This window comes from Streptomyces sp. NPDC046900 (genome assembly GCF_040644975.1).
Taxonomy (GTDB): domain Bacteria; phylum Actinomycetota; class Actinomycetes; order Streptomycetales; family Streptomycetaceae; genus Streptomyces.
This window is the reverse complement of the sequence record NZ_JBEYXD010000012.1, coordinates 55,548-112,997: the sequence shown is the minus strand read 5'-3', so window position 1 is coordinate 112,997 and position 57,450 is coordinate 55,548. Positions and strand designations below refer to the sequence as shown.

At 71.4% G+C, this 57,450-nt stretch carries 47 protein-coding genes and 4 pseudogenes (2 of these 51 running past the window's edge); 24 read left to right on the top strand and 27 right to left on the bottom strand.

The features are described 5' to 3' along the window. Window positions 1–884 carry the 5' portion of a transcriptional regulator gene (locus tag ABZ904_RS15025; protein WP_359394010.1) on the bottom strand. It extends 502 nt beyond the left edge of the window, so the window shows 884 of its 1,386 coding nt (coding positions 1–884); it begins with the start codon at window positions 882–884; the stop codon falls past the left edge of the window. A gap of 404 nt (window positions 885–1,288) precedes the next feature. Here ABZ904_RS15025 and ABZ904_RS15020 point away from each other — a divergent pair, with 404 nt between their 5' ends. The 4 genes from ABZ904_RS15020 to ABZ904_RS15005 all read left to right on the top strand — a co-directional run bounded on the left by ABZ904_RS15020 (window position 1,289) and on the right by ABZ904_RS15005 (window position 5,997). Continuing rightward, the gene (locus ABZ904_RS15020; protein ID WP_360993488.1) at window positions 1,289–1,942 is read left to right on the top strand and encodes a bifunctional DNA primase/polymerase; all 654 of its coding nucleotides are present in this window, start codon (window positions 1,289–1,291) and stop codon (window positions 1,940–1,942) included. 122 nt (window positions 1,943–2,064) lie between these two features. After that, window positions 2,065–2,856 carry an ABC transporter ATP-binding protein gene (locus tag ABZ904_RS15015; RefSeq protein WP_359394008.1) on the top strand — a complete coding sequence of 264 codons (792 nt, stop codon included), beginning with the start codon at window positions 2,065–2,067 and terminating at the stop codon, window positions 2,854–2,856. After that, window positions 2,853–4,445, top strand: coding sequence for a transporter (locus ABZ904_RS15010; protein WP_361823432.1), 1,593 nt, complete (start codon window positions 2,853–2,855; stop codon window positions 4,443–4,445). Before ABZ904_RS15015 ends, ABZ904_RS15010 begins: the two co-directional genes overlap by 4 nt. Before the next feature lie 166 nt (window positions 4,446–4,611). After that, entirely contained in the window at window positions 4,612–5,997 is a 1,386-nt protein-coding gene (locus tag ABZ904_RS15005; protein WP_359394004.1) for a PAS domain-containing protein, read from the top strand. Between the two features lie 37 nt (window positions 5,998–6,034). Here the strand turns inward: ABZ904_RS15005 and ABZ904_RS15000 are convergent, their stop codons facing one another. Further along, window positions 6,035–6,820, bottom strand: a complete 786-nt coding sequence (locus ABZ904_RS15000) for an SIS domain-containing protein (protein ID WP_361823429.1) — start codon at window positions 6,818–6,820, stop codon at window positions 6,035–6,037. 317 nt (window positions 6,821–7,137) lie between these two features. Between ABZ904_RS15000 and ABZ904_RS14995 the strand changes: the two genes are divergently transcribed. Together ABZ904_RS14995 and ABZ904_RS14990 are read left to right on the top strand one after the other, a co-directional pair. Beyond that, the gene (locus tag ABZ904_RS14995) at window positions 7,138–7,830 is read left to right on the top strand and encodes a metal-dependent transcriptional regulator (RefSeq protein ID WP_359393999.1); all 693 of its coding nucleotides are present in this window, start codon (window positions 7,138–7,140) and stop codon (window positions 7,828–7,830) included. Between the two features lie 750 nt (window positions 7,831–8,580). Then, on the top strand, window positions 8,581–9,441 hold the full coding sequence (locus ABZ904_RS14990; RefSeq protein ID WP_359393997.1) for an alpha/beta hydrolase: 861 nt from the start codon (window positions 8,581–8,583) through the stop codon (window positions 9,439–9,441). A 335-nt stretch (window positions 9,442–9,776) separates the two neighbouring features. Here the strand turns inward: ABZ904_RS14990 and pdxH are convergent, their stop codons facing one another. Then, window positions 9,777–10,415: a pyridoxamine 5'-phosphate oxidase gene (gene pdxH, locus ABZ904_RS14985; protein WP_359394167.1), complete on the bottom strand. Its 639-nt coding sequence runs from the start codon at window positions 10,413–10,415 to the stop codon at window positions 9,777–9,779. Between the two features lie 496 nt (window positions 10,416–10,911). On the opposite strand from pdxH, the gene ABZ904_RS14980 reads away from it, so the two are divergent. Further along, a complete protein-coding gene (locus ABZ904_RS14980; protein WP_360993338.1) occupies window positions 10,912–12,012 on the top strand; it encodes a citrate synthase 2 in 1,101 nt (366 codons plus the stop codon). Window positions 12,013–12,121: 109 nt separating this feature from the next. On the opposite strand, the gene ABZ904_RS14975 is transcribed toward ABZ904_RS14980, so the two are convergent. From ABZ904_RS14975 to ABZ904_RS14935, 9 genes and pseudogenes are all read right to left on the bottom strand, one after another. Next, window positions 12,122–13,138 (bottom strand): 2-oxoglutarate and iron-dependent oxygenase domain-containing protein, encoded by a 1,017-nt coding sequence (locus ABZ904_RS14975; RefSeq protein ID WP_359393995.1) that lies wholly within the window; start codon window positions 13,136–13,138, stop codon window positions 12,122–12,124. 234 nt (window positions 13,139–13,372) lie between these two features. Next, window positions 13,373–13,969, bottom strand: coding sequence for a TetR/AcrR family transcriptional regulator (locus tag ABZ904_RS14970; RefSeq protein WP_360993335.1), 597 nt, complete (start codon window positions 13,967–13,969; stop codon window positions 13,373–13,375). A 37-nt stretch (window positions 13,970–14,006) separates the two neighbouring features. Further along, window positions 14,007–14,744: an enoyl-CoA hydratase family protein gene (locus tag ABZ904_RS14965; RefSeq protein WP_359393990.1), complete on the bottom strand. Its 738-nt coding sequence runs from the start codon at window positions 14,742–14,744 to the stop codon at window positions 14,007–14,009. After that, a pseudogene (locus ABZ904_RS14960) lies at window positions 14,741–16,305 on the bottom strand (4-coumarate--CoA ligase family protein). Before ABZ904_RS14960 ends, ABZ904_RS14965 begins: the two are co-directional and overlap by 4 nt. A gap of 27 nt (window positions 16,306–16,332) precedes the next feature. Beyond that, complete coding sequence (locus tag ABZ904_RS14955; RefSeq protein ID WP_359393986.1) at window positions 16,333–17,496, bottom strand: acyl-CoA dehydrogenase family protein; 1,164 nt, start codon at window positions 17,494–17,496, stop codon at window positions 16,333–16,335. Between the two features lie 83 nt (window positions 17,497–17,579). Then, window positions 17,580–19,427 carry a biotin carboxylase N-terminal domain-containing protein gene (locus ABZ904_RS14950; protein WP_359393984.1) on the bottom strand — a complete coding sequence of 616 codons (1,848 nt, stop codon included), beginning with the start codon at window positions 19,425–19,427 and terminating at the stop codon, window positions 17,580–17,582. Window positions 19,428–19,432: 5 nt separating this feature from the next. Then, entirely contained in the window at window positions 19,433–21,031 is a 1,599-nt protein-coding gene (locus ABZ904_RS14945; RefSeq protein WP_360993327.1) for a carboxyl transferase domain-containing protein, read from the bottom strand. A gap of 37 nt (window positions 21,032–21,068) precedes the next feature. Then, window positions 21,069–22,778, bottom strand: a complete 1,710-nt coding sequence (locus ABZ904_RS14940) for an acyclic terpene utilization AtuA family protein (protein WP_361823421.1) — start codon at window positions 22,776–22,778, stop codon at window positions 21,069–21,071. Continuing rightward, window positions 22,775–23,596, bottom strand: a complete 822-nt coding sequence (locus ABZ904_RS14935; RefSeq protein ID WP_360993321.1) for a TIGR03084 family metal-binding protein — start codon at window positions 23,594–23,596, stop codon at window positions 22,775–22,777. The genes ABZ904_RS14940 and ABZ904_RS14935 overlap by 4 nt, the downstream gene beginning before the upstream one ends. A gap of 379 nt (window positions 23,597–23,975) precedes the next feature. Between ABZ904_RS14935 and ABZ904_RS14930 the strand changes: the two genes are divergently transcribed. The 3 genes and pseudogenes from ABZ904_RS14930 to ABZ904_RS14920 all read left to right on the top strand — a co-directional run bounded on the left by ABZ904_RS14930 (window position 23,976) and on the right by ABZ904_RS14920 (window position 25,755). Then, a complete protein-coding gene (locus tag ABZ904_RS14930) occupies window positions 23,976–24,110 on the top strand; it encodes a hypothetical protein (RefSeq protein WP_360993318.1) in 135 nt (44 codons plus the stop codon). 103 nt (window positions 24,111–24,213) lie between these two features. Further along, window positions 24,214–24,678 (top strand): annotated as a pseudogene (locus ABZ904_RS14925) (ABC transporter ATP-binding protein); the annotation flags it as partial. Between the two features lie 123 nt (window positions 24,679–24,801). Continuing rightward, window positions 24,802–25,755, top strand: coding sequence for an EamA family transporter (locus tag ABZ904_RS14920; protein ID WP_361823417.1), 954 nt, complete (start codon window positions 24,802–24,804; stop codon window positions 25,753–25,755). Window positions 25,756–25,768: 13 nt separating this feature from the next. Here ABZ904_RS14920 and ABZ904_RS14915 read toward each other — a convergent pair whose 3' ends face one another. Together ABZ904_RS14915 and ABZ904_RS14910 are read right to left on the bottom strand one after the other, a co-directional pair. Beyond that, window positions 25,769–26,893, bottom strand: coding sequence for a peptidoglycan bridge formation glycyltransferase FemA/FemB family protein (locus ABZ904_RS14915; RefSeq protein ID WP_359393968.1), 1,125 nt, complete (start codon window positions 26,891–26,893; stop codon window positions 25,769–25,771). 187 nt (window positions 26,894–27,080) lie between these two features. Continuing rightward, entirely contained in the window at window positions 27,081–29,957 is a 2,877-nt protein-coding gene (locus tag ABZ904_RS14910; RefSeq protein WP_360993485.1) for an FAD-binding and (Fe-S)-binding domain-containing protein, read from the bottom strand. Window positions 29,958–30,326: 369 nt separating this feature from the next. Here ABZ904_RS14910 and serC point away from each other — a divergent pair, with 369 nt between their 5' ends. Further along, window positions 30,327–31,445, top strand: coding sequence for a phosphoserine transaminase (gene serC, locus ABZ904_RS14905; protein ID WP_359393966.1), 1,119 nt, complete (start codon window positions 30,327–30,329; stop codon window positions 31,443–31,445). Between the two features lie 66 nt (window positions 31,446–31,511). Here serC and ABZ904_RS14900 read toward each other — a convergent pair whose 3' ends face one another. Beyond that, complete coding sequence (locus tag ABZ904_RS14900; RefSeq protein ID WP_359393964.1) at window positions 31,512–32,498, bottom strand: WD40 repeat domain-containing protein; 987 nt, start codon at window positions 32,496–32,498, stop codon at window positions 31,512–31,514. 142 nt (window positions 32,499–32,640) lie between these two features. Between ABZ904_RS14900 and ABZ904_RS14895 the strand changes: the two genes are divergently transcribed. Next, a complete protein-coding gene (locus ABZ904_RS14895) occupies window positions 32,641–33,324 on the top strand; it encodes a GDSL-type esterase/lipase family protein (RefSeq protein WP_359393962.1) in 684 nt (227 codons plus the stop codon). Between the two features lie 75 nt (window positions 33,325–33,399). Beyond that, window positions 33,400–34,392 (top strand): aldo/keto reductase, encoded by a 993-nt coding sequence (locus ABZ904_RS14890; RefSeq protein ID WP_359393959.1) that lies wholly within the window; start codon window positions 33,400–33,402, stop codon window positions 34,390–34,392. A 155-nt stretch (window positions 34,393–34,547) separates the two neighbouring features. Here the strand turns inward: ABZ904_RS14890 and thpR are convergent, their stop codons facing one another. Next, the gene (gene thpR / locus ABZ904_RS14885; protein WP_360993303.1) at window positions 34,548–35,141 is read right to left on the bottom strand and encodes an RNA 2',3'-cyclic phosphodiesterase; all 594 of its coding nucleotides are present in this window, start codon (window positions 35,139–35,141) and stop codon (window positions 34,548–34,550) included. A 140-nt stretch (window positions 35,142–35,281) separates the two neighbouring features. Here thpR and ABZ904_RS14880 point away from each other — a divergent pair. Then, window positions 35,282–35,849, top strand: a pseudogene (locus ABZ904_RS14880) (Uma2 family endonuclease). A 30-nt stretch (window positions 35,850–35,879) separates the two neighbouring features. Here ABZ904_RS14880 and ABZ904_RS14875 read toward each other — a convergent pair. Then, window positions 35,880–37,292, bottom strand: a complete 1,413-nt coding sequence (locus ABZ904_RS14875) for an MFS transporter (protein ID WP_360993299.1) — start codon at window positions 37,290–37,292, stop codon at window positions 35,880–35,882. Window positions 37,293–37,367: 75 nt separating this feature from the next. Beyond that, window positions 37,368–37,805, bottom strand: a complete 438-nt coding sequence (locus tag ABZ904_RS14870; protein ID WP_360993296.1) for a MarR family transcriptional regulator — start codon at window positions 37,803–37,805, stop codon at window positions 37,368–37,370. Between the two features lie 192 nt (window positions 37,806–37,997). Between ABZ904_RS14870 and ABZ904_RS14865 the strand changes: the two genes are divergently transcribed. Beyond that, window positions 37,998–38,180, top strand: coding sequence for a ribbon-helix-helix protein, CopG family (locus ABZ904_RS14865; protein ID WP_359393950.1), 183 nt, complete (start codon window positions 37,998–38,000; stop codon window positions 38,178–38,180). A 32-nt stretch (window positions 38,181–38,212) separates the two neighbouring features. Here the strand turns inward: ABZ904_RS14865 and ABZ904_RS14860 are convergent, their stop codons facing one another. Further along, complete coding sequence (locus tag ABZ904_RS14860; protein WP_361823409.1) at window positions 38,213–39,664, bottom strand: NCS2 family permease; 1,452 nt, start codon at window positions 39,662–39,664, stop codon at window positions 38,213–38,215. Window positions 39,665–39,916: 252 nt separating this feature from the next. On the opposite strand from ABZ904_RS14860, the gene ABZ904_RS14855 reads away from it, so the two are divergent. Together ABZ904_RS14855 and ABZ904_RS14850 are read left to right on the top strand one after the other, a co-directional pair. Beyond that, a complete protein-coding gene (locus ABZ904_RS14855; protein WP_359393946.1) occupies window positions 39,917–40,168 on the top strand; it encodes a DUF2530 domain-containing protein in 252 nt (83 codons plus the stop codon). Between the two features lie 101 nt (window positions 40,169–40,269). Beyond that, window positions 40,270–42,663 carry a cation-translocating P-type ATPase gene (locus ABZ904_RS14850; protein WP_360993291.1) on the top strand — a complete coding sequence of 798 codons (2,394 nt, stop codon included), beginning with the start codon at window positions 40,270–40,272 and terminating at the stop codon, window positions 42,661–42,663. Window positions 42,664–42,818: 155 nt separating this feature from the next. Here ABZ904_RS14850 and ABZ904_RS14845 read toward each other — a convergent pair. The 3 genes and pseudogenes from ABZ904_RS14845 to ABZ904_RS14835 all read right to left on the bottom strand — a co-directional run bounded on the left by ABZ904_RS14845 (window position 42,819) and on the right by ABZ904_RS14835 (window position 48,070). Then, window positions 42,819–43,657, bottom strand: a pseudogene (locus tag ABZ904_RS14845) (hypothetical protein). A gap of 227 nt (window positions 43,658–43,884) precedes the next feature. Beyond that, on the bottom strand, window positions 43,885–47,004 hold the full coding sequence (locus tag ABZ904_RS14840) for a molecular chaperone Hsp90 (RefSeq protein ID WP_359399773.1): 3,120 nt from the start codon (window positions 47,002–47,004) through the stop codon (window positions 43,885–43,887). 139 nt (window positions 47,005–47,143) lie between these two features. Next, entirely contained in the window at window positions 47,144–48,070 is a 927-nt protein-coding gene (locus ABZ904_RS14835; RefSeq protein ID WP_359399775.1) for a DUF3027 domain-containing protein, read from the bottom strand. A gap of 400 nt (window positions 48,071–48,470) precedes the next feature. On the opposite strand from ABZ904_RS14835, the gene ABZ904_RS14830 reads away from it, so the two are divergent. The 4 genes from ABZ904_RS14830 (at window position 48,471) to ABZ904_RS14815 (ending at window position 52,008) form a co-directional block, all read left to right on the top strand. After that, a complete protein-coding gene (locus ABZ904_RS14830; protein ID WP_361823404.1) occupies window positions 48,471–49,895 on the top strand; it encodes an MFS transporter in 1,425 nt (474 codons plus the stop codon). A gap of 90 nt (window positions 49,896–49,985) precedes the next feature. Further along, a complete protein-coding gene (locus ABZ904_RS14825; RefSeq protein WP_359399781.1) occupies window positions 49,986–50,447 on the top strand; it encodes a DUF2771 domain-containing protein in 462 nt (153 codons plus the stop codon). Beyond that, on the top strand, window positions 50,417–51,157 hold the full coding sequence (locus ABZ904_RS14820; RefSeq protein WP_361823401.1) for a futalosine hydrolase: 741 nt from the start codon (window positions 50,417–50,419) through the stop codon (window positions 51,155–51,157). Before ABZ904_RS14825 ends, ABZ904_RS14820 begins: the two co-directional genes overlap by 31 nt. Continuing rightward, on the top strand, window positions 51,154–52,008 hold the full coding sequence (locus tag ABZ904_RS14815; protein WP_360993283.1) for a 1,4-dihydroxy-6-naphthoate synthase: 855 nt from the start codon (window positions 51,154–51,156) through the stop codon (window positions 52,006–52,008). The genes ABZ904_RS14820 and ABZ904_RS14815 overlap by 4 nt, the downstream gene beginning before the upstream one ends. Before the next feature lie 6 nt (window positions 52,009–52,014). On the opposite strand, the gene ABZ904_RS14810 is transcribed toward ABZ904_RS14815, so the two are convergent. Beyond that, complete coding sequence (locus tag ABZ904_RS14810; protein WP_359399790.1) at window positions 52,015–52,398, bottom strand: cold-shock protein; 384 nt, start codon at window positions 52,396–52,398, stop codon at window positions 52,015–52,017. A gap of 115 nt (window positions 52,399–52,513) precedes the next feature. Further along, the gene (locus ABZ904_RS14805; protein WP_360993278.1) at window positions 52,514–52,738 is read right to left on the bottom strand and encodes a GntR family transcriptional regulator; all 225 of its coding nucleotides are present in this window, start codon (window positions 52,736–52,738) and stop codon (window positions 52,514–52,516) included. A gap of 226 nt (window positions 52,739–52,964) precedes the next feature. Here ABZ904_RS14805 and ABZ904_RS14800 point away from each other — a divergent pair, with 226 nt between their 5' ends. Next, window positions 52,965–53,171, top strand: coding sequence for a hypothetical protein (locus ABZ904_RS14800; protein ID WP_360993275.1), 207 nt, complete (start codon window positions 52,965–52,967; stop codon window positions 53,169–53,171). A 233-nt stretch (window positions 53,172–53,404) separates the two neighbouring features. Here the strand turns inward: ABZ904_RS14800 and ABZ904_RS14795 are convergent, their stop codons facing one another. Beyond that, a complete protein-coding gene (locus ABZ904_RS14795; protein WP_361823396.1) occupies window positions 53,405–55,009 on the bottom strand; it encodes a recombinase family protein in 1,605 nt (534 codons plus the stop codon). Window positions 55,010–55,242: 233 nt separating this feature from the next. Here ABZ904_RS14795 and ABZ904_RS14790 point away from each other — a divergent pair, with 233 nt between their 5' ends. Further along, complete coding sequence (locus ABZ904_RS14790) at window positions 55,243–55,494, top strand: hypothetical protein (RefSeq protein WP_359399802.1); 252 nt, start codon at window positions 55,243–55,245, stop codon at window positions 55,492–55,494. Between the two features lie 22 nt (window positions 55,495–55,516). Here ABZ904_RS14790 and ABZ904_RS14785 read toward each other — a convergent pair whose 3' ends face one another. After that, window positions 55,517–56,134, bottom strand: a complete 618-nt coding sequence (locus ABZ904_RS14785) for a haloacid dehalogenase-like hydrolase (protein WP_359399805.1) — start codon at window positions 56,132–56,134, stop codon at window positions 55,517–55,519. Window positions 56,135–56,210: 76 nt separating this feature from the next. Next, window positions 56,211–57,194, bottom strand: coding sequence for a hypothetical protein (locus ABZ904_RS14780; RefSeq protein ID WP_361823392.1), 984 nt, complete (start codon window positions 57,192–57,194; stop codon window positions 56,211–56,213). Between the two features lie 194 nt (window positions 57,195–57,388). Between ABZ904_RS14780 and ABZ904_RS14775 the strand changes: the two genes are divergently transcribed. After that, window positions 57,389–57,450, top strand: the 5' portion of a protein-coding gene (locus ABZ904_RS14775; protein ID WP_361823389.1) for a helicase C-terminal domain-containing protein. The gene runs 2,524 nt beyond the window's last position; the window shows 62 of its 2,586 coding nt (coding positions 1–62); its start codon is at window positions 57,389–57,391; its stop codon lies off the right edge, out of view.

Genomic DNA, 57,450 nt, shown 5'->3' with positions numbered 1-57,450 from the left:
ACCCGCCCACGCGCTCCCTCCTGGGCCGCGCGCGCCAACTGCGCGATCTCCCGGGGGTTTCCGAGCTGCGCCGCGAGATGGCTCATGGAGGCGGCCAGCACATAGCCGCCGTACCCGCGGTCCCCCGCCGCCTGGGCGAGGCGCAACGCCTGGATGTAGTACCGCTGGGCGAGCCCCGGCTGCCCGGTGTCGATGGCCATGTATCCCGCGAGCTCCGTCAACCGGGCCACGGCGGCGAAGAGTTCGCGACCCACGGCGTCCCGGTACGAGCCGGCCAGCAGGCCCGACACGACGCTGTTGAGGTAGTGCACGACGACCGGCCGCACATGTCCGCTGCCGAACTGGTGGTCCAGCTCGACCAGTGCCTGGGTCATCGCGCGCACCGCGGCCACGTCCGAGGGACCCACCCGGGGCCCTGCCGAGCGCGACACCTGCGAATCCGGCGCGGAGATCAGCCAGTCCCGGCTCGGCTCGACGAGCGCGGACGCGGCGACCGAGGAACCGGACAGGAAGTCACGGCGGCCGACGTCGCTGCGCCACAGCTCGCAGACCTGCTCGATGGCGCCGAGCACCGTCGGCGAGAACTGCAGGCCCACGCCCGAGGCGAGGTTCTTGCCGTTGGCCATGCCGATCTCGTCGATCGTGACCGTACGCCCCAGCTTGCGGCCCAGCGCCTCGGCGATGATCGCCGGCGCCCGGCCCCTCGGCTGCTGACCGCGCAGCCAGCGGGCCACCGACGTCTTGTCGTAGCGCAGATCGAGACCGTGCTCCGCGCCGCACATGTTGACCCGGCGGGCGAGCCCCGCGTTCGAGCAGCCCGCTTCCTGAATGAGCGCTTGCAGCCGTTCGTTCGGCTGCCGCGCGACGAGAGGCCTTGCGGCCATGCGCACCCCCATATCCATGGCTCGGTTCGCCCGGTGACTGCGGTGACTGCTCACGCACCGAGTTGACGTGTCTTCAGCGGCCGGACTCCCGGGAACACCCTTGGTGTGCACCGAAAAGATCCGGTCTTGAAGATCGATGCCCAGCGGACATACCTCTGATGCGAGACATGCGCGGATTGCCGGGGTAAAGCCTGATGCCGTGCCCCTCACCTGACTACCCGGCCCCCGTCGCCGTTCCTCTTGCGCGCCCCCGACCGTGCACCCGTGCGCCCCGCCGCCGGGAACGGTGCTCCTCCCCGCGCATGTAGGGCAAAAAGAGCATGCCCAAAAACCGCCCCCGGCCCGGACGGTCGCACCGCGAGAACGGGGCGTAACCCCCCGTGACCGCTGGAGTTGAGCTCATCGTGGAAGAGACCATCGCGGGCCCCGAAACTGCCCACATCCCGAAGCAGCGCGGCGATTCGCTCCTGGAAGCCGCCGTACGTTACGCCGAGGAACGCCACTGGGACGTGTTCCCCGGGACCTGGCTCGAAGCCGTGGACGGGATGCAGCACTGCTCCTGCGGTCGGTCCGCGTGCCCCGTGCCCGGTGCGCATCCGGCTCGCGACGACTGGGCGACACAGGCGAGCGGCAGCGCGACCGTCGCGCGCCGTCTGTGGACCATGCGGCCGACGGCGTCGATCCTGCTGCCCACCGGGCGCACCTTCGACGCCGTCGACGTCCCGGAGACCGCCGGCTTCCTCGCCCTCGCGCGCATGGAGCGAATGGAGCTGACGCTCGGACCGGTGGCCCTGACCCCGGACCGGCGCATGCAGTTCTTCGTGCTGCCCGGCGCCTCGGCGAAGGTCCCCCACCTGGTGCGGAACCTGGGCTGGTCGCCCTCCTCGCTCGACCTGCTGACGCTCGGCGAGGGGGCGTATGTGGCCGCACCGCCCACGCGGTACGGGTCGCGGGGTGCCGTGCAGTGGGTCTGCCGGCCGACGCCCGCGAACCGATGGCTGCCGGATGCGGAGGAGTTGATCTCGCCACTCGCGTACGCCTGCGGCCGGGAGCGGTAGCCGCCCGCGGGCGCCGGCCGCGTGACGGATGGCGTCCGGCGGCCTTGCCGTGGGGTTCTCCGTTGCCGCTCATGCGGTTCCCCACGCCTCGCACGGTGCGCTCCTCCCCCTAAGGTGCTCGTATGACCGAGGGAGCAGGGGCGGTTGTGGCCGCCGTACGGGTGCAGGGGCTCTGGAAGCGGTTCGGGGAGCAGGTCGCCGTCGCCGGCATCGACCTCGAGCTGCCCGCCGGGCGGTTCATCGGGCTGGTCGGCCCGAACGGGGCCGGGAAGACCACCACCCTGTCCATGGTCACCGGACTGCTGCGGCCCGACCAGGGCACCGTCGAGGTGGTCGGGCACGACGTGTGGCGCGACCCCGTGGCGGTGAAGGCGCGCATCGGCGTCCTCCCCGAGGGTCTGCGCCTCTTCGAACGCCTCTCCGGCCGGGAACTGCTCGGCTACATGGGCCGGTTGCGCGGTCTGCCCGGCGCCGAGGTCGACAAGCGGGCCGCCCAGCTCCTCGACGTCCTCGACCTGGCCGGCGCCCAGCACAAGCTCGTGGTCGACTACTCGACCGGCATGCGCAAGAAGATCGGGCTCGCCGTCGCGCTGCTCCACAATCCAGAGGTCCTCTTCCTCGACGAGCCGTTCGAGGGCGTCGACCCGGTGTCCGCCCAGACCATCCGCGGTGTCCTGGAGCGCTACACGGCTTCCGGCGCCACCGTCGTCTTCTCCTCCCACGTCATGGAGCTGGTCGAGTCGCTGTGCGACTGGGTGGCGGTCATGGCCGCGGGACGCATCCGCGCACACGGCCCGCTCGCCGACGTACGCGGCGAGGCGCCCACCCTGCAGCAGGCCTTCCTGGAACTGGTCGGCGCGCACGGCCGCACCGCCGGCGCCGACCTCGACTGGCTCGGCGGCGGCGCCCGATGACCGCCCCCGGCCTGACCCCCACCGTCGTACGGCTCAAGCTGTCCCTGCTGCGCAACGGGCTGCGGCAGTCCGCCGGACGCAGGGCCGCGTACGTGACGTCCGTCGTCTTCGTGCTCCTGATCGCCGCCCTGCAGCTGATCGGCCTGATCGCTCTGCGCGGCAACGCGCACACCGCCACCATCGCGGTGCTGCTGACCGAGATCCTTGCGCTCGGCTGGGCGGTGATGCCGCTGTTCTTCCCGAGCGGCGACGAGACGCTCGACCCCACCCGCCTGGTGATGCTCCCGCTGCGCCCGCAGCCTCTCGTACGGGCCCTGCTCACGGCCTCCTTGGTCGGTCTCGGCCCCCTCTTCACCCTCTGCCTGTTCGTCGGCGCGGTGATCTCGATGGCGCACGGGGCCGCCGCGTACGGCACCGCCGTGGTCGCCGCCGTCCTGGCACTGCTCGTCTGCGTGGCGCTCGCCCGCGCCGTCGCCGCCGCCAACATCCGGCTGCTGACCAGCCGCAAGGGCCGCGATCTTGCCGTGCTCAGCGGGCTCGTCGTCGCGATCGGCGCGCAGCTCGTCAACTTCGGCGCCCAGCGGCTCGGTTCGGCGGGGCTGTCCCCGCTGGACCCGGTGGGCGAGGTACTGCGCTGGGTACCGCCCGCGTCCGCCCTCGGTGCCGTGGACTCCGCGAGCCGCGGTTCGTACGGCACAGCCGTCGCCCAACTCGCGCTGAGCGCGGCGGCCCTGGCCGGGCTGCTGGCCCTGTGGTCACGCAGCCTGACGAAGCTGATGACCTCGCCGGACCAATCCACGCTCCAGGCCGCCGAACCGAGCGCCCGGGAGCGCACCTCGACGGGCCTGTCCCGACTGCTGCCCGCGGGCCGCACCGGCACGGTGATGGAGCGCAGCCTGCGGTATGTGTGGCGCGATCCCAAGACCAAGGCGGCATGGGTGACCTCGCTCGCGATCGGGCTGATCGTCCCCGCCTTCAACGCCCTCCAGGGCACCGGCTCCATCTACTTCGCCTGCTTCGCGGCCGGGATGCTCGGCATCCAGATGTACAACCAGTTCGGGCAGGACACGTCCGCGTTCTGGATGGTCGCGACGACGATCTCCTCCCCTCGGGACGCCTACGCCGAACTGCGCGGCCGGGCGCAGGCGCTGCTGCTGATCACGCTGCCCTACGCCACCTTCGTCACCGTCGTGACGACCGCGCTGCTCGGCGCCTGGCCGAAGCTGCCCGAGGTGCTCGGTCTCTCCTTCGCGCTGCTCGGCGCGATGCTCGCCACCGGTGCCTGGACCTCGGCCCGCTTCCCCTACTCCATTCCGCAGGAGGGCTACAAGAACGTGGCCCCCGGCCAGGCGGGACTCGCCTGGATCTCCATCTTCGGCGGCATGATCTCGGCCGCTCTGCTGTCCGCACCCGTCATCGCGGCGACGATCTGGCTGAACGTCGCCTCGGGCGGCGACGCGTGGACCTGGCTGCTGCTGCCGGCGGGCGCCGCGTACGGCGCGCTGATCGCCCTGCTCGGCCTGCGCCTCGCGGCGCCGCGCACGGCCCGACGCCTGCCGGAGATCCTGACGGCGGTCAGCAAGGGGTAGGCCGGCACCCTCCGGTGCGGCGGCCGGGGGAGAAAACCGGGCGCAACGATTTCCCCCAATCTTTCCGGAAGCAGATGTGTGCTGTGTCACGTTCGAGTTGAATGATGGCGAGTGAGCGGAAGAACGCGCCGTACGTGCGGACGCAGCAGCCTGCAGGGGGGTCCAGGTGAGTGCTTCCCGGCGTAGCGGGACGACGGACGAGCTGGGGCCGGGTGAGCCCGAGCGGGACGGTTCGGATCTTCTCGCCGCGCTCCTCGACGGCATGGACGCGGCCCTGTGTGCCCTGGACGCCGACGGCGTCGTGACCCACTGGAACCGGGAGGCCGAGCGGATCCTCGGATGGTCCGCGGCCGAAGCGGTGGGGCGGCGCGGATTCGCCGGATGGGCCGTGCGCACCGCCGACGCCACCGAGGTCGAGGCGCGGCTGATGTCCGCGATGGACGCACCCGGGCGCCAGGTGCACGAGTTCGCGCTGCTGACCAAGGAGGGCGGGCGGGTGCTCGTCCGGACCCAGTCTGCGGCGGTGCGCGGACCCGACGGGAAACCTGCCGGGGTCTACTGCGCCTTCAGCGAGGTCCACGCGCAGATCGATCTGGAGCGGTCCATCGCGCTGAGCGAGGCCCTGTTCGAGGACGCGAGCTGGGGAGTCGTGCTCGTCGACGCGGACCTGCGGCCCGCCGTCGTCAACGCCCACGCCGCCCGGGCCCTCGGCATCGGGCGGACCGCCGTGCTCGGCCGTCCCCTCGGCGATCTGCTCTCCCAGGGGGTCGAGGAGCTGGAGAGCGCACTGACCCATGTGCTCGCCGAGGGGGCCCCGCCCGCTCCCGCCGAGCTGTGGGTGAGCGTCCGGACCGCCGACGGCGAGAAGCGGCGGTGCTGGCGCAGCGGGTTCCTGCGGCTGTCCTCACCGCTCGCGGAGGAACCGGTTCCGCTGGGCGTGGGGTGGCTCTTCCAGGACATCACCGAGGCCAAACAGACCGAGCAGGAGGCGGCTCTGCTGCGCTTCCGCTCGAACCAGCTCCACCGCGCCGCCCGCGCGGCGGCCGAGTGCGAGGACCCTCTGGAGGCGGCCACCGTCCATCTGGACTTCGCACTGGCCGGATTCGCCGATCACGCGCTGATCGACCGGGTGGCGGGCGGCTCCATGGCGGACGGGGAGAGTCCGGTGCGCCTGGTACGGGCGGCCGAGACGCCGTCCGGCACGCCCGGGCCCAGCGCGCTCACCGGCAAGGCGGGGCTGCCCGTGCGGTACGCCGAGGGACATCCGGCCCTGCAGTGCGTCGCGCGTACCGGATCCGTACGGGCCGGGGCGGGAGACGTGGACCCGGAGCAGGCACACCGGTGGGCACTCGACCGGCGCTGGCCCGCGGACGCGGTGCACGCGCTGTGCACGGTGCTGCGCAGCCGGGGCCGGACGCTGGGCGTGGTGACGTTCCTGCGCGCGGCGGGGCGGAGCCGGTTCGAACGGGCGGACGCGGTGTACGCGGAGAGCGTCGCGGCACGGATCGCCGCCGCGCTGGACCTCGCCGACATGGCGGCCCCGGAGGCGTAGCCGCGCTTCCGGCCCCTGCTCCCGGGGACGCGGCCGGCTACTGCCGGTAGAAGATCCGGTCGCCGTACTCCCGCATCACCCGGCCGTTCCACTCGTGGCCGCCGTCCACGTTCCCCGACCTGAGCAGGGGCGGTTCGATGCCGCGGTACGCGAGGGCGCCCGCGGCCTGGGCCATCACCGCCTGGAGCAGGGCGGTGGTCACCACCGTGGAGGCCGGGGCGAAGGGGGCGGGGATGTTGTCGACGCTGAGCTCCGCGTCCCCCACGGGGATCTTCGAGTCGAGGACGATGTCGCAGTGGTCCTTCAGGTAGGTGCCCGAGGCGTGCCGGGACTTCGTCTCCGAGGCGTACGCCACCGAGGTGACGCCGATGACCTTGACGCCGAGGGCGCGCGCGTTCGTCGCCATCTCGACGGGGAGCGCGTTGCGGCCGGACAGGGAGACGATCACCAGCAGGTCGCCGGCTCGGAGCGGGCTGGAGTCGAGGACCGCGCCCGCCAGCCCGTCGACCCGCTCCAGGGCGGAGCCCAGGGTCGCCGGCATCACATCGACCCCGACGACGCCGGGGACGGCCAGCAGGTTCATCAGGGCGAGGCCGCCCGCGCGGTAGACGAGGTCCTGGGCGGCCAGCGAGGAGTGCCCGGCGCCGAAGGCGAACAGCCGGCCGCCGTCGGCGACGGTGTCCGCGATCAGGGTGCCCGCCGCCGCGATCTGCTCCGCGTCCTCGTCCCGCACCCGGCGCAGCAGCCCGATCGCCGCCTCGAAGAACCGCCCGGCCAGCTCGCTACCGCTGCGCGGCTTGCCGCCGCCCGGCTCGTCACTCATCGGCGACGCCCCTTCGAAGTCTCGGTGTCCCGTTCCCGACGGACGGCTGACGCACGGCGCACCGCCACGCACCGGCGTCCGTGACGGTCCGTGTCGCGGATCACGTTGCGGTCTGGACCAGTGCCGTGTCAATACGGTCGGTGGGCCCCCGGGACGGCCACGCTGTCCCGGGGGTGCGGAGGACCTTGCGAGAGCCGTGACCCCTGGTTCGGCCGGCGCTCCACGGTTGTCAGTGCGATGCGTCAGAATTGAATCCAGGGCCAGCGCACACGCCGGTGAGCCGTCGAGCCTCCGGCAGATCTCATCGAGGGGCACGTATGTCCGGACTGATCGACACGACGGAGATGTACCTCCGCACCATCCTCGAGCTCGAGGAGGAAGGCGTGGTCCCCATGCGCGCCCGGATCGCCGAGCGGCTCGACCAGAGCGGCCCGACGGTCAGCCAGACGGTGGCCCGGATGGAGCGCGACGGACTGGTGTCGGTCGCCGCGGACCGCCACCTGGAGTTCACGGACGAGGGCCGCCGCCTGGCCACGCGCGTCATGCGCAAGCACCGTCTGGCCGAATGCCTGCTGGTCGACGTGATCGGCCTCGAGTGGGAGCAGGTACACGCCGAGGCGTGCCGCTGGGAGCACGTGATGAGCGAGGCGGTCGAGCGCCGCGTCCTCGACCTGCTGCGCCACCCCACCGAGTCGCCCTACGGGAACCCGATCCCGGGCCTGGAGGAGCTGGGCGAGAAGGACGGAGCGAACCCGTTCCTGGACGAGGGCATGGTGTCCTTGGCCGAGCTGGACCCGGGCTCGGACGGGAAGACCGTCGTCGTACGGCGGATCGGCGAGCCCATCCAGACGGACGCACAGCTGATGTACACGCTGCGGCGCGCGGGCGTGCAGCCCGGTTCCGTGGTCAGTGTGACGGAGTCCGCGGGCGGGGTCCTGGTCGGCAGCGGCGGCGAGGCGGCCGAGCTGGAGTCCGAGATCGCGTCCCACGTCTTCGTGGCCAAGCGCTAGGGCGGCGCCGTGAGGGTCCAGGGTCGCCCCTGGGCGCACCCGGCCGCGCTCCGGCGCGGAGCCGGGGCCTCCGCAACCGCCGGAATCGACGGCTCCGGATGTCCTGATCATCCGACGATCCGTCAAGCGGTGTGACCCCTGCGCCTGCTGTGACGGCTCCGCGATCCGGCCAAAACCAAGATTCAGTGTGCGGAATCGCAGCGCTCGCGCCGTCGGCATGCGAGGCTGTCGCATGAGGCATATGACCTGAGAGCTCTTGGCCAGCGGGTGACACCCATATCCCCTGGTTCAGGGAGGGGGCGGAAGGATGTGCCGCAGACATGGGAAGGGCCCCGGCGCCCCAGGGCGCCGGGGCCTGTCCTCCCCTGTTCCGACCCGGAGCCCCGAGCTCTCAGGGTCGTCCCCCGCGGACCGTTTTTCCCCGAGCGGCCCGCCTCTTGGTGAAGATCTCCCCCCGGAATCGGCGGCCAACCCTCGAGGGAGGTCACTCGAAGGAGGGGTGTTGCCTCCAGAAGCAGCATTTTCGAATAGCCATTCGATAGCGTGGGCGTGACGGTCCCACCGGACCATCGCTGCACCGACCGGCGCGTCCCGCACCCGAGCGAGCACCAGGCACGAGCGCACCAGGACGACCACCCGGTGACAGCGGTGCCCAACAGGAGCAGCACGACAGCGGTAGCAGGACCAGCGAGTGGACCAGCCGCTCCGGGCGAGCGGGCGGTCCGGGCCGAGCAGGGGGGTGCCAAGAGGATGGTGCGGCGCATCGACGTCACCGGAGCCGGCGGCTTACGCCTCGCCGCGTGGGAGTTCGCCGACCCTCCGAAGACCGGAGAGGGCGAGGGGGCACCGGGCGTGCTGTTATTGCACGGGCTGATGGGGCGCGCCTCCCACTGGGCGTCCACAGCCCGCTGGCTCTCGGGGCGGTACCGCGCCGTGGCGCTCGACCAGCGCGGCCACGGCCAGAGCGACAAACCCCCCGAGGGGGAGTACACCCGCGAGGTCTACGTCGAGGACGCCGAGGACGCCCTCGAACAGCTCGACCTCGCCCCGGCCGTTCTCATCGGCCATGCCATGGGCGCACTGACCGCCTGGCAGCTCGCCGCCAAGCGCCCTGATCTGGTGCGCGGCCTGATCATCTGCGACATGCGGGCCTCCGCGCTCGGCGCCGCCTCCCAGCGTGAATGGGAGAAGTGGTTCAAGTCCTGGCCCCTGCCCTTCGCCACGATCGCCGACGTCCGGAAGTGGTTCGGCGAGGACGACCCCTGGGTCGAGCGCCCGAACCGGGCCCGTGGCGAGTTCTACGCCGAGGTGATGACCGAGTCGGAGGACGGCTGGCGGCCCGTCTTCGAACCGGAGCAGATGCTGAAGTCCCGCCAGACCTGGGTGTACGACGCGCACTGGGAGGAGCTGGCGCAGGTCCGCTGCCCTGCCCTGGTCGTCCGCGGCCTGGACGGCGAGCTGGGCCGCGCGGAGTCCCAGGAGATGGTGCGTGTCCTGCCCCGCGGCCGGTACGCGGAGGTCGCCGACGCCGGACACCTCGTCCACTACGACCAGCCCGAGGCCTGGCGAGCGGCCGTGGAGCCGTTCCTCGAAGAGGTTTTCCTGCCGTGACGGACGGACACGGCGGCCGACCGTAGGTCATCCACCGACATCCCGGAAAAACAGTTGATCCTGGCGCGATCGGTTCTTAGGGTGGCAGGTACTTCGGAAAGGAGGTGGTTCGGCAGATGTATGAATACCGGACGGAAGAGGTGACTGCGGGCTAGCGGTCCGCCGTCGTACTCGGTTCGGCGCCGGACCAGCGCATGGCACGCCCTGCGCAGCCGGCCAATCCAACGCAGTCACCCGACCCGCGAGCTCGCCGGTACGTCCGGCCGGCTCCCCCGCCGACAGGCGGAGGACCTGAGCTCGCGGGTCGTCTGCGTCTACGGGCGGCCGTCGAGGCCTCAGGGGCTCAGTCGCTCCACCCGCCACGACCCGTCCGGTTCCGCCACATAGCGGAGGCGGTCGTGGAGTCGGTTCTCGCGGCCCTGCCAGAACTCGACCGTCCGGGGGGCGATACGGAAGCCGCCCCAGTTCGGCGGCACCGGGACCTGGGACCCTTCGGGGTAGCGGGCGCTCAGCTCTTCGTACGCGGTGTCGAGTCCGGTGCGGGAGGGGATGACCGAGGACTGGGCACTGGCCCAGGCCCCGAGCTGGGAGCCGTGCGGCCGGGTGCGGAAGTAGGCGGCCGTCTCGTCGCGGCCGGTGCGGCGGGCGATGCCCGTGACGATCACCTGGCGGGCCATCGGGTGCCAGGGGAAGAGCAGCGAGACATGGGGGTTGGCCGCCAATTCGCGGGCCTTGCGGGACTCGTAGTTGGTGTAGAAGACGAAGCCCTGCTCGTCGTACCCCTTCAGCAGGACCGTGCGTGAGCTCGGGTGCCCGGCCGCGTCCGCGGTGGAGACGACCATGGCGTTCGGCTCATAGATCATCCCGGCCACCGAGGCCTGCGCCGCCTGCTTGAACCAGAGGGAGAACTGCTCCATGGGGTGGACGGCGAGGGCGGACTCGTCCATGCCCTCGGCGCGGTAGTGGGCCCGCATCTCGGCGGGATCGTGCGCCAGGTCCTCGGCGGGGGCCTGGGCCGCGGCGCGTTCGACGATGGGTTCGATCTCCGGCTCCGCGGCGGAGGATCCGGCGTCGTGGTGCGCGGTGCCTTCGGAGGCCGGATCAGCGGGGCCGGGGGCGGGTTCGTCCGGGAAGCGGTCGGTCACGCCGTCATCTTGCCGTATGCCTGCGGCACTTCGGGGGGGTGTGGTTCATCATTGTGTGGCACTCAGTGCCGCAACCTCTCCCCAAAGGTGGCACTCGGGGATATCGTGCAGATGCCGGTCGCGGTGGATGACCGCCGACCGATCGGGGCATCACCCGGGTGACCGTTTCGGACCGCGAGTCTTTCGTCAGTGACCGTGGATCCGGGGCGGCAAGCTTCCCGACAGTTGACGTCCAGCGCACGGTCCCGTCCTCTCGGCCCGTGGACGGCGGCCGACGGGAATCCCACAGACCACATCCGCCGCACACATCACGAGGAGCCGCCTGATGTCCGACTTCGTACCCGGGCTCGAGGGAGTCATCGCGTTCGAGACGGAGATCGCCGAACCGGACAAGGAGGGCGGTGCCCTGCGGTACCGGGGTGTCGACATCGAAGACCTGGTCGGTCATGTCTCGTTCGGCAACGTCTGGGGGCTGCTGGTCGACGGCGCCTTCAACCCCGGGCTGCCGCCCGCCGAGCCGTTCCCGATCCCGGTGCACTCCGGCGACATCCGGGTGGACGTGCAGTCGGCGCTCGCCATGCTCGCCCCGGTGTGGGGGCTGAAACCGCTCCTGGACATCGACGTCGAGGAGGCCCGTGACGACCTGGCGCGCGCCGCGGTCATGGCGCTCTCGTACGTCGCCCAGTCGGCACGTGGCCAGGGGCTGCCGATGGTGCCACAGCGCGAGATCGACAAGGCGAGCTCCGTCGTGGAGCGGTTCATGATCCGCTGGCGCGGCGAGCCGGACCCGAAGCACGTCGCGGCCGTGGACGCCTACTGGACGTCGGCCGCCGAGCACGGCATGAACGCGTCCACGTTCACGGCGCGGGTCATCGCGTCGACAGGCGCGGACGTGGCCGCGGCACTGTCCGGCGCGGTCGGTGCCATGTCGGGGCCGTTGCACGGCGGTGCTCCCTCCCGTGTCCTCGGCATGATCGAGGAGATCGAGCGCACCGGTGACGCGGAGGCGTATGTGAAGCGGGCCCTGGACCAGGGCGAGCGGCTGATGGGCTTCGGCCACCGGGTGTACCGCGCCGAGGACCCGCGGGCGCGCGTACTGCGCCGTACCGCCCGGGAACTCGGCGCCCCGCGTTTCGAGATCGCGGAGGCGCTGGAGAAGGCCGCCCTGGAGGAGCTGCGCAACCGCCGCCCCGACCGTGTCCTCGCCACGAACGTGGAGTTCTGGGCGGCGATCATGCTGGACTTCGCCGAGGTCCCGGCGCACATGTTCACGTCGATGTTCACCTGTGCCCGGACGGCGGGCTGGTCGGCGCACATCCTCGAGCAGAAGCGGACAGGCCGCCTGGTGCGCCCCTCCGCCCGCTACGTGGGCCCCGGCCCGCGCGGCCCCCAGGAGATCGAGGGGTACGCGGCCATCGCGCGCTGAGCGATCGAGAAGGACCGCGAAGGGGGCGGGGTGAGCGCGGGACCGGTGCGACCGGCCGCGCCGTCCCCGCCCCCTTCGGCCGACGGGGGCTTCGCGCTCCGCCCCGCTGTCACGCGGGGCTGAGCAGATCCGCGTGGTGGCGTTCGGCGGCCAGCGGGTGTGCCCGCAGCTTGCCCTTCAGCTCGTTGAAGCCGTACTCCGCGAACAGCGGGTTGGCCGGGTCGTCGGTGACACCGGGCGCGGTGGAGGCGTACGGGAAGGGCAGCGGTTCGATGCGGGCGTCCAGGCGCGGGTTGTAGAAGAACGGCACGGAGAACCGCTCGACGGCGCCGGGCGGGCTGACGACCCGGTGGTTGGTGGCGAGCAGATAGCCGTCGGTCGCCACTTCCAGCAGCTCGCCCAGGTTGACCACGAACGCTCCCTCGAGCGGCGGCACATCGTGGAACCGCCCGTCAGCGCGGTGTACCTGCAGTCCGCCGATCCGGTCCTGGAGCAGCAGGGTCAGGAACCCGTAGTCCTTGTGTGCGCCGACGCCCTGCTCCGCGCCGTCCGAGGCGCTGCCCGGATAGCGCACGAGCTTGAGGTGGGGGTGGGCGTGGTCGCCGAAGACCGGGTCGTAGAAGCCGGCCGGTGCGCCGATCGCGGTGAGCAGTTCGTGGAGCAGCCGCCGGGCGACCCCGCTGAGCCGGTCGATCCAGGCGAGCGCGGCGGTACGCAGTCCGGGGAGGGCGGCGGGCCACTGGTTGGGGCCCTGGAGCCACCAGTAGGCGGGCTCACCGGGGCCCGGGGCGTGGGCGGGGCGTTCGGCGCCTATGTCGAGCTGGTCGCGCCAGTCCCGGGTACCGCCGGTGCGTTCGTCGCCGGTGCGGGTGTAGCCACGGAAGTGGGGCGAGTTGACGTTGTCGAGGGCGAGGCGGTCGGCTTCGGGAAGCGCGAAGAAGGCGTGCATGGCGCCGAGCAGCGCGTCGGTCTCGGCCTTGGTGACGCCGTGGCCGACCAGCTGGAAGAAGCCCACGTCATGGGCGGCGCTGTGGAGCTGCGCGTGGAGCAGCGCCCGGGCCTGGGGGCCACGGTCGGCCGCGGAGAGGTCGATGATCGGAAGTTGGTCGTACGACGGGTTCGTCATGGGGGGCGTCCGCAGGGTGTACGGGGGCACGGATCGGCCGCCGGGGGTGGGGCGGGCTCCTGGGTGCCACGGGGGGAAGAGGGGGCTGGATCAGGCAGAGCGCCGACAGCCCATGCTCGTGACGCGCACGTAGTCCACGTGCCGGCGTCGGACGAGCATCGGAAGCATGGGGCAAGAGTACTGCGGGGTACGCGAGGCGTGAGTGTGGCGGTCCCCACGCATGCCGCCCTGCCCTCAGCCCAGCGCCTCCTCCAGCAGCTGCGCCCACTGGGCCACCACCCGCTCGCGGCGGGCCCCGTCGTCGGTGAGCAGGTTGGCGAGACCGAGGCCGCGGGCCATGTCGAGGAGGCCCTGGACGGTTTCGCGGACTCCGGGGCGGGATTCGTCGGCGTCGAGGAGGTCGACGGCGATGCGATGGGTCTCGCGGCCGACCCGGGCCTCCAGCTCCGTCACCCGCAGCCGCAGCTGGTCCTCGTTGGAGGCGGCCACCCACAGATGCAGGGCCGCCCGGAACAGCGGACCGGTGTACAGGTCGACGAGGGCCGCGACCACCGCGCGCCGGTCGGCGGCCCCCTGCGGGAACAGGGCCCGTGTCGCGGTGGAGCGCTCCTCGGCGACGTACTCGACGGCGGCCGTGAACAGGTCCTCCCGGGTCGGGAAGTGGTGCTGGGCGGCACCCCGGGAGACTCCGGCGCGTTCGGCGACGACGGAGACCGTGGAGCCCGCCCAGCCGTGTTCGGCGAGGCAGGCCACGGCGGCTGCCAGGAGCCGCTGCCGGGTGGCGCGGCTGCGGTCCTGCTTGGGGACGCGTTCGACCGTGTTCACTCCCATACCGTGCTCCCGGCCACAGCGCCGGCACGCACCGCGTTCACACCACCCACACGGGATCCCGTCGTTCGAGGAAGGCCGTCATCCCCTCGCGGGCCTGCGGGGAGGAGAAAAGCCGGGCCGAGAGCGCGGTCAGGTCGGCCGCGTCCCGGTCGAAGGTCTTCAGCACAGTAGCCGTGAGCAGCCGCTTCGTCTCGGTCAGGCCCTGGGGCGAGGCCCGGCGCAGTCCGTCGAGCATGGGCGCGAGCACCTCGTCGACGTTCTCGCCGGCCGCGGTGAGCAGCCCGGTGCGCACGGCCTCGGCGGCGTCGAAGCGTTCGCCGGTGAGGTAGTAGCGGGCGAGGGCCCGGGGGTCCGTGCGGGGCAGCAGGGGCAGGGAGATCACGGCCGGGGCGACGCCGATGCGCACCTCGGTGAAGGCGAAGTCGGCCGCGGCGGAGGCGGCCGCGATGTCGCACGCGCCCAGCAGGCCGAGGCCGCCCGCCCGTACGTGCCCGGTGACCCGGGCGACGACGGGCTTGCTCAGCTCGACGATCTGCCGCAGCAGGGCGACCAGGGCCTCCGGGTGGGGCGGGTCCCGAAGGTCGGCGCCCGCGCAGAAGGTGTTCCCGGTGTGGGTGAGGACGACGGCGCGTACCTCGCGGTCCTTGCCGCAGTGGGTGAGGGCGTCGGCGAGCGCGCCGACGAGCGAGGACGACAGGGCGTTGCGGTTGCCCGGGGAATCGAGGGTGAGGGTGGTGAGGCCCCGGTCGTTCGCCGTGCGTACGAGATCGGTCACGCGTGCTCCCTCAGCTGCCGGCGCAGGATCTTCCCGGAGACCGCCCTCGGCACTCCGTCGATGAAGGTGACGCGCCGGACCCGCTTGTAGGGGGCGACGCGTTCGGCGACGTACATCATGATCTCGCCCGCGGAGAGGTCGTCGGCGCCCGGGCGGCGCACCACGAAGGCGTGCGGCACCTCGTTGTTCTCGTCGTTGTAGACACCGATGACGGCGGCGTCCACGACGCCCGGGTGGGTGAGCAGCAGGGCCTCCAGCTCGGCGGGCGCCACCTGGAAGCCCTTGTACTTGATGAGTTCCTTGACCCGGTCGACCACGAACAGCCAGCCGTCGGCGTCGACATGGCCGACGTCCCCGGTGTGCAGCCAGCCGTCCCGGTCGATCATCGCGTCGGTCGCCTCCGGCCGGCCCAGGTAGCCCTTCATCACCTGGGGGCCCCGGATGGCTATCTCGCCGGTCTCCCCGACGCCGAGGTCCTTGTCGGGGTCGTCGAGGGACAGGATGCGCATCTCGGTGCCGGCCACCAGCTTGCCGACGGTGCCGGGGGGCGCGTCGGGGGCGTCGAGGGGCACCACATGGGTGCACGGGGACAGTTCCGTCATGCCGTAGCCCTGGCCGATGGGCGGCAGGCCGAGGCGCTCGGCGCAGGCCACCGCCAGGGTGGCGTCCAGGGGGCCGCGGCGCTGATGATGTACTTCAGCGACGACAGGTCGTACTGCGCGACGGCCGGGTGCTTGGCGAGGGCCAGGACGATGGGCGGGGCCACGTACAGGCCGGTGATGCGCTGGTCCTGGATGGACGCCAGGAAGCTGTCCAGGTCGAAGCGCGGCAGCACGACGACGGTGGCCCCCTGCCGCAGGGGGGCGTTCATCAGGGCCGTCATGCCGTAGATGTGGAAGAAGGGCAGCACGGCGAGGATGCGCTCGCCCGGGCCTGTCCCGATGAGCGGGCGGATCTGCGCGAGGTTGGTGCCGACCTGCCGGTGGGTGAGCATCACGCCCTTGGGTATGCCCGTGGTCCCGGACGAGTACGGGAGCACGGCGACGTCCTCCACCGGGTCGATGTCGACCACCGGTTCCGGCGCGGCCGACGCCAGCATGTCGATCAGGGAGCGGTGGCCCGGCGCGCTGTCGCAGACGAAGATCTCCCGGATGCCGCCCGCGAGTTCGGCGGCGCGCCGGGCCGTCTCCAGCAGCGGTGAGACGGTGACGATCCAGCGGGCCGCGGAGTCCCGCAGTTGCTTGGCGAACTCCTCGGCCGTGGCCAGCGGGTGCACGGTCGTGACCGAGGCGCCCGCGCGCGTGGCGGCGTAGAAGGCGGCCGGGAAGGCGATGGTGTTCGGGCTGTGCAGCGCGAGCACGTCGCCCTTGCGCACGCCCGTCTCCGCGAGTGCGGCCGCGATGCGCCGGTGGAACCGGTCCAGTTGGTCGTACGTGAGGGTGGTGCCGTCCGTTCCGTCGATCAGGGCGGGCAGCTCACCGAACTCGGCGGCCCGGCCCAGGACCGCCTCGTGGATGGGGAGTTCGAGGGACGGGACGTCTGCGTACTCGCTTCGGAACACGGTTCCTCCTAGCGCGACGGGGTGCGCCTAGTACGACTTGGGCAGGCCCAGGGTCTGATGGGAGACGTAGTTGAGAATCATCTCCCGGCTCACCGGTGCAATACGAGACACACGGGCGGCCGTAATGAGCGAGGCGAGCCCGAACTCACGCGTGAGGCCGTTGCCGCCGAGGGTGTGGACGGCCTGGTCGACCGCCTTGACGCAGGCCTCCCCGGCGGCGTACTTGGCCATGTTGGCGGCCTCTCCGGCGGCGACGTCGTCCCCCGAGTCGTAGAGGAAGGCCGCCTTCTGCATCATCAGGCGGGCCAGCTCCAGGTCGATGTGGGCCTGGGCGAGGGGGTGGGCGATCGCCTGGTGGGCGCCGATGGGCTGCTTCCAGACGGTACGGTCGCGGGCGTACTCCACGGCCCGGGAGATCGCGTAGCGGCCCATGCCGATCGCGAAGGCCGCGGTCATCACGCGCTCGGGGTTGAGGCCCGCGAACAGCTGGAGCAGTCCCGCGTCCTCGTCGCCGACGAGCGCGTCGGCGGGCAGTCTGACATCGTCCAGGGTCAGTTCGAACTGCTTCTCCGCGCTGTTCAGTTCCATGTCGATCCGGCGCCGCCCGAAGCCGGGCGCGTCCCTGGGGACGACGAACAGGCAGGGCTTGAGCCGTCCGGTGCGGGAGTCCTCGGTGCGGCCGACGATCAGGGTCGCGTCGGCGATGTCGACGCCGGAGATGAAGACCTTGCGGCCGCTGAGGATCCAGTCTCCGTCGTCGTCACGGCGGGCGGTGGTGGTGATGCGGTGGGAGTTGGAGCCGGCGTCGGGTTCGGTGATGCCGAAGGCCATGGTGCGGCTGCCGTCCGCCAGACCGGGCAGCCACTGCTCCTTCTGGGCGGTGGTGCCGAAGCGGGCGATGACCGTGCCGCAGATCGCGGGTGAGACGACGAGCATGAGGAGGGGGCAGCCCGCGGCGCCCAGCTCCTCGAGCACGATGGAGAGTTCGGCGATACCGCCGCCACCGCCTCCGTACTCCTCCGGCAGGTTGACCCCGAGGTAGCCGAGCTTGCCCGCCTCGGACCACAGTTCGCTGGGCCGGCGGTTCTCGGCGACGACCGTGGTGAGGTAGTCGCGGCCGTAGCGCTTGCCGAGGGCGGCCACGGCCGCTCGGAGGTCTTGCTGCTCCTGGGTTTCCATGACGGCGGTCATTGCGGCTCCTCGGAAAGGTGCGGATTCGTCGTGGCTGGTCGCGCTCACGCGGCGGCGCCGCATGTCGATACGGTGCCGGGCCCCTATCGGGGCGCGTCGTCCTGGACCACGGCCAGCAGCGTGCCCACGTCCACCTGCCGTCCCGGCGTCGCGTCGAGGGCCGTGACCGTCCCGGTCACCGGTGCCGTGATCTTGTGCTCCATCTTCATCGCCTCCAGCCAGAGCAGCGGCTGTCCGGCCTGTACGGCGGCACCGACGGCCAGTCCCTCGGCGATGCGTACGACTGTGCCGGGCATGGGCGCGAGCAGGGAGCCGGGGGCGTGGTCGGCGGTGGGCTCCCGGAAGCGGGGCAGGGCCGTCAGGGCGGTGGGGCCCACATACACCTGGTCGCCGTACCGGGACACCGCGAACTTCCGCCGGACGCCGTCCGCTTCGAGGACCACGAGACGGGCGTCCGCGTGCACCACCCGCACCCCGTCGGCGGCCAGGCCCTCCCGCGTGTGCCGGTAGCGGGCCTCGTGCTCCTCGCCCGCCATGAGGTAGCGCTTGACCTGCGCCTGGGACGGCAGGTTGCGCCAGCCGCCGAACCGCGAGCGGCCGTGGGCGTCGGCGAGGGCCGCGGCCAGAGGGGCGTACGGATCGGGAGCGGGCTCGGTCAGTTCGGCGAGGTGGCGGTCGTAGAAGCCCGTGTCCATGCGGGCCGCCGTGAACTCCTCGTGGCGCAGGGAGCGCACGAGCAGGTCCCTGTTGGTCGCCGGGCCGTGGATCTCGGCCCGTTCCAGTGCGCCCGCCAGCCTGCGGATCGCCTCCGCCCGTGTGGGGGCGTGGGCGACGGCCTTGGCGAGCATGGGGTCGTAGTGGACGCCGATCGCGTCGCCGTCCGCGTACCCGGTGTCCAGCCGCACGTCCGGTACGAACAGGCGGTGCAGCGTGCCGGTCTGCGGGGCCCACGCCTGCGCCGGGTCCTCGGCGTACAGGCGGGCCTCGACGGCATGGCCGCGCGGGCGCGGCGGCTCGCTCTCGAGCGCCTCGCCCTCCGCGACCCGGATCTGCAGGGCCACCAGATCGAGGCCGTACACCGCCTCGGTGACCGGGTGCTCCACCTGGAGCCGGGTGTTCATCTCCAGGAAGTGCGCGGTGCCGTCCGCGACCAGGAACTCCACCGTGCCCGCGCCCACGTAGTCGACGGCAAGCGCGGCCCGCTCCGCCATGGCGCACAGGGAGTCGGTGAGTTCGGGCGAAAGGCCCGGTGCGGGGGCCTCCTCGACCACCTTCTGGTGGCGGCGCTGGAGGGAGCAGTCGCGGGTGCCGAGCGCCCACACCGTGCCGTGTGCGTCGGCCAGGATCTGCACCTCGACGTGGCGCCCGCCCTCCACGTACGGCTCGACGAACACCTCGTCGTCGCCGAAGGCGCTCAGGGCCTCGGCGCGCGCGGCCGTCAGCTCGGCGTCGAGGGTGCCCAGGTCCCGTACGACGCGCATGCCCCGTCCGCCGCCGCCGGCCGCCGCCTTGACCAGGACGGGCAGGTCGTCGGCGGTGACCGTGGCCAGCGGCTCCAGGCCCATCAGCTTCTTCGCGCGGGTCTTGGAGGCCATCGCCTCGATCGCCTTCGGCGGGGGACCGATCCACACCAGGCCGGCGTCCAGCACCGCGCGGGCGAAGTCGGCGTTCTCGGACAGGAAGCCGTAGCCGGGATGCACGGCGTCGGCACCGGAGGCGAGGGCCGCCTTCACGATCAGGTCGCCGCGCAGATACGTGTCCGCGGGCGCCGCGCCCGGCAGCCGGACCGCCGCGTCGGCCACGCGCGCGTGGAGGGCGTTCGCGTCGGCGTCCGAGTGCACGGCGACGGTGCGGATGCCCAGCTCACGGCAGGTTCGGACGATACGGCAGGCGATCTCGCCGCGGTTCGCCACAAGAACGGAAGTAATCACGGGCCTCACATCCGGAAGACGCCGAAACCGCCACGCGCACCCTCGTAGGACGCCGTGTGGATCGCGGACAGGCACAGGCCGAGGACGGTACGGGTGTCGCGGGGGTCGATGACGCCGTCGTCGTACAGCCGCCCGGACAGGAACATCGGCAGGGACTCGGACTCGATCTGCTGCTCCACCATGGCGCGCAGGGCCGCGTCCGCGTCCTCGTCGTAGGGGCGGCCGCGGTCCGCCGCGGACTGCCGGGCGACGATGGAGAGCACGCCGGCGAGCTGCTGCGGGCCCATGACCGCCGACTTGGCGCTGGGCCAGGCGAACAGGAAGCGCGGGTCGTAGGCCCGGCCGCACATGCCGTAGTGCCCGGCCCCGTACGAGGCGCCCATGAGCACGGACAGGTGCGGCACCCGGCTGTTGGACACCGCGTTGATCATCATGGCGCCGTGCTTGATGATGCCGCCCTGCTCGTACTCCTTGCCGACCATGTAGCCGGTGGTGTTGTGCAGGAACAGCAACGGGATGTCGCGCTGGTTGGCCAGCTGGATGAACTGGGCGGCCTTCTGGGACTCCGCGCTGAAGAGCACGCCCCGGGCGTTCGCCAGGATCCCGACCGGGTAGCCGTGCAGGGCGGCCCAGCCGGTGCACAGGCTCGTCCCGTACAGCGGCTTGAACTCGTCGAAGTCGGAGCCGTCGACGATACGGGCGATGACCTCGCGCGGGTCGAAGGGCACCTTCAGATCACCGGGGACGATCCCGAGGAGTTCCTCCGCGTCGTACTTGGGCGGGGCCGCCGGGCCCGGATCGGGGTACGCCTTGCGGTGGTTGAGGCGGGCGACCACGCGCCGTGCCTGCCGCAGGGCGTCCTGCTCGTCGACGGCGAAGTAGTCCGCGAGGCCCGACACACGCGCGTGCATCTCGGCACCGCCGAGGGACTCGTCGTCGCTCTCCTCGCCGGTGGCCATCTTGACGAGCGGCGGGCCGCCGAGGAAGACCTTCGCACGCTCCTTGACCATGATCACGTGGTCCGACATGCCCGGGATGTAGGCGCCGCCCGCCGTCGAGTTCCCGAAGACGACGGCGACGGTGGGGATTCCGGCGGCGGACAGCCGGGTGAGGTCGCGGAAGATCGCCCCGCCCGGGATGAAGATCTCCTTCTGGGACGGCAGGTCGGCGCCGCCCGACTCGACGAGGCTGATGCACGGCAGCCGGTTGGCGAGCGCGATGTCGTTGGCGCGCAGCGCCTTCTTCAGGCTCCACGGATTGCTGGCGCCGCCGCGCACGGTCGGGTCGTTCGCGGTGATCAGGCACTCGACGCCCTCGACGACGCCGATACCGGTCACGAGCGAGGCGCCCACCGTGTACTCGCTGCCCCAGGCGGCGAGCGGGGACAGCTCCAGGAACGGTGTGTCCGGGTCGAGGAGCAGTTCGATGCGTTCGCGGGCGAGCAGCTTGCCGCGCCCCCGGTGCCGTTCGACGTACTTCTCGCCGCCGCCCGCCAGGACCTTGGCGTGCTCGGCCTCCAGCTGGGCGAGTTCGGCGAGCAGGGCGTCGCGGTTCGCCCGGTGGTCCGGGTCGTCGACGTCCACGGCCGTGGAAAGGGCCGTCACGGGCGGGCCTCCGGGGTGTGGGACGGGCGGGCGGCGGTCACAAGAGGGCCTCCGGCAGATCGAGGTGGCGGGCGCGCAGCCATTCGCCGAGGGCCTTGGCCTGCGGGTCGAAGCGGTACTGCCCGGCGACGCCCTCGCCGAGGAGCCCCTCGACGACGAAGTTGAGGGCGCGCAGGTTCGGCAGGACATGGCGTACGACGGTCAAGGACGCGGTTTCCGGGAGGAGTTCGCGGAAGCGGTCGACGGTGAGCGTGTGGGCGAGCCAGCGCCAGGCCTCGTCCGTGCGCACCCACACCCCGACGTTGGCGTTCCCGCCCTTGTCCCCGCTGCGGGCCCCGGCGACGAGACCGAGCGGTGCGCGCCGGGACGGACCTGGGGGCAGCGGCTCGGGCAGGGGCGGTTCCGGTACGTCGTCGAGGGCGAGGGTGCCGTGGGCCGGGACCACGGGGATCCGTCGTCCGTCGTGGAGGACCGCCTCGTGGCCGACGGCGTCACGGTCGGCGTGGACCGCCTCGAAGACCCCGTAGGGGGAGCCCTTTCCCGGTGGCGCGACCAGGTGGAAGCCCGGGTAGCTCGCGAGCGCCAGTTCGACCGCCGCGCCGCTGAACGCCCGGCCCACCGCCTCCTCGGTCCGGTCCCGTACGACCAGCCGGAGCACGGCGCTCGCCGTCTCCTCGGTCCGTGCGTCGGGGTGATCGGTACGGGCCAGGTCCCAGCGGACCTCGGCGGGGCGGGACTTCGCTGCGTCCAAGGCCGCCTCCATCTGGGCCCGGACGAGCCCGGCCTTGGCCTCGATGTCGAGTCCCGTCAGCACGAAGGCGACCTCGTTCCGGAACCCGCCGAGCCGGTTCAGGCCGACCTTGAGCGTCGGGGGCGGCGCCTCGCCGCGCACCCCCTCGATACGCACCCGGTCGGGTCCCTCCTGGGTGAGCCGGACCGTGTCCAGACGGGCGGTGACGTCCGGGCCCGCGTACCGGGCGCCGGCCGTCTCGTAGAGGAGTTGCGCGGTGACCGTGCCGATGTCCACGACGCCGCCGGTGCCCTCGTGCTTGGTGATGACGCTGCTGCCGTCCTCGTGGAGCTCCGCGATCGGGAAACCGGGCCGGAGCAGCCGCTCGGCCGGGTGCTCGCCGAAGAAGGCGTAGTTGCCTCCGGTGGCCTGGGCCCCGCACTCCAGGACGTGTCCGGCGACCACCGCGCCGGCGAGCCGGTCGTACTCCTCGGCGCCCCAACCGAAGTGGGCGGCCGCGGGCCCGGTGACGAGCGCGGCATCCGTCACCCGCCCGGTGACCACGATGTCGGCCCCCTCGCGCAGGCACGCCGCGATGCCGTGCCCGCCCAGGTAGGCGTGGGCGGCGAGGGCCCCGGGGTGGGACGCGGTGAGGTCGTCGCCCTCCACATGGGCCACGCGTGCCGGGATGCCGAGCCGGCCGGCCAGTTCCCGGACCGCGTCCGCGAGTCCGGCCGGGTTCAGGCCGCCCGCGTTCGTCACGATCCGCACGCCCCGCGCACGGGCGAGGCCCAGGCACTCCTCCAACTGGCCGAGGAACGTGCGCGCGTAGCCTCCGGCAGGGTTCTTCAGGCGGTCACGGCCGAGGATCAGCATGGTCAGCTCGGCGAGGTAGTCGCCGGTGACGACGTCGAGCGGGCCGCCGGTGAGCATCTCGCGCAGGGCGTCGAAGCGGTCGCCGTAGAACCCGGAGGCGTTGCCGATGCGGAGGGGGCGGACGGGCGTCGGGAGGGTCAACGGGACTCCCTCTCGCCTTCCGCGCCCGATGCGCCCTTGGGTGCCCGCCCCTCGCCCGGCGGTCCCGCGAACGCCTGCGCGATGTCGAGCCACCGGTCGGCGTCCGGCCCTTCGGCCCGCACCGCGAGGTCGGCGCGGTGGGCGCGCTGGGTGACCAGCAGACAGAAGTCGAGCGCCGGGCCGGTCACCCGCTGGGCGGCGTCCTCGGGCCCGTACACCCAGACGTCGCCGCCCGTGGGCGCGGCCAGCTCCACCCGGAACTCCTCGCCGGGCGCGGTCAGTCCGCGCACCGCGAAGGCGAAGTCACGCGCCCGGACGCCGATGCGCACCACATGCCGCAGCCGGTCGGTCGGGGTGCGCCGCACCCCGAGCGTGTCGGCGACGTCCTGCCCGTGCGCCCAGGTCTCCATCAGCCGGCCGGTGGCCATGGACGCGACGGACATGGGCGGTCCGTACCAGGGGAAGCGGATGCCCGAGGGGGCGGCGCGCAGGGCGCGGTCCAGGGCGGCGCGGCCCTCCCGCCACTCGGCGAGCAGACGGGCGGACGGCAGTGCGGCCCCCTCACGCGCGGCATCGTCGACCCAGGTGCCGGGGGACACGAGCGCCTTCTCCACCTCCACCGAGAACGCGTCCGCGTCCGTCACGGCCAGCAGGGCGGCCCGGTCCGTCCAGGCGAGGTGTGCGATCTGGTGGGCGACGGTCCAGCCCGCGGCAGGTGTGGGGAGGGCCCATCGGCTCTCCGCCAACCCGGCCACCAGCCGGTCGAGTTCCTCGCTCTCCCGGCCCAGATCGTCGATCACTGACGATGCGTCGGACACGATGCGCTCCCCTCGGGGCACGACGGTGTGCTGGGGAGCATGGCAGCGGGCACAGAAACAAGCAAGCGTGCTTGCATTGATTTTCCCTCGCAGGGCGGAGCGAAGCAGTCACGGGCGCACGGCGCGCGGGTCCGCCAGGGAACACACAGCGTGGGCCCCGGGGAGACAACCGGCGCCCAGGTTCTCAAACCAACACCCAGGCATTTCTCAGCTTTTCACAGCCCCCGTTTGCCGTTCCTTGCCGTTTTTCGCACTCAGCGGCGTGTAGGTTCTTCGATGTCGGGCGGAAAAGTAATTCCCGAGACGACAACCGAGAATTCCCCCGCCGCCCGTCAGAGAATTCTCGCACCCTTGCACGCAAAAACCCCAAGGAGTCGGAATGAGCTTCAAGAAGCTTGCCCCGCTGCCCACCAAGCCCAAGTCGAAGCAGCTCCCGCTCCCGCCGCCGCCGAAGCCGAAGAAGAAGCACACGCCGAAGCCGCTGCCCAAGCCGCTGCCCGGCCACGCCAACTGAGTTCAGCGACGGTAAGGAAGGACCGACGGTGCACCGTCGGTCCTCCTCGCTTTTTCTCCGCCTGTTTTCCGAGCGATTCACAGCTTGCGCCGAGCCTTTTTTCACGCACGATCTCAACCTGGCGCCCGACGCCGACCGCATCTTCGTCGTCGACCAGGGCCGCATCGTCGAGACGGGCCGCCACGAGGAGCTGCTGGCCCGGGGCGGGACGTACTCCCGTCTGCACCACTCGCAGACCAACGCGCTGATGGACACGGGGGAGCTGCGGCTTCCGCTGTTCCCGCAGACGGCGGGGTCCGCGGATGGCGCACTCCTGGGCACCCCGATGGAGTACGCGGACGGGGTACCGGTGGGCCACCGGACCCTCCACGGCGACCACATCGGCCAGGCCTTCGCCCCGAACGGTGTGTCCGCCGCGTACCACGGAGACCGGCGGGCCGATCCGTACGCCGTGCTCCAGCCCCCGGACACCCCGGCCGGCCCGGACCACGCATCCGGCGCCGCCCCCGGCCAACGGGCGGACGGCCGCCCGCTGTTCCGCGACGGGACGCCCTGGTACGGCATCTGACGCGCCCGCGACGCCACCCGTACAGGCGCATAAAGGGTTCACACGCCTGACTGAGTCCATTACCCTGGACCGTCAGGTGCACCATGCTGAACAAACTCCGCGTCGACTCCTCTGGAAGGCCCCGTGAACACGCCCAGCGCCGCCCCCTCCACCCCGGCTGCCGCGACCGGACCGGCTCCCGCGCACCCGGCGCCCGGTGGACCGCGCCTGCGGGGCGACACCCTGGGTCCCGTGGGCCTGGTGCTCGCCGGAGGCATCTCCGTCCAGTTCGGCGGGGCACTCGCGGTGACCCTGATGCCCCGTGCGGGCGCTCTCGGTGTGGTCACCCTGCGGCTCGTCGTCGCGGCCGTGGTGCTGCTTCTCGTCTGCCGGCCGCGGCTGCGCGGGCACTCGCGCGCCGACTGGGGCACGGTCGTCGTCTTCGGTATCACCATGGCCGCGATGAACGGCCTCTTCTACCAGGCCGTGAACCGCATCGCGCTGGGCCCCGCCGTCACCCTGGAGGTCCTCGGTCCGCTGGCCCTGTCCGTGCTCGCCTCCCGGCGGGCGGTGAACCTCATCTGGGCGGGCCTCGCGCTGGTCGGCGTCTTCCTGCTGGGCGGCGGGGGCTTCGGGCACATGGGCCCGGCGGGCGTGGCCTTCGCGCTCTCCGCGGGCGCGATGTGGGCGGGGTACATCGTCTTCAGCGCCCGTACGGGCCGGCGGTTCCCGCAGGCCGACGGGCTCGCGCTCGCGATGGCCGTCGCGGCGGTGCTGTTCGTGCCGCTGGGGATCGCCGAATCGGGCTCGAAACTGCTCGTGCCGACAACGGTCGGGCTCGGCGCGGCTGTGGCGATGCTCTCCTCGGTCCTCCCCTACACCCTGGAGCTCCTCGCCCTGCGCCGTCTGCCCGCCTCCACCTTCGCGGTCCTGATGAGCCTGGAACCGGCGCTCGCGGCGACCGCGGGCTTCCTCGTCCTCGGCCAGTCCCTGACCGCGAGTCAGGCGGTGGCCATCGTGCTGGTCATCGCGGCGAGCATGGGCGCGGTCCGGACGCAGGTCGGGCGGGGCAAGGTACCGGCGGAACCGGAGGCGTAGAGCAGGGCGACGCTCACCGGCGCGACATGTAGAGACCCAGCGCCCTGTGCAGCAGCCGGTTGAGCGGGAGATCCCACTCGCCCAGGTACTCCACCGCGTGCCCGCCGGTGCCGGTCTTGAACCGGAGCAGGCCCAGCAGGGGGTCGGCCTCGTCCAGGGTGTCGGAGATGCCGCGCAGGTCGTAGACGGCTGCGCCGCTGCCGTGGGCGTCGGTCATCATGCGCCACTGGATCGCGTTGCTCGGCTGGACCTCGCGCCGGCGGGCGGTGGAGGCGCCGTACGAGTACCAGACGTGTGTGCCGACCGTCAGCATCGTCGCGGCGGCCAGGACGTCGCCGTCGTGGTGGGCGAGGTAGAGCCGCATGCGGTCCGGGTCCTCCGCGGTCAGCGCGGCCCACATCCGCTGGAAGTAGGGCAGCGGGCGCGGGACGAAGCGGTCGCGCTCGGCGGTCTCCGCATAGAGGGCGTGGAAGACCGGCAGGTCGTCGTATCCGCCCTGGACCACCTTCACGCCCGCCTTCTCGGCCTTCTTCACATTGCGCCGCCACTGCTGGTTGAGGCCGCTCCGGACGTCCTCCAGCGTCCGTCCCTCGAGCGGCACCTGGAAGACGTAGCGGGGCTGACCCGCCGCGAAGCCGTCCTCGCCGCCCGCTCCCGTCTGCCGCCAGCCCATGCGGCGCAGCCGGTCCGCGACCTCCATGGCGCGCGGCTCGTGCTCGGTCGCCGGCACCTCCCCGAGCCGCCGGGCGTGCGGGTCCGCGATGGCCGCCTTGACGGCGTCCGCGCTCCAGCGGCGGACGACCACCGGAGGGCCCATCCTCACCGAGAAGGCCCCACGGCTCCTCAGATGCGCGACCATCGGCCGGAGCCACCGGTCGAGGTCCGGCGCATACCAGTCGATCACCGGGCCCTCGGGCAGATACGCCAGACACCGCTTGAGCCTCGGCAGCGGGCGGAGCAGGACCAGGCCCACACCGACCGGCCACCCACCGCCCTCCTCGAACCAGCCGAGGCTCTCCGCGTGCCAGTCCGGCTTCACGTCTCCCCACGACGGCACCTGCATATGGCTGACCGACGGACACGAGGCGACGAACTCCAGGTGCTCCTCGCGGGGGATCGGGCGGATGCGGAGGGTCATGCGGAGCTCCTCGGATGGTGGACGGCACGTCGACGCCGATACGGACGCGGCCGGCCCGGAATCCGGTTCAGGACACCGGGGGTCCGTCACCGGCCGGGCCGGGGGGCCCGCTCAGCCCCGCTTCTTCATCCTTCCGGGCAGCTCCGGTGCCGCCACGTCGTCCGCGTGGAGTTCACCGCGTTGGTCGTCACCTGCCGGTCCCCTCCAGCCCCTCCGCCAGCACCTCGGCCAGATGCCGCGCGCGGCGGCCCGCGAGCTGCTCCATCTGGGTACGGCAGGAGAATCCGTCCGCGAGGAGGACCGCGCCCTCAGGAGCCGACCGCACCGCGGGCAGCAGCCGCTCCTCCGCGACGGCCCGCGACACCTCGAAGTGGCCCTTCACGAAGCCGAAGTCGCCCGCGAGTCCGCAGCAGCCGCCTTCCAGTTCTCCGGTGAGGCCCGCCGCCTCGCGCAGCCGGCGGTCGGCCGAGTCACCCAGGACCGCGTGCTGGTGGCAGTGGGTCTGGCCGACCACCGGGCGGTCCACCGCGGGAGGAGTCCAGCCGGGGGCCAGGCCCTCCAGGGCCTCCGCGAACGTGAACACTCCGGAGGCGAGGGCGGCCGCCCGCGGGTCGTCGTGCAGCAGCTCCGGTAGATCGGTGCGGAGCGCCGCCGCACAGCTCGGTTCGAGGACGACCACCGGGAGACCCTCCTCCAGCACCGGTTCCATCAGGTCGAGCGTGCGGCGCAGAACGGTACGGGCCCGGTCCAGCTGGCCCGTGGAGACATAGGTCAGGCCACAGCAGACCCGGCCGCGACGGGCCGTCGGCCGTGCGCCGCCGTCCCGTGCCGAACGCGCGCGTGCCGTCGGCGGCAGGACCGGTCTCAGTCCCGCCGTCTCCAGCACGCGCACGGCCGCCTTGCCCACCGACGGGGACAGATGCTCCGTGAAGGTGTCGGGCCACAGGACGAGTCGCGGTCCGCCATCCGCCTCGGTGCGCGTCCGTCCGTCCCACCACCGGCTGAACGTCTCCTCGGCCAGCCGCGGAATCCCCCGCTCGGGTGCGATGCCGCCCAGCCGCCTGCCCAGCGCCGCCAACGGCCCGGCGGACGCGAGGGCGTTGACGACCGGCGCGGTGCGTGTACGGGCTACCGCCCGCAGCCACACCGGCAGCCACCCCATCGCGTAGTGCGCGGCCGGTCTGCGCCGCCCCGCGTAGTGGTGGTGCAGGAACTCCGCCTTGTACGTGGCCATGTCGACGCCGACCGGGCAGTCCGTGCGGCAGCCCTTGCAGGACAGGCACAGGTCCAGGGCGTCCCGCACCTCGGTCGACCGCCAGCCTTCGGTGACCACCTCGCCCGCCAGCATCTCGTGCAGCAGCCGGGCCCGCCCGCGTGTGGAGTGCTCCTCCTCGCCCGTCACCCGGAAGGAGGGGCACATCACGTCCGTCCCGGACACCGTCGTCGTACGGCACTTGGCGACGCCCACGCACCGGCGCACCGCGGCCGAGAAGTCGCCGCCGTCCGCGGGGTAGCCGAAGGCGACCTCGACCGGCTCGCGGGGCAGGACCGCGAACCTCAGGTTCTGGTCGAGCCGGGCCGGGCGCACCAGCATCCCCGGGTTGAGCAGGTCGTCCGGGTCCCAGACGGCCTTGGCCCGCTCGAAGAGGGCGACCAGTCCCGGTCCGTACATCTTCGGCAGCAGCTCCGCCCGCGCCTGGCCGTCGCCGTGCTCCCCGGAGAGCGAGCCGCCGTGGGAGACGACCAGGTCCGCGATGTCCTCGGAGAAGCGGCGGAAACGGGCGATGCCCGCATCGGTCAGCAGGTCGAAGTCGATGCGGACGTGGATGCAGCCGTCCCCGAAGTGGCCGTACGGCCTCCCGCGCAGACCGTGGTCGGCCAGCAGGCGTCTGAAGTCCCTGAGATACGGGCCGAGTCGGGCCGGCGGCACCGCGCAGTCCTCCCAGCCGGGCCAGGCCTCCGTACCTCCCGGGGCCCCCGTCCCGGAGGTGTCCGCGGGGATCCGCGTGGCCGTACCGCTCGCGTCCTCGCGCAGGCGCCACAGCGCGCGCTGCGCCGCCGGGTCCGTGACCACCAGGGAGTCCGTCGCGTCGGCCACCCGGACGATCGCCTCTGCATGCGCGCGTGCCTCCGGCGCGCTCGCTCCGCCCACCTCCACGAACAGCCAGGCGCCACCGCGCGGCAGCCCCGCCGACGGCGGCACGAGGTCGGCGGCCATGCCCTCCAGCGTCAGCGGGCCTCCCCAGCCCCCGGCTTCGCCCGAGCGGGGGGACCGCGACGGCCGCAGTCCCGCCGCGGCCTGGGCCGCCGCGCTCTCGTCCCCGTACGCCAGCACGGCGAGCGCATGCGCGCGGGGTGCCTCGACGAGGTCCACGACCGCCTCGGTCAGCACGCCCAGCGTGCCCTCCGAACCGCAGAGGGAACGCGCCACGTCCGCGCCCTTCTCCGGCAGCAGCGCGTCCAGCGCGTACCCGGAGATACGGCGCGGCAGCTCCGGATACCCCGTGCGCAGCAGCGCCAACTCGCCCTCCACGAGGGAGCGCAGACCCTCCGGGGCGCCCCGCCAGTCGCGGCCGGGGGTCAGCGCGGCGCCCCGCGCGGTCAGCACCGACAGCTCGCGCACGTTGTCCGCCGTGGTGCCCCAGGCCACCGAGTGGGAGCCGCACGCGTTGTTGCCGATCATCCCGCCCAAGGTGCAGCGGCTGTGCGTGGAGGGGTCCGGGCCGAAGCGCAGGCCGTGCGGCGCGGCGGCCTCCTGAAGACGGTCCAGGACCACGCCCGGCTGCACCACCGCCGTGCGTGCACCGGGATCCAGGGACACGATCCTGTTCATGTGCCGGGTGAAGTCGAGGACCACGCCTGTGCCTGTGGCCTGCCCGGCGATCGACGTGCCGCCGCCGCGGGCGACCACCGGCACTCCGTGCGCCCGGCACACGCTCAGCGCCGCGGCCACGTCGTCGGCGTCCCGGGGAGCCACCACACCGAGCGGCACCCGTCGGTAGTTGGACGCGTCCATGGTGTGCAGCGCCCGCGCCGCCGTACCGAACTCGACCGCGCCGCGCATCGCCGCGCGCAGCCGCGCACCCAGCGCGCCGACGTCCACGCCCGCCGGCCCGTGCCCTCGTCCACCTGGATCCGTCATGCTTCCCAGCATGCCTCCCCTCACTGACAGTGACCGTCCGGGATCACGCCGATACCGTCTCGTGGGCCGGCGCCGACACAGAACGAACCGAGCCGAATTGCCATCGGCTGATCATTCGGCCCGTCCTGGGTCCCCCGCTCGAGGGAAGCCGCGCGTGGGGGAGTTCGCGGGCTGGGCAGTTCGGGCCACGGCCGGGGCCTGGGGCGCGGCCTCCCGCGGACGGCCGACAACCACGTCTCATCGAATGGATACGCTTCGCCCGGGTTTCGCGAAACGGATACGCTCCCCTGCGTGGCTGACATCCAGATTCCTGCTGACCTCAAGCCCGCCGACGGCCGTTTCGGCGCGGGTCCCTCCAAGGTGCGGGTGGAGGCGCTGGACGCCCTCGCCGCCACGGGTAGCTCCCTGCTCGGCACGTCCCACCGCCAGGCCCCGGTCAAGAACCTGGTCGGCAAGGTACGCGAGGGCGTCCGCGAGCTCTTCCAGCTCCCCGACGGCTACGAGGTCATCCTCGGCAACGGCGGCTCCACCGCGTTCTGGGACATCGCGACCCACGGTCTGATCGAGAACAAGTCGCAGCACCTCAGCTTCGGCGAGTTCTCCTCCAAGTTCGCGAAGGCGGCGAAGCTCGCCCCGTGGCTCGCGGAGCCCACGGTCATCTCCTCCGACCCGGGCACGCACCCGCAGGCGGGGGCGGAGGAGGGCGTCGACGTCTACGCCCTCACCCACAACGAGACGTCGACGGGCGTCGCGATGCCGATCAGGCGCGTCGAGGGCGCGGACCCCGGGTCCCTGGTCCTCGTGGACGCCACCTCCGGCGCCGGCGGTCTCCCCGTCGACATCGCCGAGACGGACGTCTACTACTTCGCCCCGCAGAAGTCCTTCGCCTCCGACGGCGGCCTGTGGATCGGGATCTTCTCGCCGGCCGCACTCGAGCGCGCCGAGCGCATCCACGCCTCCGGGCGCCACGTGCCGGAGTTCTTCAGCCTCCCCACGGCGATCGACAACTCCCGTAAGAACCAGACGTACAACACCCCGGCCCTCGCCACCCTGTTCCTGCTCAACGAGCAGGTGGAGTGGCTGAACGGCCAGGGCGGCCTGGACTTCGCGGTCCGCCGCACGGCCACCTCCGCGCGCACGCTCTACGGCTGGGCCGAGGACGTGAAGTTCGCGACCCCGTTCGTCGCCGACCCGGCCAAACGCTCGCAGGTCATCGGCACGATCGACTTCTCCGACGAGGTCGACGCCGCGGCCGTCGCCAAGGTGCTGCGCGCCAACGGCATCGTGGACACCGAGCCGTACCGCAAGCTCGGCCGCAACCAGCTGCGCATCGCGATGTTCCCGGCGATCGACCCGGCGGACGTCGAGGCGCTGACGAAGTGTGTGGACTACGTGATCGAGAAGCTCTGACCTGTCGCCGCGTCACCGAGGGGCGCTCCGGTACTCACCGGGGCGCCCCTCGTGCGTGCCCGACGGTCAGCGGGGGCCGCGGCGCAGCAGCCGTTTGAGGCCGAAGACGAGGACGAAGCCGACGGCGAGCACCAGGGCACCGACCTTGTAGTCGGCCTTCATGGCCGCTCCCCCGCCGGCCTCGCCCTGCGTACTCTCCTTCCCGGACGGCGACTTGGAGCCGCCGGCGCCCTGCCGGTAGGGCACGCTCTCGGCCTGCACGTCGCTGTCGGTGCCCTCGCTGCCGTACAGGAGCTGCGACCCGTCGGTGGTGTACGTGACCGACTCGCCCTGCCGCTGCAGGGGCACCTCCAGCCGGCCCTGCCGCTTGATGTGCCCGTCGTTCCACGCGTACGCGATGCCGCCGAAGTAGCCGCGCACGGCGAGTTGCCCGCCGTCCGGTGAGAAAGCGGCGTCGGTGGCCCACAGGTCGACGGTGGCGACGGGCCGGAAGACGTTCGTCCCGGTGGACGACAGCTCGGCCGGGCCCTCGTAGAGGTGCCCGCCTTCCTCCTTCTTGTCGATGATGTAGACGCGCCCCGTCTTGGGGTGCACCACGAGGGACTCCGCGTCCCGGGGTCCGTTCGAGTACTTCACCACGTACTGGGTGGCGCGGACCGTCTGGTCCTTGAGCACCTTGGGCTCGGGCAGCTTGTAGATCCACACGTACGGCCAGGTGCCGCCGAGGTTGTCGCCGATGTCCCCGACGTAGATCTGGTTCCCGGGGCCGATGGAGATGGCCTCGACGTCGCGCGGTGTGCCGACGCCGCGGAGGGTGACGGTGGCGACCGTCTTCCCGGTGCGGCCGTCCACGGCGTAGATGTACGGGCCGTCGTCGCTGTCGTTGTGGGTCCAGTAGATGCCCGGGTGCAGCCGTGAGGCGGCGAGCCCGCTGGACTCGGTGATGCGGGGGTCCGTGACGGTGAAGCCGCCGCCGTCACCGGCGGCGGAGGCGGGCGCGGCGAGCGCACCGATGAGAAGGGCCCCGGCAAGGAACGCGAGCGATCGACGCATGCCCTCAAGCCTGCCATCCGCGGGCCCGTTCATCGGCCTCCTTGATCAACACAGCCGATTTCCACCGTGCGTGTCGATCCTCACACCCGCCCCGCCCCATACGTCCTCCCTGCGTCCGAGGACGATCGTCCATGATGAGCGGATGCTCAGGTTCATGCCCGTAGGCGATTCCATGACGATCGGGAGCGCGGGCGAACACACATGGCGCTACCGGCTGTGGCAGCACCTGTGCGCGACGCACGGCGGCCCGTTCTCGCTCGTGGGGCCGCGCGAGACACTCCATGACAAGGCGACGGACGCGCCGACGTCGTACGCCTACGCCGAACCCGGCTTCCCGCGGGCCCATCTGGCGGGCTGGGGCGAGGGCTGGTTCCACATGGTGCCGCTGATCGCCGGCGCCGTACGGGAGTCGCGCGCGGATGTGCTGCTGGTCTCGCTGGGCCTGATCGACCTGGGCTTCTACACGAACGCGGAACAGACCGCGGAGAACGTGAGCAGATTCGTGGCCGAGGCGCGCACGGCGAACCCGCGCATCCGCATGGTCCTGCTCCCCGTGATCCCGAACATCCGGGCCGAGGCTGACGACTCGTTCGCGACCCAGGTGACCCTCTTCAACGAGCTTCTCGCGAAGGCGGTGGCGGATCTGGACGAGCCCCGCTCGCCGCTTCTGCTCACCTCGATCCCGTCGTCGTACGACTTCCACCGGGACACCTACGACGGCACGCACCCGAACGCGAGCGGCGAACACAAGATCGCGGAGGCGTTCGCGGGGGCGATGTGGGAGGCATGGGGGGTCGGGCACACGTACGCGGCCGGAACAGGCTGACTCGATCCCGGCGTCCCCTGCTCACGGTGCGGCTCCCTTGCCTAGAGCGCACTCCACGCATTTGGCTAGGCAGTCATGAAGTACACGCAGCTCGGACGCACAGGACTCAAGGTCAGTCGGCTCGTCCTCGGGACCATGAACTTCGGCCCGCAGACCGACGAGGCCGACAGCCACTCGATCATGGACGCGGCGTTGGACGCGGGCATCAATTTCTTCGACACCGCCAACGTGTACGGCTGGGGCGAGAACAAGGGCCGCACCGAGAGCATCATCGGCAACTGGTTCGCCAAGGGCGGTGACCGGCGCGACAAGGTCGTCCTCGCCACCAAGGTCTACGGCAACATGGCCGCGGACGGCGACGCCTGGCCCAACCACGACAAACTCTCCGCCCTCAACATCCGGCGGGCGGTCGACGCCAGCCTCCAGCGGCTGCAGACCGACCACATCGACCTGTACCAGTTCCACCACATCGACCGGCGGACCCCCTTCGAGGAGATCTGGCAGGCCATCGACGTCCTGGTGCAGCAGGGCAAGATCCTCTACGCCGGATCCAGCAACTTCCCCGGATACAAGATCGCCCAGGCCAACGAGATCGCCGCGCGCCGCCACGGCACGATCGGCCTCGTCAGCGAGCAGTGCCTCTACAACCTCGCCGAGCGCCGAGCCGAGATGGAGGTGATCCCGGCCGCGCAGGACTACGGGCTCGGGGTCATCCCGTGGTCGCCCCTGCACGGCGGGCTGCTCGGCGGCGTCATCAAGAAGGAGGTCGAGGGCGGCCGCCGCGCCACGGGCCGCTCCGCCGACGCCCTGGCCAACACCTCCGTGCGGGCACAGGTCCAGGCCTACGAGGACCTGCTCGACAAGCACGGCGTCGAACCCGGTGAGGCAGCCCTCGCCTGGCTGCTGACCCGTCCCGGTGTCACCGGCCCCATCGTCGGCCCGCGCACCGCCGGGCAACTGGAGTCGGCCCTGCGGGCGGTGGAGCTGGAGCTGTCCGAGGAGCTGCTGGCCGGGCTGGACGACATCTTCCCGGGTCCGGGGCCGTCCCCGGAGGCGTTCGCCTGGTGAGCCCGCACAGCTCCCGGTAGGCCGGGCCGGCCGCGCTCCGCATCACCTGCCGAGCGCGGCCGCCACGGCTACGACGGCGAACAGCAGCACAAGCGCACCGGCCATGATCTGGTTCCGTGTTTTCGGGTCCACTCTTCGAGACTAACCGGCACGCTCTAGGAACCGTCCGCCGGACCATGCCCCGCGGGCCCGAGCGGCCAGCGGGCGACCGGCTCGTAGCGGGGCTGCTCACCGGGCACGCCGGACCTCGGCAGGTTGCTGCGGACCAGGACCAGCTCGTCCACCGTCCAGGTACTGCTGCGGAAGTCGCGCAGGTTCTCGACGTACGGCCGCGTATCCACCGCGTCACGGCTGCGCGCCACCGTCAGGTGTGCCTTGTAGCGGCGGTGCTCCCCCATGGATACGCCCGCCTTGCGCGCCGCCGCCTCGGAGCGGTCGGCCAGCAGCCCCAGGGTCGGCAGGTCCCCCTCGGCGCCCGCCCACAGCGCCCGCCCGTGCCCGAACTGCCCGCCGCCCCGCAGCGCGAGCGGGAAGGACGGCGTACGGCGTGCCACGCTCTCCAGGCGCACCGAGAGCTCCGGTAGGACCTCCTCGTCGACCTCCCCGTAGAAGGCGAGCGTGAAGTGCCAGCCGGGCCGGCCGGTCCAGCGCAGTGCGTCCGCCCCGGGCAGCCGCTTCAACTCGGCCACCTCACGGGCGAGCTCGTCGGTGACGTCTTGCGGTGGCTGGAGCGCGACGAAGAGTCTCATGGGACCAGTCTCCCCGGGGTGCCCTTGAAGGTCCGGGCGTGTCCTGGTCACCGTGCGTATCGTTGTACCGCGCGGCTGCATGCAAACAGGCAGCAGCGCGGAGGAGCGGCACAGTGACTGTTCTGGCAGACAGGATCGAGATGGCCGACCAGGGCGAGGAACTCAGCCTCGACACTATGTTCGACTGGCTGGAGCGGATGCACATCCCCGAGGGTTTCAAGACCGAGATCGTCGAGGGGGGCATCTTCGTGACGCCGCAGCGGGCCACGCACTGGCAAACCATCCTGGACATTGTCGAACAACTGCGCGCCAAGTACCCGCGGAGGAGCGTGCAATCAGACGTCCGCATCGACTACCCCGGTCATCTCAACGGGTTCGCGTCCGACGTCGTGGCGCTCGCGAAAGACGCCCGGGGGGACGCCAAGGGCCGCTGGCGTCACCAGGACGTCGAGTTCGTCGCCGAGGTGATCTCGAGGGACACCGCCCGCAACGACCACGGGCCGAAGAAGGCCGCCTACGCCGCCGCCGAGGTGCCGGTGTACCTGATCGTGGATCCGTACACCGGCACCTGGCATCTGGCATCTGCACACCCTGCCGAAGGACGGCGCATATCGCGGCGAGCTCACCCTGGACTTCGGCGAGGAGATCGACCTGACCGGGACCGTGGTGGGGCTGGTCCTCAAGACGGACGAGTTCCCTCGCGACTGACCCCCGGCCCGCAGAGGCCAGGGGCCCGGTCTACGCCGCCGTCGCCAGCTCCTCCTGCCGCTCGCTCGGGACGAAACGGACCTCCGGGCGGCCGCGGTTCCAGCCGACCGACAGGCGCAGCCCGCCGAGCCGGGCCAGGACCAGGCCGATCGTGGCGGCCGCCGCGGCCGAGACGGCACCGCCAAGGGCGAAGCCGACTTGCGGGCCCCAGGTGTCCGTGATCCAGCCGACCAGGGGCGCGCCCAGCGGCGTACCGCCCATGAAGACCATCATGAACAGGGCCATGACGCGGCCGCGCATCGCCGGGTCCGTGCCCATCTGGACAGTCGTGTTCGCGGTGACGTTCACGGTCAGACCGAAGATCCCTATCGGGACCATCAGCAGCGCGAACAGCCACAGCGACGGAGCCCCGGCCGCCACGATCTCCAGCACGCCGAAGGCGGCCGCCGCCGCGATCAGCACACGCAGCCGGGCCGCGCCGCGGCGGGCGGCGAGCAGCGCACCGGTCAGCGAGCCGAGCGCCATCAGCGTGTTGAAGAGGCTGTAGGCGCCGGCGCCCGCGTGGAAGACATGCCCCGCGTACGCCGACAGCCACACCGGAAAGTTGAAGCCGAAGGTGCCGATGAAGCCGACCAGGACGATCGGCCAGAGCAGCTCCGGTCGCCCGGCCACATAGCGCAGGCCCTCACGGAGCTGGCCCTTGCCGCGCGGGGCGCGCTCCACCGTGTGCAGCTCACGGGCCCGCATCAGCAGCAGGCCGGCGATGGGGGCGAGGAAGGACAGTCCGTTGAACAGGAAGGCCCAGCCCGTGCCGACGCCGGTGATCAGGACACCGGCCACCGCTGGGCCCACCAGACGGGCGGACTGGAAGTTCGCCGAGTTCAGGCTGACCGCGTTCTGCAGCTGCCCGGGGCCGACCATCTCGGAGACGAAGGACTGGCGGGCCGGGTTGTCCACGACCGTGGCGAGTCCCACGGCGAAGGCCGCGAGGTAGACGTGCCAGACCCGGACGTCGCCGGAGAGGGTGAGGAAGGCGAGGACGATGCCCGTGGCACCCATCGCCGACTGCGTGACCAGCAGCGCCGGGCGCTTGGGGAAGCGGTCGACGAGAACGCCGCCGTACAGGCCGAAGAGCAGCATCGGCAGGAACTGCAGCGCCGTGGTGACACCCACGGCGGCGGAGGAGCCGGTCAGGCTCAGCACCAGCCAGTCCTGGGCGATGCGCTGCATCCATGTGCCGGTGTTGGAGACGACCTGGCCGAGGAAGAACAGCCGGTAGTTGCGCACGCGCAGCGAGCTGAACATGGAAGAGGTGCGGGGCTTCGCCCGTTCGACGGGCTCGGCGCTCCCGGCGGGGGTGGGGGCCTGGTCGGTCTCGTGGATGGACTTGGAGTCGTGGGTGGCTGGTGCGGGGGCGGAAGCTGCTCCGGTTCCCGAACTCAAAAGGGTTCGCCTCCTTGCGATGACGGCTTCGTGCGTACGCGGGTGGGGGCCGCGTCTGTCATGGGTGCGCACCGGTCACAGGTGCGCGAGCTTCTCCAGCACGGGGGCGGCGGCGCGGAGTTTCGCCCACTCGTCCTCGTCCAGGCCCTCGACCAGTCCGGCCAGGAAGGCGTTCCGCTTGCGGCGGCTCTCCTCGAGCATCGCCTCGGCCCGCTCGGTCTGGGTGACCACCTTCTGGCGCCGGTCCTCGGGGTGCGGCTCGAGCTGCACCAGACCCTTGCTCTCCAGCAGCGTCACGATGCGGGTCATCGAGGGTGGCTGGACGTGCTCCTTGCGGGCGAGCTCGCCCGGTGTGGCGGAACCGCAGCGGGCCAGGGTGCCGAGCACCGACATCTCGGTCGGGCTCAGCGACTCGTCGACCCGCTGGTGCTTGAGTCGGCGCGACAGGCGCATCACAGCGGAGCGGAGAGCGTTCACGGCGGCAGCGTCGTCGCCATGGGTCAAGTCAGCCATACCCTTAGGGTAACTCATTACTTTCCCTAAAGACCACCGGAGTGCGCCGCCTGTCGGGTGACACAGGCCACTGGCCGCCGCTTGCTCTTGATATTGTCCGTGAAGCTTCTGAGCTGCACTTATCACCCAAACGAGTGATCCAACGGCGGAACGTGACGCACCACCGGCCCGAGTCCGGCAACCCTCATAGCCATGGGGACCAACGTGCTCAGCGTGCGGATGGACCGGGAGCTGCTCGACCGCATCCGGCATCGCGCCGCCCAAAGAGGGATGAGCGTCCAGGACTATGTCGTCCGGACGCTCATCCGAGATGACTTCGACGAGCGGTTCAAGGCCGCCGTCGAAGAGACGGAACGGTTCTACGGGGTCACCTGACCTGACCTGATCCGCCGGCGGCCCCCGGCGGATCAGGTCAGGCCCAGTGCCGGCATCAGGTAGTAGAAGCCGAAGACCGCCGCCACCACGTACATCGGGGCCGGCACCTCGCGGCCGCGGCCGGCCGCGAGGCGCAGGATCACGAAGGTGATGAAGCCCATGCCGATGCCGTTCGTGATCGAGTAGGTGAAGGGCATCGTCATCATCGTCACGAAGGCGGGGATGGCGATCGTGTGATCCGACCAGTCGATCTCCTTCACGGAGCTGGACAGGATCAGGAAGCCCACCGCCACCAGTGCCGGGGTGGCCGCCTGGGACGGAACCATGGTGGCGACCGGGGTGAGGAAGAGGGCCACGGCGAACAACGCGCCCGTGACGACGTTCGCGAAGCCCGTGCGCGCGCCCTCGCCGACGCCCGCCGTGGACTCCACGAAGCAGGTGGTGGCCGAGGAGGAGCTCGCACCGCCCGCCGCGACGGCGATGCCGTCCACGAAGAGGACCTTGTTGATACCGGGCATGTTGCCCTCGGCGTCGGTCAGCTTGGCCTCGTCGCTGATGCCCATGATCGTGCCCATCGCGTCGAAGAAGCACGACAGCAGGACCGTGAAGACGAAGAGGATCCCGGTCAGCACACCGACCTTGCCGAAGCCACCGAACAGGCTGACCTTGCCGATCAGGCCGAAGTCCGGGGTGGCGACGGGGTTGCCGGGCCACTTCGGAACGGTCAGGCCCCAGGACGGGATCTTGGCGACCGTGTTGACGATCAGCGCGAGGACCGTCATCGAGACGATCGAGATCAGGATCGCTCCCTGCACCTTGCGGACGATCAGCGCGAAGGTGAGCAGCGTGCCCAGGATGAAGATCAGCACCGGCCAGCCGTTCAGATGGCCGTCGCCACCCAGCTGGAGCGGGACCGTGGTCTGCGCGACGTCCGGGATGCGGGTGACGAAGCCGGAGTCGACAAGACCGATCAGCATGATGAACAGGCCGATACCGATCGAGATGCCCTTGCGCAGGCCGAGCGGCACGGCGTTCATCACCCGCTCGCGCAGTCCGGTGGCGACCAGCAGCATGACCACGACGCCGGCGAGGACCACCATGCCCATCGCGTCCGGCCACGACATCCGGGGGGCGAGCTGGAGTGCCACGACCGTGTTCACGCCGAGGCCGGCCGCCAGGGCGATCGGGACGTTGCCGATGACGCCCATGAGCAGCGTGGTGAAGGCGGCGGTGAGGGCGGTGGCGGTGGCGAGCTGGCCGTGGTCCAGGTGGTGCCCGTACATGTCCTTCGCGCTGCCGAGGATGATCGGGTTCAGCACGATGATGTAGGCCATCGCGAAGAAGGTGGCGAAACCGCCTCGGATCTCACGCGGCAGCGTGCTGCCCCGCTCGGAGATCTTGAAGTAGCGGTCGAGGGCTCCGGAAGGGGACCGGGTGCCCGGCTGCTGCGGGGCGGGGACCTTGGCGGGGGCCGAGGTGGGCATACAGGACCTCAAGGGTGCGGGGGATCTCGAACAAAAAGCGATCGAGTCTCACCGCCGTCGGATCTCCAGCGGATTCCCCATGTGCCCGTTGGAGGTTCCTACGAACATAAGCGGCCAGACTCGAACTGTTTCAGTATGAACATATAAGGCGCAGATCGCTATCTCCGCGCGTAGACCCTTGGCAGGAACAAGCCTCCGCGGAGCACTCGGGGTGTCCGCACCCCGCGGACACACTCCTCGTAAGCTGTGCCCATGGCGAAGTGGACCCCCAGGCACGAGGCGCCGGAGCCCCTTGAGGGCCCCGTGGTCGCCACCATCACCGGCGGCACGATCCTCTGGTTCGTCCTCTTCCTGGCCCAGCTCCCCTTCTACGGCTGGTTCGCCGACCACGGCCACACCTGGTGGCTGTGGACGTGCCTGGCCGGAGCGGGCCTCGGCTGCATCGGCATCTGGTACGTCCGCAGGCGGGACGCGGCCATCAAGCGGGCGGCCGCTCAGCAGTAGCCGGGTTTCGTACAACCACCACACGACCCCCGTCCTCCTCGGGTCGGATCTTTGGGGCCCTCGGCGGGTGAAGGCACAAATCCGCACGTACCGTCGAATGCATGACGCACATCGACGCGGGCGCCGAACTCGATCCCGTCCACCCCGTCCCCGTGCCGGGGCGGACGCGGGGACTGTCCGCCGCCGAGGTGGCCGAACGGGTCGCCCGCGGTCAGGTCAACGATGTTCCCGTCCGCAGCAGCCGCTCCCTGGGCGAGATCGTCCGCGCGAACGTCTTCACCCGCTTCAACGCGATCATCGGTGTGCTCTGGGTGGTCATGCTGTGCGTGGCGCCCTTCCAGGACAGCCTCTTCGGTTACGTGATCATCGCCAACACCGGCATCGGCATCATCCAGGAGTGGCGCGCCAAGAAGACCCTGGACTCGCTCGCGGTGATCGGCGAGGCGAGACCGACGGTGCGCCGGGAAGGGGTGGCCGTCGTCGTGGGCACCTCGGAGATCGTGCTGGACGACGTCATCGAGGTCGGGCCCGGCGACAAGATCGTGGTCGACGGAATCTGCGCCGAGAGCGACGGGCTGGAGATCGACGAGTCGCTGCTGACCGGTGAGGCGGACCCCGTGGTCAAACGGCCCGGGGGCCCGGTGATGTCCGGCAGCTTCGTCGTCGCCGGCAGCGGCGCCTTCAAGGCCACCAAGGTGGGGCGCGAGGCCTACGCCGCCCAGCTCGCCGAGGAGGCCACCCGCTTCACGCTCGTCCACTCCGAGCTGCGCAGCGGTATATCCACGATCCTCAAGTACGTGACCTGGATGATGGTCCCGACCGCGATCGGCCTGGTCATCAGCCAGCTGGTGGTCAAGCAGTCCGGGTTCAAGGACTCCCTGGCCCGCACGGTCGGCGGCATCGTGCCCATGGTGCCCGAGGGGCTCGTCCTGCTGACCTCCGTCGCCTTCGCCATCGGGGTCATCCGGCTGGGACGCAAGCAGGTCCTGGTCCAGGAACTCCCCGCGATCGAGGGGCTCGCCCGGGTCGACACCGTCTGCCTGGACAAGACGGGCACCCTGACGGAGGGCGGGATGGACGTCACCGAGCTGCGGCCGCTGCAGGGCGCCGACGAGACGTACGTCCGCCAGGTCCTCGGCGCCCTCGGCGAGTCGGACCCGCGCCCGAACGCCTCCCTCCAGGCGATCATCGACGCCTACCCGGACAGCGAGGAGTGGCGCTGTGTCCAGGCGCTCCCCTTTTCCTCGGCCCGCAAGTACAGCGGCGCGTCCTTCAGCGAGGGCGACGGCGAATCCAGTACATGGCTCCTGGGCGCCCCCGACGTCCTGCTGGACCCCGACGACCCGGCCCTGACCGAGACCGTGCGGCTCAACGAGCAGGGGCTGCGCGTGCTGCTGCTCGCCCGGGTCTCAGGGGACCTGGACGACCTCCGGATCACGGCGGGCGCCCAGCCCACCGCCCTGGTCGTGCTGGAGCAGCGGCTGCGGCCCGACGCCGCCGACACTCTGCGCTACTTCGCCGACCAGAACGTCCGCGCCAAGGTGATCTCCGGCGACAACGCGGTGTCCGTCGGCGCGGTGGCCGGAAAACTCGGCATCGCAGGCAAGGTCCTGGACGCCCGGCGCCTGCCCTCGAACCAGGCCGAGATGGCGAAGTCGCTCGACAAGGGGACCGTGTTCGGACGGGTCACCCCGCAGCAGAAGCGGGACATGGTGGGCGCGCTCCAGGCGCACGGGCACACGGTGGCGATGACGGGCGACGGAGTGAACGACGTGCTCGCGCTCAAGGACGCGGACATCGGCGTCTCGATGGGCTCCGGTTCGGAGGCGACCCGGGCCGTGGCCCAGATCGTGCTGCTGGACAACAGCTTCGCGACGCTGCCGTCGGTGGTCGGCGAGGGCCGGCGCGTGATCGGGAACATCACCCGGGTGGCCACGCTGTTCCTGGTGAAGACGGTCTACTCGGTGCTGCTCGCGGTGCTGGTGGTGTGCTGGCAGGTGGAGTACCCGTTCCTGCCCCGGCACCTGACGCTGCTGTCGACGCTGACGATCGGCATCCCCGCCTTCTTCCTCGCGCTCGCACCCAACAAGGAGCGGGCGAAACCGCACTTCGTGCGCCGGGTGATGCGGTACTCGGTCCCGGGCGGGGCCGTGGCCGCGATCGCGACCTTCGTCACCTATCTGATCGCCCGGCACCACTACACGGGTCCTGGCTCACTGGACGCGGAGACCAGCGCGGCGACCCTCACTCTGTTCCTGATCTCCATGTGGGTGCTGGCGATCGTCGCCCGGCCCTACACCTGGTGGCGCGTCACCCTGGTGGCGGCGATGGGCGTGGCGTTCCTGTTCGTCCTGATCGTGCCCGCCCTCCAGCGCTTCTTCGCACTGAAGCTGGTCGGGGTCGCCATCCCGTGGATCGCGGTGGGCATCGCGGCGCTGGCGGCGGTCGCCCTCGAGTTCGTCTGGAAGTGGGTCGACCGCCGCGTGCCCGCGTGAGCTGCACCGTGGGCCACATGCTCTGGCGGCCGTAGCCGGCCGAGCGCACGAAACGGTCCGGGGCCGCTCCGTCGGAGCGGCCCCGGCCTGAGGAACGGAATCGGCCCCCCGCGTCCCGGACGGGACGCGGGTGCCGAGCCGTACCTGGGGTCAGATCACTTCACGTCGACGTAGTCAGCGGTGGCGCTGACGCCCGCGACGGTCGGGCTGCCCGCGAAGCTGTAGCGGAAGTAGCCGTCGGTGGACGCCTTGACCGTGGTCTTGAGGGCGCCCGTCGAGGAGGTCTTGATGGACTTCACCGTGGTGTAGGTGGTGGAGCCCTTCTTGCGGAACTGGAGCTTGACGTACTGGCCCGCGTAGCCGGCGTACGTGCCGTTCTCCCAGTTGGCGCGCGAGAGCTTGCCCGCGACGGTGATGGTGCTGCCCTTCTTCACCGGTTCCGGGGTGGCGTCCGTGGTCAGCTTGCCGCCGCGCAGCACCTTGACGTTGCCGAGGTTGCCCTGCTGCTTGGAGTCGCCGTTCATGGTGATGGCGAGGCCATCGGCCGTCCAGGTGCCGGCGTCGGAGTTCGCGAGGTCGGACCGGTAGACCGTGAGGACGGCCGTGCAGCTGAGAACGGTCGACGAGGTGGCGGTGCAGGTGCCCGGGTCGTCGGCGATCTCCAGGTTGGTGGGCTTGGTGATCGAGGAGCCGCGGTAGATGAGCGGTCCGTGGCGAAGTTGGCGGTGCTGGTGTCGAGACCGGCGGCGTGCGTCACGGTGTAGGTGACCGGCACGTTCACCTTGGTGCCGGTACCGAGAACGATCGCCTTGCCCTTGTTGACCTTCATGTTGGAGAAGGTGACGTTGAGCGTGGCGGTGGCGCCCGTCCTGGCGGTGACGGAGCTGAAGGAGGCCTTGGCGGACGGGGCAGCAGCCGCTTGGGCGGCCGGCACGGCGAAGGCGGAGATGGCCAGGGCGCCGGTGAGGGCGGCCGCAGTGGCGCGAATACGCATTGCGTTCTCCACGTGGAGAAAGGGGCCAGAGGTTGCCCACCCCTGGGGCTCAAGTGTCTGGGGAGTCTGTTGACTCGGATGATCAGATCAACTGCCGAAAACCCTTGGTTGTGCACGGCCAAGCTTTCTTTGCCGTCGCGTTACCGGGGCCGCCCGGCGGCACGTTCCGCGCACACCGCCCAGAGCCGCGGGCACCGCCCGACGGCTCCGGGAGTAGGGTCAGGGCCTCAGTCGAACCAGCGGTCCCTCGCCAGTTCCTCGGTGCGGGACGGGTCCTCCAGCAGCGCCGCGACCTCGAAGCGGCGCGGCCACTGGCCCGCCGCCCAGGCGAGGCCCGCGGCGACGCCCTCCAGGGTGGCGGCGTGGAGCACGCCGTCCGAGGCCAGGCGCCAGTCGATCTCCACACCGTCCACGACGAGCTCGTCGTGCTCGATGTACGACGCCGGCGTGGCCGGACCCAGCAGGACCCGTACGGACTCCGGTACGTCGTGCTCGACGCCCTCGGAGGTGACCTCGCCCGTCACCGACTCACTCAGCCGCCGCACCTGGAACAGCTCGGCGAGTTCGGCCGCCCGCGTCGGGCGCACCGGCAGCAGCGCGACGCCCTCGGTGAAGGGCAGCAGATCGGGCGAATCGACGACCACCGCGTCGGCGGCGTCCACGACGGCGACCCGGCCGTCGACGACCGCGCGCAGGTCGTCGGGCAGCGTCACCTGCTCCGGGTCCAGTTCGGCCAGGGCCCCGTACAGACCGTGGAGTTGGGCGGCGGACACGGGCCGCTCGGGTTCGGCGAGCCGGTCCAGCAGTTCCGCGGCACCACCGGGCTCCTCCAGCAGGGCCGCCACCGAAGTCCTCACGCCGAGGGCCCGCAGCACCTGTTCGTCGTCGAAGCCGGTCGCGTCCGCCTCGTCGTACAGACCGTGCAGCAGCGGATCGCCGCCCGCGGCCCGCAGACCGGCGGGGCGCCGTCCGTCGAGCACGGGGTGACCGCGCAGCCACCAGGCCGTGTACGGCCGGACGATCTCGTGTGTGCCGTCCGGCAGCAGGATGCGCACGGGCTGGGTGAGGGCGTCCCGCAGCGGGGGCTGCGAGAGCAGGGCGAGCGCCTGCGGCCAGCGGTCGTCGTCCACGAGGTCGAGGTCGCGTACGGCGACGATCTCGGTGGCCACCGGTGGTACGGGCGTGTCGGGCAGCCGGTCCAGGACGTCCTCGCACCACACGTCGACGGCGTCGAGGAGCCCGACGTCGTCGGGTTCGGCGAAGTCCGACTCGCGGGGCTCCAGTTCGTCCGGGTCGAGGACGACGTCGGTGGCACGCACCAGGGTGAAGTTGACCAGCACCCCGCAGGCGGCCAGTGGCTGTTCACCCCAGCGCTCGGCCAACTCGGAGTCGACGAAGGCCAATTCACCCTCACGCATGACGCGCGCGAAGTAGCTGCCGGGCAGGACCAGTTCCCCGGCGGGTGCGGGCTCGCCGTCCTCGTCGGGCAGGGCGAGCGCGCCGAGCCAGGGCTCCTCACCCGGTTCGAGCCCGGCGTCCCGGACGAGCGCGAGCACGGTGTCGGCCAGCTCCTCGGCGTCCAGGCCCTCCTGGTCCCAGCCGGGGCCCTCGTCGTCGAGCGAGGCGGCGACCGCTGCCCGCACCTGCGGGGTGGTGAGCACGGCGCGCGGGGTGGCAGGCAGGGCCCCCAGCTTCTCCAGCAGGGGATGCGCCGCGTCCGGGTGCGCGACCTTCAGGCCCAGCCGGGCCAGGGCCTCCGGAGCCACCGGCGGACCCTCCACGGTCGGCAACAGGATCTGCCGCGGCCCGATCGTCGTCCGTCCGTCGGCCAGCGGCACGGGCAGGCCGGACAGCCGGTCCGGGTCGACCCCGGCCAGGCTGTTGTACAGCCGCCACCACCAGTCGGGCTCCTTCTCGAGACCCGCGAGCCGGTCGACCGCCTCCGTCAGCGGCAGCCGGGCGACCCCCAGCGTCCGCAGCTCCACGCGGCGCTCCAGACCGGCGGGCAGCAGACTCGGCAGCACCTCGGCGAGGACCCGCACGGTCTCGGCGCCGGCGCCCTCCACGATCTCGGCGTCCCGCGGGCGCAGCGCCTCCGGCAGCTCCACGTCGTCGCCCGCGTCGTTGGCCGGCGGCAGGAAGGCGGTGCGTGGCAGCCGGTCGAGGACGGCCTGGCGCAGCGCACCGTCCAGTGAGCCCTTGCCGAGCGGGCCGGGGACCAGGTCGATGATGCCTGGGGTCACCGGGCGCCAGACGCCGAGGAGTTCGGCGTACGCGTCGGCCGCCCGCTCCACCAGGAAGTCGGTCAGCGGGCCCGGGGCGGTGTGCCGGCGGGTGGTGTCCAGCGGGAACGAGGCGATGAGCAGGGCGGGTACCCCGAGGGCCTCGTCGCTCGGGGTGGGGGCGTGCACGACCGGTGCCGTACGGGGCCGGGCCGGGGTGCCGTCCGCGTTGACTGGGACGGCCCAGGTCACGGACCAGTGGGGGCGCAGCCGCTCCTCCACCGGGCGGTCGGCGAGGAGGTCAGGGGTGAGGGGGCCGTGCTGGGAGACGGTCCGCCAGCGGGTGGTGCCGTCCCGGGAGTCCTCGACGACCGTGTCGGTGCCGTCGGTGCGGCGGCGCAGCGTGCGCAGGCCCGTGCCCTCGATCTCGACGACGACCTCTTCGAGACCGGGCAGGGCGAGCAGGAGGGCGTCGTCGACGGCCTGCAGGAGCCGTTCGGCGAGGTCGGCGGCGGCCGTGTCGCGCAACGGGAGGATGACGACGGTGTCGTACGGGTCGGGAGCGGTCCCCTCGGCGGCGAACGGCAGCCGCAGCAGCGGTACGTGCCCGTCGCGGCGGCGGATCTCGTCGCCGAGGCCGGGGCTGCGCCGGGCGGTCTCGCCGGCCAGTTCACGGGCCTCGGCCAGGGACCAGCGGACACCGCCGTGCCGGCCGACGACCGCGGGCTCGTCGCTGACCGCGAGGACCGCCGCGAAGCCGACGCCGAAGCGGCCCACGGTCGCGTCGTGGCTGTCGCGCTTGGCGGAGGCCCGCAGCGTGGAGAGCGACTCGACGCCGACCGCGTCGAGGGGCGCGCCGGTGTTGGCCGCGACCAGCGCACCTTCGCGGAGGGTGAGCCGCAGGCGGCCGGGGACCTGCGCCCGGGCCGCGGCGTCGGCGGCGTTCTGCGCGAGCTCGACGACCAGGCGGTCGCGGTACCCGCCGAGTACCAGGTCCTCCTCGGCGTTGGCGTCCTCACGGAACCGGGCCGGGCTGGTGGCCCAGGCGTCCAGCACCCCGTGCCGCAGGCGGGCCGTGCCGAACGGGTCCGCGCCCTCGGCTGCCGGCTGCACGAACTTGCTCACGGTTCACTCTCCCTCTCAGCGCGTGCGGGACGAAGGTACCGTGCGCCGGGGACACCGCGGCTCGCGGAATGCGCCGTCTGCCCGGTGGGCGCGCCGGGGCCGTCGCCCCCGGATCGCGGCTTGCGGGACGCTCTGCCGGTTACGAGTGCCCCAGCTCCGCAGACGACTCGTCTGGCACCGCGGGCACCGAGCCCGAGTCCGGAGAGGGCCGAAGCGGGAAGGGCTCCACCTTCGTCTCGTCGACCACCGGGGGAGCCGGCCGCGGTGTCCTCGGCATGACCGCCGCCTCCGAGTGGGCGCCGCACCCGTACGACAGGGAGACCATACGGCCGTCCGCCGGGGAGAACTCGTTGGCGCACACGCCGAAGGCCTGGCCCAGCGAGCCGCCGACCGGCACCAGGAAGGCGCAGCTGGCGCAGGTCGCGGGCGCCGCCTGGGCCATTTGAGTCTTCGGACCGAACGCGTCCTCCCAGCGGTCCGCCGCCATGTGCAGTCCGTACCGGGACAGGACCCGGGCGCGTCGCATGCCCAGTTCCTCCGCCACCGCGGCGATCGTGCCGCGCGACGGGGTGATCGGCAGGTTCGCCGGAGCTCCCGCGGTCACCTCCGCGTCCTCCGCCTCGACCAGCTCCGCCATCTCACCGGAGACCGCGGAGTTCGGCGGCGGCTCGTCCTCGCCCGAGTAACCGGGCTCGAGACGCAGATCGTCCGCGTCCGTCGGCAGCAGGTCGCCGGGGCCGAGGTCACCGGGGCGCAGCCGCTCGCTCCACGGCACCCACTCCGGCGCGAGCAGCGCGTCCGCGCCGGGCAGCAGCACCGTCTCGTCGAGCGTGACCACCTTGGCGCGCGACGCCCGCGCCACCGTCACCGCCCAGCGCCAGCCCCGGTACCCGAGCTCCTTCGCCTCGAAGAAGTGCGTGACAACGCGGTCGCCCTCGGAGACCGTGCCGACATGCTCGCCGACGACACCGGGCGCGGCGGCCTCCTCGGCGGCGGCTCGGGCGAGGTCGACCGCCTCGGCGCACAGACGGTCGGGGGTGCGGCTTCGCGTTGTCGCTGCGCTCACAGGTATCGCTTCTCTCCTACGCCGTCTCACGGTGCGCCCTTCCTCGGCTGGGGGAGCGGACGGAGCGGACCAACGGACCGCGTCGACGTCCGCGCCCGATCGCGCTCGGGCGCACCTACACCACCCATTCTGCGGGATGGATGAGAGGCGCGCGGCCGAGAACAATCGCCACGGCGCGCTAGGCACGCTACCTTCTCCCGGCCTCCCGGCCCACACCGAGTCGCTGGCCTTTCCCGGAGCCCGGTCCTCCGCGGGCCGGACCGGTGCGTCACGCGGACCGCCCTCCCGCCCGCCGGCCGATTCCCGCCCTCGGGCCTGTCGGGCCCTCCGCGGACGCCACTCCGTCCCCGTACGCGCGGTAACCGCACTACCCCCGGCTTTCTCGGGGCACTATGACGGGGTGGCAGCCGCGAGGTCGTCCCATGGAACCGCCGGGGCAGGGGGAGTCAAGGGACGCAGCCAGGAGGGCGGTTCGGGCCGGTTCGGCGGGTCCGTCCGCGCGGTCGGCCGTGCCCTGCACCTGCCCGTCACCGGCGCCGCCCGCGGAATCCGCCGGGCCACGCACGCGCACGGCGCAGGCGAGTCCGGTCTCGGCAAACTGATCGAACTGCACGCGGTCAACGGCGCCGGCGATGTGATGATCACGGTCGCGCTCGCCTCGACCGTCTTCTTCTCCGTGCCGACCGACGAGGCCCGCGGACGCGTCGCGCTGTATCTCGCCATCACCATGGCCCCGTTCACGATCCTCGCACCGGTGATCGGCCCGCTCCTGGACCGGCTCCCGCACGGCCGCCGGGCCGCGATGGCGGGCGCGATGCTCGCCCGTGCCCTGCTCGCGCTGATCATCGCGGGCGCAGTGGCCGGCGGGGGCCTGGAGCTGTATCCGGCCGCGCTCGGCGTGCTCGTCGCCTCCAGGGCGTACGGCGTCATCCGCAGTGCCGTGGTGCCACGGCTGCTGCCGCCGGCCTTCTCCTTGGTGAAGGCCAACTCGCGGGTCACCCTCAGCGGCCTGCTCGCGACGGGCCTGGCCGCTCCCGTGGGCGCCGCGCTGCACACCGTCGGCCCGAGCTGGCCGCTCTACGGCGCCTTCGTGATCTTCATCGCGGGTACGTTCCTGTCCTTCTCGCTGCCGCCGAAGGTCGACTCCGCCAAGGGCGAGGACATCGCGTTGCTGGCGGCGGACCCCGAGCACCTGCACGGGTCGCGCCGCACCACGGCCCGGCGCCCCGGGCTGCGCACCGTCGGGCCCGCCGTGACCCACGCCCTGGGCGCCAACGCCGCCCTGCGCTGCCTGTCCGGCTTCCTGATCTTCTTCCTCGCCTTCCTGCTGCGGGAGCACCCGCTCACGGGTGAGAGCGCGGCGGTCTCGCTCGGCATCGTCGGCGTCTCGGCGGGCGCGGGCAACGCGCTGGGCACGGCCGTCGGCGCCTGGCTGAAATCGCGCGCACCGGAAGTGATCATCGTGACGGTGGTGGCGATCGTGCTGGGCGTGGCGATCACCGCCGCGATCTTCTTCGGCGCGTTCCTGGTGGCGTGTCTGGCGGCGTTCGCCGGGTTCGCGCAGGCGCTGGCCAAGCTGTCACTGGACGCGCTGATCCAGCGGGACGTGCCGGAACTGGTCCGCACCTCCGCGTTCGCGCGCTCCGAGACGCTGCTGCAGATGGCCTGGGTGCTGGGCGGGGCGATCGGCATCTCGCTGCCGCTGAACGGTGTGCTGGGGCTCGTGGTCGGCGCCGCCATCGTCGCGGCGGGCTGGCTGCCGACCGTGCGGGGCCTGCTCGCCTCGGCCCGGCGCGGCGGCACGGAGCGAAGGCAGGCCGCCTGACCGGAACCCCGGCACCTGATCGCACGAGTGCGCGGCACGTCGCGCACCCCAGGTGGGGAGCGGCTCGGCGGTGCCCGATAGCCTTCGGCCATGACCGCACTGCGTTCCCGCCGCGCCGTAGCCGCCCTCGGCGCCGTTTCCGCCGGACTTCTCCTGCTGTCCGCCTGCAACAAGCCGACCCCGCTGGCGACCATCACGGTCGGCACGAACTCGGTGAGCTCCCAGACCGACTGCTACAACGACGGCAACGAAGTCCCGGCAGCGGAGCTCGCGAAGTGCCTCAAGTCCAAGGACATCAAGTCGATCAAGGTCGACCCCGATGAGACGGTCCGCTTCGGTGTGGACCCGAGCATCGCGGACCAGGGCTGGACGATCCTGATGAACGGTCAGCCGCTGACCGAGTCCAGCAAGAAGACCTACCGCACGATCCCGGGCAGTGTGTTCTTCAACGCGCAGTACGGGGCGAGCGGCAACTCCACGCTCGTCTCCATCAAGGAGGGCGAGAACAAGGTGCTGGGTCTGTGGACCTTCAAGCTCGAGAAGTCCTCCTGACCACGCCCTGCGCACATGTCCTGGTGGCCACCGCCGTCCCGGTCGAGCGGGATGCGGTGGCCCAGGCGTTCCCGTCCCCGGCGGTCGAGATCCCCCTGCCCGGGGTGACCCTGCACCGCACGGGCGCCCTCGACCTGCTCGCGGCCGGCGTGGGCCCCGCCCTCGCCGCCTCCTCCACCGCCTGCGCGCTCACCGCCGCCGCGCTCGACGGCACCCCGTACGACCTCGTCGTCTCCGCCGGTATCGCGGGCGGATTCGCACCGCACGCCCCCGTCGGCTCGCTCGTGATCGCCGACGACATCGTCGCCGCCGACCTCGGCGCCGAGACCCCGGACGGATTTCTGCCCGTCACCGCGCTCGGCTTCGGCACGGTCAATCACCGGCCACCGAATTCACTCGTACGAGACCTCGTCGCCGCCACCGGTGCGCTCGCGGGGGGCGTCCTGACCGTCTCGACCGTCACGGGGAGCGCAGCACGCGCCGCGGAGCTGCGCACCCGGCATCCGTACGCGCTCGCCGAGGCGATGGAGGGCTTCGGCGTCGCCGAGGCGGCCACCGCGCACGGCACACCCGTCGTGGAGATCCGCGCCGTGTCCAATCCCGTCGGACCGCGCGACCGCGCCGCCTGGCGCATCGGCGACGCCCTCGCGGCCCTCACCGAGGGTTTCGGGAAGCTCGCGCCCGTATTGGAGAGTTGGAAACCAGCATGACCGCAACCAGTGAACCCCTCCGGATCGCCTACTCCCCCTGCCCGAACGACACCTTCGTCTTCGACGCCTGGGCCCACGGCCGCATCCCGGGCGCGCCCGCCCTCGACGTCACCTTCGCCGACATCGACATCACCAACGGCATGGCCGAGCGCGGCGAGCTCGACGTGCTGAAGGTGTCGTACGCCGTCCTGCCGTACGTCCTCGACGAGTACGCCCTGCTTCCGTGCGGCGGCGCGCTGGGCCGCGGCTGCGGGCCGCTGGTGCTCACCCGGGAGCCGGGAGCCGATCTCACGGGCCGCACGGTCGCCGTGCCGAGCGAGAAGTCGACGGCGTATCTGCTCTTCCGTCTGTGGGCCGCGGACACCGTGCCCGGAGGGGTCGGCGAGATCGTCGTCATGCCGTTCCACGAGATCATGCCGGCCGTGCGCGACGGGAAGGTCGACGCGGGCCTCGTCATCCACGAGGCGCGGTTCACGTACCAGAACTACGGGCTGCACAAGCTCGCCGACATGGGCGAGCACTGGGAGGACACCACCGGCCTGCCCATTCCGCTGGGCGCGATCATCGCCAAGCGCTCGCTGGGCGCGGACACGCTGAAGCTGCTCGCCGAGTCGGCCCGCACGTCCGTACGCGCGGCCTGGGAGGACCCCGAGGCGTCGCGGCCCTACGTCATGGAGCACGCACAGGAGATGGACCCGGCCGTCGCGGACCAGCACATCGGGCTGTACGTCAACGAGTTCACGGCCGACCTCGGCGAGGACGGCTACGCCGCGGTCCGGGGGCTGCTCACCCGTGCCGCGGCCGAGGGGCTGGTGCCGCCCCTCGGCCCGGACGCGCTCGTCTTCCCCTGACCGGGATCAGACGTCCAACTGGTCGGCGACCGCGCGCAGCAGGCCCGCGATCTGCTTGCCGGAGGCCTTGTCGGGGTAACGGCCCTTCTCCAGCATCGGGGTGATGTTCTCGAGGAGGGTCGTCAGGTCCTGGACGATGGACGCCAGCTCGTCCGGCTTCTTGCGCTGCGCGGCGGCGACCGACGGGGCCGGGTCCAAAAGGGTGACCGACAGCGCCTGGTCGCCGCGCTGACCGGCGACGACTCCGAACTCCACGCGCTGGCCCGGCTTCAGGGCATCGACTCCGGCGGGGAGAACCGAGGAGTGGACGAAGACGTCGCCGCCGTCGTCGCGGGAGAGAAAGCCGAAGCCCTTCTCGCTGTTGAACCACTTGACCTTGCCGGTAGGCAAAGCACACATCCTCTCGATCCATCCAGGTACGCCCGGACGCCCCTTGAACTGCCGTCGAGACAGCCTACCGGGGCAGTCCCCAGCAGGACAGGAGCGCAAACGGCCGGTACAGGGGCTAAACGACGAAGGAACCCTGTCCCACTTCCAGCCGTAGCAATCCCTCTTCCCTGAGCGCTACCAGAGCCTTCTGTGTCGTTGCCTGAGCTACGCCGTACTCAGCAGCAAGGGCAACCGTTCCAGGGAACCGCTCACCAGGAGCCCACTCACCAGCGCGCAACCTACGGCGTAGGTCATCTGCGATCTGGGGCCAGAGGTTCCGAGAGCGGTCAAGATCAGCCATGCCAACACCCTGCGCGGTATCGCGCTGATCTGCTACCGCGCTAACGCGTAACCGCGTGATCTCGGCTCAGCAAGGACCCCCGCGACCTGGTGAGAGATCCGGGGGCGTGACCGACTGCTACGAGTCGATAGGGCAGAGCGTAGCCACATCAGGTTGCTCCCCTGGAGTGGACCAGAGGGGAAGCGCGCACATTTGGTCACCGATGGCACTCCTACGCCCCTGTCTCTTGGCAGACAGGATCGAGAGCCAGCAGATCGAAACAGCCGTAGTCATCGTGGAATTGGCGCGGCCCATGGTCGCCGAGGAAGCCAAGCTCACCGCAGATGAGCTGAGGTGGATCGCCGGACGGCTCATCGAGAGCCTTACGGACGTACTGAACGTCTGCGAGAGCCGGGGCGAGAGGCTTCCGGACTACGAGGAAGAGGGGGAGTAGCCACCCAGTCTGAGAGCCCCTGGGCGCTGCATGGAGGCGCCTAGGGGCTCTAGTCGACCCCCTACCTTCGAGAAGCTTTACCAAGAATTGGTGGTGCCTGGCCATTCACGAGAAAGTCTGATCAGTCATGGGAGCAGTATCCGGAAGATGCCTCCAGAAGCCACAGAAAGAGCCCCGGGAAGCCCTGGTAAGTATCCAGAGTGTCCTAGGGCTCTCTCGGTATCCTCGGAGGCTCAGAGGAGATTGAACCGCTGTTCGTGAGAGACGTTGTGGCTGATCTGGAGTCGCGTCATCTTCTTCTTCCCGCTGGTCAAGCCCAGTTCCTGAGCCATGGTCTGGATGTCCCCCAGATCCATGACCATTCCTGCTGCGCTCCCGTCCGTTCCCTTGTCCCATGCCCAGACTTTGACCGAGTAGGTACGCAGGAACTCCCTACGGTCTTCCTGGTCTTTGGCTTCCCAGACTTCCCCGTACTTCTTACCGGTAGCGCGTAGCTCTGGATGAGTCCTCTCCTCCTCAGCCTTTGCCAGGAGAGCGACCTTTCCGGAAAGGCTCTTGTGCATACGCCAGTAGGACTCTTCCTGTCCCTCCCCATCGTATTTCCCGGACATGAAGTCAGCTTCCAGCTTGTCTAGGCGTGCTTTGGTCTCCTGGAGTTCCCTTGCCTGAGACGGACCGGTACCGGCTCGCTCATACATGTCCCACTGGCCAACGCTCCCCCGGATCTCCTGGTCTACCCATGCATCCAGTGCATCTGCCCGGACGTAGAGACCTCCCTTACAAGCTCCACCCTTGAACTTGTTGGAACACCGGTAGTACCTGTGACCAGGAACTTTCGTACCGTCTTTCTTGGTGTGGCCAGAGCCCAGGAGAGAGGTAACGGGCGCTCCGCATTCACCGCAATGGGCTACGCCGGACAGGAGACTCTTAGCGCCGTTACGGCTCCCTGTAGAGGCTCCCTCAGGCTTCTCTGCGGGCTTGATCCTGTCCACCAGGTCTGTCCATTCATCCATGGACGTAAGAGGCTTCTCAGGGAGGATTACCGGCTCTCCCTGGTCATCTAGAACAGCCTCTCCCTTGTAGGTGTAGACACCGGGAACCCAGGGGGAACGGATGAACTTGTTGATGATCGTGGATTGCCACTGAGTTCCCTTGGTGGCTTTCCCCTTAAACTTCCTGAGGTGATCTCCCCAGGTGAGTACGCCACGGCCGTTGAAGTCACGTGCGATCCGGTGTGTGGACTGTCCCTCAGTGACTCGCCGGAAGATCTCTTCTACGTAGGGGTAGAACTCCTGGTCAATCTCCAGGATCTTCCTCTTGCCTCCCTCAACTTCCTTGATCCGGTATCCGGTCGGGGGAGCACCTACGAGCCAAGAACGGTTCTCCAGGCGCGTCTGTACGCCGTTGATGATGCGTGCCTGAATGGTGTCCCACTCAGCCTCAGCAAAGACGGCTGTCATCCGAGCCATCATCTTTCCCTGAGGGGTGCTCAGGTCGAATCCCTCTTCTACGCAGACGATGAACTTGCCGTTTTCCTGAGCCCACTCCAGCAGCTCATTGAAGTGCATAGAGCGGCGGGTAAGCCTGTCCATCTTGGCTGCAATGATCACGTCGAATTCATCAGCCTTGGACGTGAGCCACTTCCCCAGCTTCGGCCGCTTGAAGGGGCTCAGGGAGCCTGAGACGTCGGTGTCCTCTGCTTCTCCCACCAGGGCACCGGACAGGTGAGGAGCGCTCACATGGTGCCGGATCACGCCACGCTGCCACTCGATGGACGTAGAGCCGTCCGAGTCGGCTGACAGGCGGAGACATGCGAGGTAGCGAAGACCAGGAGTCATGGGAGGAGCGTAGCGCTCTCTGTGTGCCTAAGTAACCGACTAGGCCTTGCCGGTAGGCACGTCTGCTCGCCCTCGTACTCGTCGGAAACTGCGTCTGCAAAGTGTTTCGGTAAACGGCTCTGGATAGCACTGCAGCGGGCCGCACGGACCCACCGGTACCAAGGCTAATGGTCCGGGGCCCGGTGACAAGACGTCGCCGAGTGGTTCCTCGCGCTGGGAACTACCCTGGTCCGGTGCGTGACAAAACCCAAGCGAATTCCGCCGCGGCCGGCGACCGCCTGATCCGTGCCGGTGCCATCGTGTTCTTCGTCGGAACGGTGGCCACTTTGGTCACGGTCGCCCCGTTCCTGCTCGGAACGAAGCCTTTCCCCACCTACATGTTCGGCCTGAGCATGCTCATGGCCGCCGGCTTCCTGATGGCCGGGGCGGGTGTGTTCCAGTCGATCGCGGAGGGCCGCCGGCGAGCGCGCGGGGCCCGTTCCTAGCGCCTCGGACCGAGCCCGGCCGCTACCGGGACGTGTACGCCGTCAGCCAGGCGGGGAACTCGGTGAGGCCGGCGAGGACGACGTCGGCGCCCGCGGCCCGCAACTCGTCGGCGGTGCAGGGCCCGGTGGCGACGGCGACGGAGAGGGCGCCGGCGCTGCGGGCGCCCCGGACGTCCCCGATGTGGTCGCCGACGTAGACGGCGGCGCCGTGCTCGACGAGTGCCTCCGCCTTCTGCTCCGCCCACAGGTCGCCGATCACCGCGTCGGGCTCGATACCGAGGTGCTCCAGGTGCAGCTTGGCGTTCGGCTCGAACTTGGCGGTGACGACGATCGCGCGTCCACCGGCCGCCCGTACCGCCTCGATCGCCTCACGGGCGCCGGGCATGGCGGGCGTCGCGGCGATGGCGATGGCGGGATACATCTCCCGGTACAGGTCCGCGGTGGCGGCGATCCCGTCCGCCGGGAACCAGTGGACGAGTTCGTCCTCCAGCGGCGGCCCGAGCCGGGTGATCGCCAGATCGGCGTCGATATACGTCCCCGTACGCGCGGAAAGCGCCTGGTAGCAGGCGTGGATTCCGGGCCGGGAGTCGATCAGCGTCATGTCCAGGTCGAAGCCGACGGTGAGGGCGCGAGAGGTCATATGGGTGATTGTCCCAGGAGGGCGTGCCCGAGGACACGGGGCTCCGGCCGTCGCCCCGCGCCGCGGCGCCGCCGCCTCATCTGACCCGCTGTGACCGCCAGGCCAGGTACAGGGCGGAGGCGACGGCGGCGCCCCGGACCACCCACGGCCAGGTCTGCACCACCGCGTCGTTCATATGGCCCTGGGCGATCGGGTCGCCCCAGCGGCCGTCGGTGCGGCCCCAGATCCAGACGATGCCGGCGGCCGCGGCCAGGCTCGGCATGCCCACGACCGCCCACTTGGACTCGGCCCGCGTCAGCCGGCGGGACGCCCCTGCGATGAGCCAGCCGAGACCGAGGGCGATCCAACTGCCGAGCACCGCGCCCGCGACGAGCAGCCCGGCGGCCAGGAGAAGCAGCGGGTTGCGCCGGCCGGTGAGCCGGAGCAGCCGACGGCGCGGCGCCGCGGTGTCCTCGGCCGCGGGGGCGGCCTCCATGGCCGGCTCCGGGTCCTCGGCTTGGCCGCCCTGCGGCTTCGGCGGGTCGGCCGGCGGCGGTTTCAGCAGTTCGGGGATCTCCACGCCGCCGACGAACCCGGGCACGGCGTCACCGAGGTCGAACCCGCCGCCGCGCGGGCCGTCGACCCGCCACCAGTCCGGCACGGCGGCGCTGTCGCCCAGTTCGTCCGCACCGGCGAGATGGGGCGGGGACGGCGTGTTGCGGAAGGTGCCTGCGGGATCTGCGGACCGTGGCCGGGGCACGACGCGCCGCAGCCCCTTGGGCCGGTCCCCGGAGTCGTCGGCGCGCTGAAGGGGGACGGCGGCGGGACGGCTCACCGAGCCGCCGGGTGCGGAGTCGTCGGACGCGGCGGCGACGACCTCGTCCGGTGTGCCGAGGCGGGCGAGGATGCGGCGGACCGCGGCCGGGCTGTCGACCGGGGACTTCGCGCGCCGACGGTCGATCTCGTTGCGCAGGTCGGACACGAGCCGCATCCGCGCGGCCGACGGCAGCTGGCGCTGCTGGGCCACGTCGCCGACCCGGCTCAGATAGTCGAAGACCAGTTGGTCGCTCTCGATCCCCACGAAACCCCTCCGGGGTGGGCCGATTTCACCCCGTACCGTATCCCGCGCATGCCCTCTCCGGGCGCTCCGCCCCGGGCCCGACGGGCCCGGGCGCCGCCCGCGTCCTCGATCGCCGGACGGGCCCGTGGCGCACGACCGGGCTGAACCGTGCCGTCCTCGGCACCACCGTGACATGACCCGCTACCGTGGACCGGATGACCCCCGAGGAGCGCTCACGCAAGGACTCGTCGGCCACGGGAAGCGGCGCCGCCGCCCC

Coding starts and splice junctions, on each gene's coding strand:
- ABZ904_RS15015 (WP_359394008.1), top strand. CDS start 2,065: ATGACCGAGGGAGCAGGGGCGGTTGTGGCCGCCGTACGGGTGCAGGGG.
- ABZ904_RS15010 (WP_361823432.1), top strand. CDS start 2,853: ATGACCGCCCCCGGCCTGACCCCCACCGTCGTACGGCTCAAGCTGTCC.
- ABZ904_RS15000 (WP_361823429.1), bottom strand. CDS start 6,820: ATGAGTGACGAGCCGGGCGGCGGCAAGCCGCGCAGCGGTAGCGAGCTG.
- ABZ904_RS14995 (WP_359393999.1), top strand. CDS start 7,138: ATGTCCGGACTGATCGACACGACGGAGATGTACCTCCGCACCATCCTC.
- ABZ904_RS14990 (WP_359393997.1), top strand. CDS start 8,581: ATGGTGCGGCGCATCGACGTCACCGGAGCCGGCGGCTTACGCCTCGCC.
- pdxH (WP_359394167.1), bottom strand. CDS start 10,415: ATGCGGGCCCACTACCGCGCCGAGGGCATGGACGAGTCCGCCCTCGCC.
- ABZ904_RS14980 (WP_360993338.1), top strand. CDS start 10,912: ATGTCCGACTTCGTACCCGGGCTCGAGGGAGTCATCGCGTTCGAGACG.
- ABZ904_RS14975 (WP_359393995.1), bottom strand. CDS start 13,138: ATGACGAACCCGTCGTACGACCAACTTCCGATCATCGACCTCTCCGCG.
- ABZ904_RS14970 (WP_360993335.1), bottom strand. CDS start 13,969: ATGGGAGTGAACACGGTCGAACGCGTCCCCAAGCAGGACCGCAGCCGC.
- ABZ904_RS14955 (WP_359393986.1), bottom strand. CDS start 17,496: ATGACCGCCGTCATGGAAACCCAGGAGCAGCAAGACCTCCGAGCGGCC.
- ABZ904_RS14930 (WP_360993318.1), top strand. CDS start 23,976: ATGAGCTTCAAGAAGCTTGCCCCGCTGCCCACCAAGCCCAAGTCGAAG.
- ABZ904_RS14915 (WP_359393968.1), bottom strand. CDS start 26,893: ATGACCCTCCGCATCCGCCCGATCCCCCGCGAGGAGCACCTGGAGTTC.
- ABZ904_RS14910 (WP_360993485.1), bottom strand. CDS start 29,957: ATGCGCGGCGCGGTCGAGTTCGGTACGGCGGCGCGGGCGCTGCACACC.
- ABZ904_RS14900 (WP_359393964.1), bottom strand. CDS start 32,498: ATGCGTCGATCGCTCGCGTTCCTTGCCGGGGCCCTTCTCATCGGTGCG.
- ABZ904_RS14895 (WP_359393962.1), top strand. CDS start 32,641: ATGCTCAGGTTCATGCCCGTAGGCGATTCCATGACGATCGGGAGCGCG.
- ABZ904_RS14890 (WP_359393959.1), top strand. CDS start 33,400: ATGAAGTACACGCAGCTCGGACGCACAGGACTCAAGGTCAGTCGGCTC.
- thpR (WP_360993303.1), bottom strand. CDS start 35,141: ATGAGACTCTTCGTCGCGCTCCAGCCACCGCAAGACGTCACCGACGAG.
- ABZ904_RS14870 (WP_360993296.1), bottom strand. CDS start 37,805: ATGGCTGACTTGACCCATGGCGACGACGCTGCCGCCGTGAACGCTCTC.
- ABZ904_RS14865 (WP_359393950.1), top strand. CDS start 37,998: ATGGGGACCAACGTGCTCAGCGTGCGGATGGACCGGGAGCTGCTCGAC.
- ABZ904_RS14860 (WP_361823409.1), bottom strand. CDS start 39,664: ATGCCCACCTCGGCCCCCGCCAAGGTCCCCGCCCCGCAGCAGCCGGGC.
- ABZ904_RS14855 (WP_359393946.1), top strand. CDS start 39,917: ATGGCGAAGTGGACCCCCAGGCACGAGGCGCCGGAGCCCCTTGAGGGC.
- ABZ904_RS14850 (WP_360993291.1), top strand. CDS start 40,270: ATGACGCACATCGACGCGGGCGCCGAACTCGATCCCGTCCACCCCGTC.
- ABZ904_RS14825 (WP_359399781.1), top strand. CDS start 49,986: ATGACCGCACTGCGTTCCCGCCGCGCCGTAGCCGCCCTCGGCGCCGTT.
- ABZ904_RS14815 (WP_360993283.1), top strand. CDS start 51,154: ATGACCGCAACCAGTGAACCCCTCCGGATCGCCTACTCCCCCTGCCCG.
- ABZ904_RS14805 (WP_360993278.1), bottom strand. CDS start 52,738: ATGGCTGATCTTGACCGCTCTCGGAACCTCTGGCCCCAGATCGCAGAT.
- ABZ904_RS14795 (WP_361823396.1), bottom strand. CDS start 55,009: ATGACTCCTGGTCTTCGCTACCTCGCATGTCTCCGCCTGTCAGCCGAC.
- ABZ904_RS14785 (WP_359399805.1), bottom strand. CDS start 56,134: ATGACCTCTCGCGCCCTCACCGTCGGCTTCGACCTGGACATGACGCTG.